Genomic DNA, 57,671 nt, shown 5'->3' on the forward strand with positions numbered 1-57,671 from the left:
CCGGCATCCTGTTCACCGCCGACCCCATCACCTCCCACCGGAAGGTCTCCTCGGTGGAGGCCAGCTTCGGCCTCGGCGAGGCCCTGGTCTCCGGCCTGGTGAACGCGGACTCCTACAAGGTTCGGGACGGCGAGGTCATCACCAAGACGGTCGCCACCAAGCAGCTGGCCATCCACGCATTGCCAACAGGCGGGACTCAGGAACAGGCGATCGCTCCGGACCGGCAGCGGCAGCCCGCGCTGACGGATGAGCAGGTCGTGCGGCTCGCTCAGTTGGGCCGGCGTATCGAAGCGCACTTCGGCCGCCCCCAGGACATCGAATGGTGCCAGGTCGACGACGCGTTCTTCTTCGTCCAGAGCCGGCCCATCACCACGCTGTTCCCCATCCCCGTGGCCGGCGACCCGGAGAACCACGTCTACGTCTCCGTCGGTCATCAGCAGATGATGACCGACGCCATGAAGCCCCTGGGGCTCTCCCTGTTCCAGCTGACGGCCTTGCGGCCGATGTACGAGGCTGGAGGAAGGTTGTTCGTCGACGTCACCCAGCTCCTGGCCTCGCCAGCGGGCCGCGCGGTCCTCGTGGATGGCCTGGGGAAGTCCGATCCACTGATCAGGGATGCGCTGCAGACCCTCCTCGGACGCAGCGACTTCATCCGGCCGCTCCCGGACGCGAGTCCCGTCAGGCCTCCTGCTGGCGGTGCGCCCGCCCCGATTGAAACCGATCCGGCCATCGTCGACGAACTGATTGGCCGAAGTCAGGCCTCCATCGCCGCCTTGAAGCGCGACATCCAGACGAAGTCCGGGGCGGCGCTGATCGACTTCATCCTGACGGACATCCAGGAGCTGAAGCGGCTCTTGTTCGAGCCGAGAAGCCATCAGGTCATCATGGCCGGGATCGATGCCTCCGAGTGGCTCAATGCGCGGCTCCATGAGTGGCTGGGCGAGAAGAACGCCGCCGACACGCTCACTCAGTCCGTCCCCAACAACGTCACGTCGGAGATGGGGTTGGCGCTCCTGGAAGTCGCGGACGTGATCCGCCCGTATCCGGACGTGGTGGCATTCCTGCGCAAGGTCGAGGACGAGGGCTTCCTGGACAGGATGGACACGCTCGCGGGCGGGCGAGAAGCGCGAGACGCCATCCGCGCCTGGCTCGACAAGTACGGCATGCGCTGCGCCGGCGAAATCGACATCACGAAGCCGCGCTGGAGCGAACGGCCCTCCACGCTCGTGCCCATCCTCCTGGGCAACATCCAGAACTTCGAGCCGGGGGCCGGCGCGCGGCGCTTCGAGCAGGGACGTCAGCAGGCCTGGAAGAAGGAACAGGAGGTGCTGGAGCGCCTTCGCGCAATGCCAGACGGGGAGGGGAAGGCCGAAGAGACAAAGCGGATGATCGACCGGGTCCGAACCTTCATGGGGTACCGGGAGTATCCGAAGTACGGCATCGTCAACCGATACCTCGTCTACAAGCAGGCCCTACTGGAAGAAGCCGAGCGCCTCGTGAAGGCCCGCGTGCTTCGCGAGAAGGAAGACATCTTCTACCTCACGCTCCAGGAACTCCACGACGTCGTGCGCACGAGCCAGGCGGATGAGCTGCTCATCCGTCAGCGCAAGGACGCGTTCAGGTCGTATCAATCACTCACACCGCCCCGGGTGCTCACGTCGGAGGGCGAGGTCATCGCCGGGGCATACCGACGCGATGACCTGCCGGCCGGCGCGCTGGTCGGCCTGGCGGTCTCCGCCGGGACCATCGAGGGGCGGGCCCGCGTCATCCTGGACATGGCGGAGGCCAGGCTCGAAGCGGGCGACATCCTGGTCACCTCCTTCACGGACCCGAGCTGGACGCCCTTGTTCGTGTCCATCAAGGGCCTGGTGACGGAGGTCGGCGGCCTGATGACCCACGGCGCGGTCATCGCACGGGAGTACGGCTTGCCAGCCGTCGTGGGCGTGCAGCAGGCCACCCGGCTCATCCGAGACGGGCAGCGGATCCGTGTGCATGGGACGGACGGATACGTCGAGCTCCTGTCATAGCCAGACAGGGACTACTCGGCGACGTACACGAGGGTGTCCCCCTGGTAGAAGGGACGGTAGCGAACGCCGCCACACTGCTGGTAGGCGACGCCGCCCACCGTCGAGGCCGCGCAGCCTGCGGGGAGCGACGTGACGGTTTGCGCGCCCACCGGCGCCGCCACCACGGCCGTGTTGTTGCCGGAGTAGGCGTCCTGACGGGTGGCCGTGCGTCGCGAGGTGCGCCGCGCCACCCGGCGCGACGTGCCGTAGTTCTGGGCCAGGGCTACCTCCGGGAGCACCTCTCCCAGGAAGAAGAGCCCCAGCAACATCGCCGCCGCCCGCTGGCGGGGCTTGCGCGTGTGCGTCGTCATTTCGAGCCTCCTTGCTGCGCTCCGCCCTTCGAGTCCGGTGCGAGGAACGACACGCGCGCGGCATCACGTGGGGGCGTGAACTGGAACTGGTCCGGGGTGAGCTTGGGCGACAGGTTCCACTCGGACAGGGTCACCGAGTACTGCGGTGCTCCCGGCAGCTCTCGCGAGGTGATGACGTACTTGAGCGGCAGGGGCCGCGGGCCGTCCTCGACCCACAGTTCCCAGTCCACGCCGTCGCGGTTGCGGAACGCCAGGTGGTGCACGGGCACGCCGTTCACCTTGGCGCGGCCGAGGTATTTCCCCGAGCGCACGTCCTCGGTGAGCGCGGTGTAGGGATTGCTGACGAGCAGGTCACCCCCGGGCGCATCCAACCCGAGCTTCTGCGAGGCCATGTCCAACGTGGCATCCAGGGTGGAGGGGGCGGGCGTCGTCGCATAGACGTTGGCCTGCTCGCCTTGAACCGTGAGCCGCTGGCCGTCGTAGAAGAGGTGGAGCCTGGCCAGGTCTCCTGCGCGGTCCACGCGCAGCCGGTTGGGCCGCTGCAGGCGCACGTCGCCCGCGCGTTGCAGTTGAATCTTCTGCCCCGAGTCGAGCACTTCATCGAGCGTCCCCTCGGTGCGGACTGAGAACTCGCGCTGCTCGGCCAGGAAGTCGCTCATCTGGCGCAGGATGCGCTGGGCCTGGGGATCGATCCTGGCATCGGACTCGGTGCGCTCGGCGGTTGCCTGCTCCTGCTGTGCGCCCGCGAGCAGGGGTGTCGTCCCCAGGAGCAGGGCGAGCAGGGGCCCGCACCACCTCTTCCTCAACCTCGCGCTGCTACCTGTGTCTGTCATGAACCCCTCCAGTCCCCAGGACGTTGGGGACATGGCTGTGGGGCTCAAAGGCTCACCGGTTCAACCGCTGCGCTGTCTGGTGCCTTGCAAAAGGCCGCCACCGCGGACCGACATCAGTGGGCGACCTTGCCAGGTGGGGGCGCGTCGCCGTTGTTGTGGCGCACGTGGGCGGAGGTGTTCCGGATGGCCAACTCCTCCATGGTGGCGAAGGTGCGGAAGGCCCACCAGCCCAGGCTGAACCACGGAGGGGAGTCGACCTTTCCTTTGACGGCGATATTCACCGCGCCCGCCGCCGCGAAGCCCAGCGCCGCCATCGCGCCCAGGTCCACGTGGCCCTCGGTGGCGCGTAGCACCTCCACGTTGAGTCCCTTGATGAACAAGGTGGCCGCTCGCGCCACGCCGCTGCCCTCCTCGAGGGACCGCAGCAGGGCGTCCCCGTCGGGCAGTTCCTCTCCAGGGCGCACCACCGTGTCCACGCCGGTGCTCCGGCACACCTCCTCTATCAGTCGCTCGACGCCCATTTCCTCGGGGTCGTGCATGCACAGCACGCTGCCGGTGAAGGGCCGCACCTGCACTTCGTTGATGCCCTCCACCCGCAGCAGGTCGTCCGCCAGCGACGCGGCCTCCTTCCCGTCGCGCCGCAACCACGGCAGCCGCAGGCGGGTGCGTCCCGGTGACGTGTGGATGACGTGGATGCTCTTCGTCATGTGCGCTCCCTAGGCCCGGGCCTCGTCCGTGGGCCGCGTGCGGCCGCCTCCGCGAGCCCTCGCTTTCGCCTCCGCCATCAGATCCTCGACGTCCTCGTGCTTCATCGCGACGCGCGCGAGCACCATGTCGACGAAGTGGTAGGCCGAGGTGGCCACCTCCACGAGGAGCGGCCGCAGATGCTTGGTCATCAGCACGGTGCTCGCGCCCGCGCCGTAGCCCATGAGGAAGGAGGGAAGGTCGAACTTCATGAAGGTGTCTCCAGGGAAGAGGTTGTGTTTGTGACCCGCCGCGCTCGTCGCACCACCCGAGCGCCCCACGCGGGCGTCGCGCCCACCAGGGCCGGTAGGAACAGCCCCGCGCCACCCGCCGTACCGCCCGTCTTCTCGTGAGCAGCGGCATCCCCGGTGGCGCCGGAGGCCGGTCGAGGATGGCCCCGCAGGTCGGGGACCTCCAGGCGCAGCCTGCGCGCCGCGGCCGAGTGGCGCACCACCCTCGCGGTCGCGCACTGCCCATCCATGAGGAACACCATCATTCGCGACCCCCACCCGGGTTTCCGAACGTGGGGATGGCGGCCCTCCGGAACAACACGGCCCGGTGGGCCAGCGAAGGCCGTGGGGGTGACACTGGGTCCACCCTCAGGGCGGACTGGCCCGCGTTGAGGGCAGGGTCAACCGGAGGAGCGGCGGCGCTTGACGGCCTTGGGGGTCTCCGGCGTCCGGGCGAAGTGGAGCATCTGGTAGAGGCTCAGCAGCATCATCGTCACCGCGCGGGACGCATCCGGGGCAGGGGCTGTGTCAGCCGGCGCGTCCTTCGGGACAAAGGGAAGCCAGGACTCCTCCAGCCGGATTCGCAGCTGGAGTCGCTCCCCGGTGATGCGCAGCCGCTGAAGCTTCGCACCGGGCGCAAGGCGCACCGCATGCTGGGCCCGCTTCAATGCCAGCGCCGCGAGGTCCGGGTGGCGCTTCGCCTTCACGCGCAGCCGGACGTCCAGGAACAGGGTGTCGTACTCCCTGGCCTTCTTGCGACGCCGGGGCCTGTTGGGTCCACGGTCGCTGATCTTGTTCCTGCGGCGCTCCACCGCGCTCAGCCTCAGGTGCGCGCCATCCGCCAGCCGCGTCTCCAGCGTGAGCCACGGATCCAGCACATCCGACGATGTCTTCGAAAGGAGCTTCAGGTCATAGAAGCTCGAACCGGGGCCCTCCGGACGTGGGTCGGGACGAAGCCGCAGGCGCACCGGCGTGTTGGGGACGAGGTCCTCCTTGAGGCGCAGGAGCACCCGGCGGACCAGCTCCGGCCGGCGGTTCAGCGCATCGCCAGGATGGCCCTCCGCGTGGAAGCGTCTGGGAAGCAGGCTGCGAAACCACAGCACCGCCCCCAGACAGAACGCCAGGACTCCCGCCACGATGGACAGGGGGCCGTCGAAGGTGCCGGCCACCCACAGGAGCAGGAGGAAGACCCCGAGCCTCGCCAGGGAGCCCAGCCGGTGCCCCACGCGGCTCCGGAAGCGGCGGGCCTTCTGGGTCGGCGGGAGCGCCGCCAGGGCATCCAACACGCCTGGCAGGGGAGCCTCGAGCTCCAGGGCCTGCGACTTCGGGTGGATGCCTTCAACGGATGCCACGCGGCCCCTCTTTCCAGCATGGGCGTGTTCGGGGGCGCGCATGTTAGCTGCTGATGCGCGCCACGGGGCCCCACCGCCGCTGCCGGTGAGGCCCGGGCCGGCTCACATCCCCGGGACGGCCGCTCGGAACTCCCTCAGGCTCATCTCCAGGTCCCCTCGCGCCGCATCTCCAGGGGGGAGGGCACTTTCGGGCCGGGCCATGAAGGACTCCACGCCCGCCAGGACGGCACGGCACAGCTCGTTGGACTCCACTTCACCCAACGACACCGTGCCGCACTGGATGGCGATGCGGCCCTTCTTCGCCCGCTTGAGGCGCAGGCTGAAGGATGAGTCCACACCCACGAAGAGGTGGTCCTTCGCGCTGCCCGCCACCAGCGTCTTGAGCCCATCGAGCAGCCCCACGAACGAGATGGCGAGCATCATGGCCTGATCCGGGAACCTGCCCTTGGAGGTACAGGTCCCCGCGTCGCTCGTGAACGTCATGTGCCCCAGGTCGAAGCCCGTACGGTCGGGGTCATGTGCGTCGAGCCATTCACACTCCAGTCGGAACATGTCAGGGCCTCACGGGGTGGCCGGCGGGGTGCCGGTGGGAGTGGGAACATGGTTGGTCGTTCCCCGAACCGGGAACGCCGAGATGACCCGGTTGCCGTCGGCCGAGTCCACGATGACACGGATGAGATCCTTCTGGCCGTTGACCTTCGCCTTCATCTCGAAGGTCTGCAATTGCCTGCCGGGCTGCGACTGGCGGGTCCCGTACTTGACGACATCCTCGGCGGCCTTGGTGAGCTGCTGGCGCGTGGTCCCCGGCGCGTAGAGGTCGCCATGCCCGGCGGGGTGGTTGCCCGTCACATGGCGCGCGTCGATGTGGATCCACCCCTCCTTCAGATTCCCATCCTCGATGCGCGGCATCTCCCGGTGCGGCTGCCTGCCGCCTCCGCCCCCGCCGCCTCCGCTGGGAGCGGGGCTGTCGCCTCCGCCCCCCCTTCTTCTGGAGTGCCATGAAACGGGAGGTGGCGCTGGCGATGTGGACCGTGCCGTTGGCGCCCACGACCACCGCGCTGACCACGGGCGACATCCTGGTCGCGGGCGGCTACCTGAGCCCCAGCGTGCTCAACCCCTCGGTGGAGCTGTACCGCCCGTGACGTAACGGGGACTCACCGCCGCCTTCGACGGGGCGGTGAGTCCTTGATGCGTCTGTTCCTCAGCCTCAAGAGGTCTGGCGCTCGAATCACAGCCTGGCCGCTGGAGGCCGGCGGCCCTTGCATGCGCCGGGGCCCGTCGCGAGCTTGAGCCGTGAGCGTCAGAGGAGCTTCGCGATGGAACTCACACCTCAGGCCATGGCCATCCCCAAGTCGACCGAGCACCTGGAGAAGGGGAAGTACGGCCCCATCTTTCCCAAGACTCCCGCCTGCTACGGCTTCACCATCGTCGCCAACGTCAAACCGGGGCGCGCCGAGACGCTGCGCGGCTACGGTCAGCGATTGGCCGAGTCCCTCGAGGCCGAGCCCTACCTCCTGGCGCCGCTCAAGCTTCATTACCTGCGCTGGGTGCTCTTCGATAACGACACCCGGTTCATGTATCAGGGCATCTTCGACACCGATTTCGACAAATACACCGAAGACGCGGTCGTCATCTTCACGCGCTCCGGAATCAACACGGCCTTCGAGAACCTCGAGGGCTTCCCCATGGACTGGAAGACCAACACGCAGGCGTTCATCCAGTTCCTCCGGGACCATCAGTGCAACAGCTTCCTCGAATACGGCGAATACCCGTACTTCAGCAGTGATGAGATCAAGAAGGCCCTGAAGCTCAAGGCCGCGTTCACCGAGATGCTCGAGCAGATGCAATAGGACCGCAGCGAGAAGGGCCTGCCATGAGCAAGACGCCCGCACGGACGTACAACCAGGACCACGCGCCGAGGCGCTATTCGAAGGGGCACCGGCGCGTCAGTGTCTACACGTCCTGGAGCTACCCCGGAGAAGCCAATCGGGAACCGGCTGGAATGGACAACCGGTTCTCGACGATGACCGAGGTCCGCCGGGTGCTCTGGCCCACGTACGAGTCCCCGCAGTGGGCGGACCCGCGGAGGTTCCAGCAGGGAATCTCTGGCTCCCTGGAGCTCTTCTTCTGGGCCTGGGTGCGGTTCCAGAAGCTCGTCGAGGAGGTCACCGGATACGCGGTCCCCATGTTCCAGCGGGTGGACCAGGCGGGCTTCGCCTTGCCGCTCGACGAGCGGGTCCTCGCTGACGCCGACACGCTGCTGGTCTTCAGCCTGGACCACAACGTCACCGAGCAGGTGGCCACGCCGGAGGAGGTTGAAGCGGTCCGAGCATTCCTCGCGCGCGAAGGCACCTGTCTGGTGATGGGCCCCCACCATGACGTCGGGCACTCGGAGGACATGCAGGAGCGCGCCCTCGAATACGAGCACCATGGCGACGCGCTGGTGCCTCGCCAGCAGCGCTTTGGCAACTATGCTCGCTCGTTGATGAAGGGATTGGGAATCCCTGTCGAGAATCGTTGGGGCCTGCGCCCCGCGGTCGTCAAGGGAACGAACCGCAGCGCCCCCCTGCGGGTGCGCGAGGACCTGGACACCCGCGGCTGGCTCGCCGGGGTCCAGAACTTCAACTTCCACATGCACCTGCCGCACTACGCGGTCACGACGGACGACACCCGTTCGGTTCGCGTCCTGGCGACACAGCCCATTGATACGTCCCGGCCCCATCCCTTCACGAACGCGGGGAACACCGAGTTCAACGCCCTGGTGTGGATGCCGCCGGGCGATGGCAGGGCCGGCGACGTGCTGGTGGCGGACTCCACCATCTTCAGCACCCTGTTCGGGGCGGACGAGAGCCTTGAGCGCTTCTGGAAGAACCTGGCCACCGACCACTGACATGCTCGAACTGGACGACATCCAGAGCGGAGTGCTTCGGCCGCGGCCCACCCCGTATGTCGCGACCTACATCCTCCTGCGCATCGACGACCGGAGGGCAGGGCGGGAGCTGATGCGCAGGCTTGGCCCGGTGGTGTCCTCGGCCGCGCATCCGGAGCGCTCCGCCGCCCAATGCTGGGTCAGCGTCTCGCTCACGTATCCCGGGCTCGAGGCGTTGGGCGTGCCACGGGACTCCCTGGACAGCTTCGCGTGGGAGTTCCGGCAGGGGATGGCGGCCCGGGCGAGGGCGTTGGGGGACGAAGGGGAGAGCAGCCCCGAGCATTGGGAATCACCCTTGGGAACCCCCGACGTCCATGTCGTGCTGACGGCGCTCTCACCGGATCAGGCCCGGCTCGCCGCCGCGCTGGAGCGCACGAGCGGGGCCCTGCGCGAGCTGGGCGGCGTCCGGGCCCTCTGGCGTCAGGACTGCCACGCGCTCAGCACGGAGCGGGAGCCTTTCGGGTTCAGGGATGGCATCAGCCATCCGGCCGTCGAGGGGAGCGGCATTCCCGGGAGCAACCCCCACGAGGCGCCGCTCAAGGCAGGTGAGTTCGTCCTGGGCTATCCGGATGAGACAGGCACCCTGCCACCCATGCCCCAGCCCGACATCCTGGGCCGCAATGGGACCTACATCGTCTTCCGCAAGCTCCATCAGCGGGTGGCCGCGTTCCGGCAGTACCTGAAGCAAAGCGCGAGCAGGCCCGAGGACGAGGAGCTGCTGGCGGCGAAGATGATGGGGAGGTGGCGCAGTGGGGCGCCGCTGGCGCTGTGCCCGCTCCATGACGACCCCTCCCTGGGCGCGGACCCCCGGCGCAACAATGACTTCCACTATGCGGACGACCCGACCGGCTACAAGACACCTCCCGGGTCGCACGCCCGGCGGGCGAACCCCCGTGACGCATCCGTCGCTGGTGTCGTCAGGCTCCACCGGATGATCCGGCGCGGAACCGCCTATGGGTCCGAGCTTCCCGAAGGCGTCCTCGAGGACGACGGCGCCGAGCGGGGGTTGATGTTCGCCTTCATCGGCTCGCACCTCGGACGGCAGTTCGAGTTCGTGCAATCAGAGTGGCTCAACGGCGGTGAGTTCCTGGGGTTGGGCCAGGCGAAGGATCCGCTCGTGGGCGCCAACGACGGAACCGGGGAGTTCGCCTATCCCAGGCGGCCCATCCCCCGGTGTCTCAAAGGCCTGTCGCGGTTCGTGGTCACCCGCGGAGGCGAGTATGGCTTCATGCCCGGCCTGCGCGCCCTGCGGTGGCTGGCGGACCTGCGGAGCTGAATGCCCGGTGCATCACTTCTCCAGGTCGCCGACGATCTTCTGGAAGGGCGACGGCTGGCCGGACAGCTTCTGGAAGAAGTTCCGGGCGTCGGTGCCTTCGTCGTAGTTCTTGAAGGCCTGGTCGTTGCTGTTCTTCCCGTCGGGCTTCAGGCCCGAGTAGTCCTGGCGGGACGGCAGGCCGTGCTCGGCGCGGATGGCGTTCTCGGACGGGGCCCAGTTGTTCTTCGTGTGCGGCGTGGGGCGCAGGCCAACGGTCTCGAACTCCTCCGTGAGGCGGAGGCGGTTGTCGACGGTGTCCTTCATGTTGGCCGAGTGCGACGGGTGCTGATTGAAGACGTCCGCGTTGCTGTGCTTGCTCGCGGCCAGGGGGCTCACCTGGACGCCGTTGGACGCGCGCCAGGCGTGGACCGACTCGTGGCCCAGGCTGTTGAAGCGCTGGGCGCCGCCGTTCTCGTTGTACTTGACGTCGCTGGCCGTGCCGGCGCCGGGCTGGCCGTCGTAGCGGTACGCCGGGCGGGTGGACGACAGGGTGCCGTCGTTGCGCGGCACATGCGAGTTGGGCATCGCCGAGTTGCGGCCCGAGTAGATGTCCATCGCCGTCAGAGGCTTGCTCTGCGTGCCCGTGGCGCCAGGGTTCACGGCCTGGGTGCGGCCGTTGATGTCGTTCAGCATCTGGTTGCCCACGGGCTTGCTCGTGAGGCGGTTGGTGGACTGGCGCACGTCCTGCGTGAAGTCCGCGAACTGCGCGCCGGTCTGCTGGTTGTCACGGCGGGTCCGGATGCCCTGGAGATTGGGGTCCACCACGCCGTAGTCCGTGGGCTTGAGGTTGTTCTTGCCCGCCTGCAGCTGCGCGGGCGTCGCCACCGGCTTCGGCTTCGCGGTCTCAGGCTTCGCGGGCAGGCTGTCGCTGCGGGGGCGGGAGGTGGAGGGGGAAGGGGAGCTGGAGCCGAACGAAGAAGAGGGCTTGGAGAACGAAGAGGAGCGCAGCTTCATGGGAGGGCCTCGAGAGTGGAGTGCAGCGACGGACCACCCCTACTGCACCCCGCGTGCCCACCGTTTCACGGCCCCCGGTTCCGCCGGCCCTTCGTGATTCCAGGGGGTTACGTCAAAGCATCAGGCCTTCCTGGAGGCGGCCCTGGTGACTGGAGTCGGGGGCCTGATGTCTCCAGACATCAGGCCCTCGGTTCACCCCGTAGACATGGTCGCTGCTTCAGCCTACTGGCACCACGCTGGATACGACGGAGTGATGACGGTCCGCCCCGACTCCGTGATGGTCAGGATGGAACCCTCCGTGGCGCCAGTCACTGCCTTCGCCGTGGCGGTAAAGCCAGTCGTTCCGTTCAGCGTGACCTTGTAGATGAACCGGCAGCCTCCCACCCAGGACGCGTCCGGGACGGCGGCGCGGGTGCCATTCGGGCAGCCCTCCGGCACGAAGCCGATCAGCGGCAGGTTGGTGGAGTACTGGTCCCTCTCCGCGAAGTACGACTGCTCCACCACGTGGATGTAGCCCATGTTGAACCGCGCCTCCCGCAGCTGGGCCTCGCAGGTGAAGGATTGCGGCGACTGGCACTCCGCGGAGTCCACGTAGCGGCGCACCCCCAGGCGCTCCAGCCAGAAGAGGCGGCCGGAGACGGGGTGGGTGCCAATCTGGAGGGTGATGCCCGCGGACGCCGTCCCCGCCACGCCCTGCGCCACCGCCGTGAAGCCCGGCGACGGATGCGGCGTGATGCCCGTGACCTTGTAGGAGAAGTTGCACCCGGACACCCAGCCTGCTCCCGGCACGGGGGCGCGGCTGCCGTTCGGACACGCCGCGGGCGCGAAGCCGACGCTGGCGAGGTTCAGCGTGAAGACATCATACTCTCCGAAATACGCGGACTCCGCCGCGTAGATCGACCGCATCTCGCGGATGGCCTCGCATTCCACCGTGCCGCAGTCCACCGGAGTCCCCACATCCGCCCAGGCGGTCGCGGACACTCCAGTCATTCCCAGGCACAGCACGGACAGCCACTGCTTCAGGTTCGGCTTCATGAGGCGTGAGCTCCTTCTCGGGAAAAATTCGCGCCTTGGACACGCGTGCCCTGTCACCGGTTCCGTTCGCATGTCAGGTCCAGGTGGCAATCTTCGTGTTCTGGATACACGAAGGCTTTCTGGGGAGAGGGACATGTCGCTGAAGGGGATTGCGCAGGAGACAGTGGGAATCGTGGAGCGGGGCGAGTACGTGGCGCCGTCAGGGCGGCCCGTGCTGTTCCGGGCGCAGGTGGAGCAGGCCCTGCGCGGGACGTTGCTCTACCGGCCCGGAGACTTCGCGCGGCTGCCCCGGCCCGAGCCTCGCGCGGGAAGCTCCGCGCCGCGCATCGAAGTCACACCCGAGAAGACCGGTGCCGCCGCGCGCCGCTGCGTGGAGGTGGAAGGTGTGGCGGATGTCGTCGCGCTCAACTTCGCGTCCGCGAAGAATCCAGGCGGCGGCTTCCTGGGCGGAGCGAAGGCCCAGGAAGAGGACCTGGCGCGCTGCTCGGCGCTCTATCCATGCCTGCTCACGCAGCGCGAGTACTACGACGCCAACCGCGGGCAGTCCTCTCCGCTGTACACGGACCACGTCATCTATTCGCCCCAGGTGCCCTTCTTCCGCGACGAGGGACTCACGCTGCTGGAGAGGCCCTTCAGCGTGTCCCTCATCACCGCGCCCGCGCCCAACGCCGGTTCGGCGGAGCGGAATGCGCCGCACCTGTTGCCCCGCATGGGCGAGGCGCTGCACGCGCGGGCCCTCAAGGTGCTCCAGGTGGCGGCGCACCACGGTCACCGCACGCTGGTGCTGGGCGCATGGGGCTGCGGCGCCTTCCGGAACAATCCGCACGACGCGGCGGATGCCTTCGCTCACGCCCTGGACGCGTTCCCAGGCGTCTTCGAGCGGGTGGTGTTCGCGGTGTGGGAGCGGGGAGGGGACGGACCCAACCTGCGAGCCTTCCGCGAGCGGTTCGCCTGACGCGACGACTTCGTGCGTGTCGTTGCTCCACTGCGCCGGCTTGTCACGATGTCTGGGAATTGACTAGAAGTCCGCCCCCTATGTTCCGAAAGTCTTTGTCCCTCATGCTGCTCCTCGGCTCGCCCATTCTCTTCGGCGCGTGCTCCGACGAGCCCGCCGCCGCGCTCGTCATCGACCGGAAGTCGTTCGACTTCGGGGATGTGGAGGTTGGGAAGCTCCCCGTCGAGCAGCTCTTCACGGTGCGCAACGCTTCGCCACAAGACGTGGAGTCGGTGGCGGTGTCCGTCGAGGGCTCCGAGTTCTTCGCCATCACCTCCAACACCTGCGAGAAGTACCTGGCCGCGGGCATGGAGTGCGAAGTGCGCGTGAGGTTCGCACCCCTCCTGGGCGGCACGCACTCCGCGCGTCTCAAGGTGACAGGGGCGGCCTCGGTGAATCCGGCGGAGCTCCAGGGCACCAGCTTCGCGTGGGTGAGCGTGACCTCCATGCCGCCGGGCACCCACGTCGTGTCGGGGGATGACTCCTTCACGTGTACCCAACCGTGCAGGTACGCGGTTCGCGCGACGGAGCTGACCCTGTACGCCGGCCCGGAAGGGTTCCCGACGTGGAGCAAGGCCTGCGCCGGTGCGCCTCGCGGCGGCTGCCTGCTCCGCCTGGATGCGTCGAAGTCCGTCGCCCTGGATGCGTGGTTGCCCCTCTATCGGTGGGAGGTGCTGCGCAGCCACCCGCTCGTGACGGTGGCGCCGCTGTCCGACGAGAATATCGTCGTGCAAGACGTCCTGAGCGTGACGTCGCTGGACAGCACCGGACATGAGCGCTGGTCATTGCCCTTGTCCGCTACCTCGAAGCTGGTCGTCACCAGCGACTGGAACATCTCGCTGCTGCGCTACGACGGGATGGTGACCCAGTACGACAGCAACGGGCGGGTTCGGTGGACGTACAATCCGCAGGAGCTATCGAGCGCGGAGCACATGGTGGCGGACGCCTTCGGTAACACCTACGTGCTGCTGACGCAGAGGTCCCATGACACCTTGGTGGTGGTGATGAAGCTCATCGCGCTGTCGCGCGAGGGCGTCGAGCGGTGGAGCACTGTCATCAGCGAAGCGCAGCTCAACTACCCCTTTGGCCTGGGGGTCATGGGGGATGGGAGCTACGTCTACGTGGGGGCCAACGCGTTCAACCGGAGCGCCAACGGGCAGGACACGGTGTTCGTGAAGAGCTACGTCCGGAAGATCTCCCCCGCTGGGGCCGCGGTGTGGACGAAGGAGGCCAACTGGAGTGGCGTGTCCTTCAACCACTCGGGTGAGATGATCTCCGTCAACAGCATCTTCTCGCCGCCAGGCGGCGTTGTGGCCTCGTGGGTTGACGCCGACGGTAACGTGCTGTGGAGCACGCAGACGCGACCGGAACGGGGGCCCGGTGTGGTCGACGCGTTCGCTTTCCCCACCCACGTCAACATCGCCCCCAGGCTGCTCTTCGGCGGGCATGAGCTTCTCCCCGGCACCGACATCAACGCCTACGGCCGGGGCTGGTTCGCCGATATGGGCGACAGGTCGAAGCTGGATGCGGGACGCATCACGTACATCGACTCGCCGAATGGCAATGGGGCCTGGGTCAGCAGCCTTGCCTATACGTACCTCGCCCGTCATGTCGTGGTGGGCGGCGGCTTCGGCAACCCCGTGAACCCGACGGGGGGCTTCATCCGCCTGTACGACCCCCGCACGCTCACGATGGAGCAGTGACGCCTCCGGTTCAGCTGGGACTGGGGGGCGCGGAGAGGGGCCGCGCCTGGAGGAAGTCGATGAGGAAGTCGCGGAAGGCGGACACCTTCCGCGGCACGTGTTGGGCGCGGGGGTGGAGCATGGTCAGGGACGTGGTGGACAGCGTGTAGCGCGGCATCACGCGGACCAGCTGCCCGGAGGTCACGTCCGCCAGGGCGAGGAAGGAGGGGAGCAGCGCGATGCCCGCGCCCGCCTTGGCCGCTTCGCGCAGGAAGAGCATGTCGTCCGCGAGGACGTGCGCATGCTTCTCGGTCAGGCCCAGCGCGCCCAGGTGCTTGAGGCCCCGGAACGCGACGAAGTCATGGGCGGCCAGGTCCTCCGTCGCGCGCGGTACGCCCCTTCGCGCCAGGTACGAGGGCGAGGCGAAGAGCTGCACGTCGATGGCGCCCAGCCGTCGCATCCGCAGCGACGAATCCGGGAGCTTCGTGCCGGACGCTCGCAGGGCGATGTCGAACCCCTCCGCGACCATGTCCACGCTCCGGTTCGTCAGCCGGCAGTCGATGCGCACCTGGGGATAGCGGGCGACGAACCGCGCGATGACCTCTGGGAGGAGGGTGACCCCCAGGTCGTGCGGCGCGGTGAGCCGCAACTCGCCGGAGGGCTCCTCGGTGCGCTCCGGCAGGGTCCCCACCGCGTTGCTCAGCGACGCGAGCAGGGACGCGGTCCGCTCGTAGAGTGCGAGCCCGGCGGTGCTCAGCGACACGCGCCGGGTGGTGCGGTGCAGCAGCTGCGTGCCCAGCGAGTCTTCCAGCCGCACGAGCCCCCGGCTGACGGACGACTTGGGCAGGCCCAGGCGCACGGCGGCCTCCGTGAAGCTGCCCGTCTCCGCGACGGCCACGAAGAGGTGGAGGAGGTTCAGGTCCATTGTTGCTCTCGTGGAACGGTCAATTGCCATGGGTGTCCTGGGCGCAACCATGCAACAACTGCTACAGGCCTTCCAGGAGGTCCGGCCTTGCCCATCATCGACGTCACCCTCATCGACGGCCGGCCTCCAGCGCTCAAGGCGGAGCTCATCCGCGAGCTGACGGACGCCGCCGAGCGCGTGCTTGGAGTGCCCCGCGCCAGCATCCGCGTCCTGCTGCGCGAGCTGCCGCCGGAGAATTGGGGTGTCGGTGGCGAGCCCAAATCCCAGGCGCCCCGCTGATGCGCGCCCACGCTGTCGCGGCGCTGCTGGTCGCCCTCCTGGCGGGCTGTAGCCGCACGCCCGCGTCCCCACCGGAGCCCCCTGCCATGACGGATGCCCCCAAGCCCACCGCGCGCGTGCTCACGCTCCCGCCCGCCTCCGGCCGCACGAAGCTGCTGGTGGTGCTGCTGCACGGCGTGGGGGCGAGCGCGGATTCGTTCATGCCCATCGCGCGGGCGCTGGCCCCGGCCGTGCCGGACGCGGAGTTCGTCGTGTTGGACGGGCTGCACCCCTTCGACGGCGGGACCCAGGGGCGGCAGTGGTTCAGCCTCCAGGGCATCACCGAACAGAACCGTCCCGCGCGCGTGCGGCAGGCCGGCGCGGAGGTGTCCGCGTGGCTGGACGGCGCGCTCAAGGAGCGGGGCCTGGGCGCGGAGCGGGTGGTGCTGCTGGGCTTCTCCCAGGGCGCCATCCTGGCCCAGTGGCTCGCGCTCCACCGTCAGCCGGCGCCGCTGGCCGTGGTGTCGCTGTCCGGACGGCTCGCGGTGGATGCGCCCGCGGTCCCGGGGTCGACCTCCGTGCCCGTCCTCCTGGTGCACGGCGCGAGGGATCCGGTCATCCCCGCGCGGTTCTCCGAGGAGGCCGCCCGGGAGCTCGAGGCGCGAGGCGCACGGGTCCGCCTGCGGTTGTTCCCCACGCTCGCGCACGGCGTGGACGCGGCGGTGCTCGACGAGGTCCAGCGGTTCCTGGCGGACACGCTGCCTGCTGACTGAAGTCAGACAGGGCAGGGGCGGAGCCTGGGATGGCACGGGCGTCCGGCGCTAGGCTGCCCGGCATGGATTCCCCGCCTGAAGCAGAGCTCTCCACCGACGCGCTTTTCGCCCGCACGCTCCAGGGCGGCGAGGAGGACGAGGGCGCGTGGCGGGCCATCTGGCAGCTGCACCACCGCGGAGGGGAAGAGGTCTTCCAGCGGGCCGCGGCATGGCTCCAGTCGTCCTCGCCGAAGGAGCGGGGACGCGGCGCGAACGTCCTGTCGCAGCTGGATTTCCGGCACCGCTCCCCGGAGCTCGTTGCCCGCTTCACGGACGCGCTCCTGCCGGCGCTCGCGAAGGAGCAGGACGCCGCCGTGCTGGAGGCGATGGCCGCCGCCCTGGGCCACCTGGGGGATCCCCGCGCGGTGCCAGCGCTCCTGCCCTTGAAGGAGCACCCGGACCCCCACGTCCGCTTCGGCGTCGTCATGGGGTTGGCGAGTCACCGGGACGCCCAGGCGCTCCAGGCATTGATCCACCTCTCCCGCGACGCTGACGAGGTCGTGCGCGAGTGGGCCACGTTCACGCTCGGCTCCCAGGCGCGGGAGGTGGACACGCCGGAGCTGCGCGAGGCGCTGGTGGACCGGCTCTCCGAGACCCACGTCAAGATTCGCGGGGAGGCGCTCTTGGGATTGGCCTTGCGCAAGGACGCGCGAGTCCTCGAACCGCTGCGGCGCGTGCTGGAGGGGCCCGTGGTCACCACGCTGGACGTGGAGGCGGCCCAGGCACTGGAGGACGTCTCGCTGCTCCCCCTGTTGCTGGGGCATCGTGAGGCCTTCGACGAAGAGGACGAGGACCACGAGTTCCGCGCGGTCCTCTTCGAGGCCATCCACGCCCTGGAGTCGCTGCCCCGGTGACGGCCGTCACACTTCGCGCTGTCGCTGTTTCGTGACAAAGTGGACTAACTCGAAATAATCAGAAATCTGAAAATATCCGAGCCTCCAGTTATAGGGCGCACCGCGGAGCATTCCGGGTCCAATGCCGGGGTGCTCCTGCTTGTGATTGACGCCTGTATCAAAGGACTCCACATCATGATGCGCTTCCGCACCGACTCCGTGCGCGCCCTTCGGGGCGCGTTGCTGTCCTCCCTGTTGCTTGCTCCGAATGCCTTCGCCGCCGACGGGGCACCTGCCTCCCTCACGACGAGCAGCGAGGAGGCGCACTGGGGCTACGACCAGACCCTGAGCCCGGAGCACTGGGGCGAGTTGCCGGGCGACGCAACCTGCGCGCAGGGCGTGGCGCAGTCGCCCATCGCGCTGGTGACCACGGGTGCCGCCCATCCGCACCTGGACGTTCCCAACTTCCACTACGCCACCAGCCGCGTGCGCATGCTCAACACGGGGCACACGGTGCAGTTCACCTACGACAGTGGCAGCACCGTCCGGGTGGGGGCCAACGAATACAAGCTGGCGCAGTTCCACTTCCACACGCCCAGCGAGCACACGAAGGACGGCGTGGAGTATCCGCTCGAGCTGCACCTGGTGCACACGGACGCGAATGGAACGCCCGCGCTGGTCGTCGGAGTCCTCATTGAGGAAGGCGCGGTGAACGCGGCGCTGTTCACGGCCTTCCGGCACCTGCCCCGGCACATGGGGGAGGAGAGCGCGCCGGCGGGAGCGCTCCTCAACGCGAGCGCGCTGCTGCCGCGCGAAAGGGCGTTCTTCCAGTACGCGGGTTCGCTGACCACGCCCCCGTGCACCCAGGGGCTCCAGTGGTACGTGATGAAGCAGCCCATCCAGATGTCCGATGCGCAGATCGCCGCGTTCGAGCGGCTGCCGCACCTCAACCCGAACAACCGCCCCCTGCAGCCGCTGAACGGGCGCACGGTCAGCGCGCACTCCGGGCGCTGAAGGCCAGGCGCTCCCCCCAACAGGGCTCCTGTCATTCCGGCTGCGAGCCGCCGCGCATCACACCGGTGTCCGGGGCGGAGGCCCCGGCAGGCCGGCGGTCCGAGGCGGCGTGATGCGGCGGACGCCAGCTCAACATCATGCGCAGGTAGGGCGCGGGCTTCGTCGAGGCCGAGAAGTCGGAGGCGATGCGCTTCCGGTCCTCGTCGAGCAGGGCGTAGTCGTTCATGAAGTCGACGCCCACGGATGAGCTCAGCCACAGGTCGCCCCTGCCCATCCGGACATTCAGCGTGGGGCCGAAGCGCAGGGAGGTCTCACGCGCGAACACGGAGGCGGGCAGGGGGCTGCCTTCCGGGGCGTGGACGCGGAAGACCTGGATGTCGAGCGCGCCCGTGACGCCCCATTCGAGTCCACTGCCCACCTTCATGAGCAGCGCGGCCCGGGGAAAGCCCAGTTCCAGGACGTACGGATCCTTGTGGTAGGCGAAACCCACCAGGGGGAAGACGGGCGTCAGGGTGAATGGATATTGCGACGCCAGGCCCAGGGTCAGGGTCGTTCGCGGGTCTCCGCCGATGAAGTAGTTCGCCATGACGAAGGCGGACCAGGAGGTGTCGGTCGCAAGGTTGAAGGACTTCGAGAAGTCCGTGCTGGCGGTTCCGGAGGCTCCCACCAACACGAGCCACCGGGGTGTCACCGGGCGGACCAACGTCAGACCCAGCTGGAAGGTCTGGAGCTTTCCGCCCAGCTCTCCCGCCGCCGAGTTGAGCAGCCGGCCCCGACGCTGCATTCCCATCCACTCCGTGCTGAAACCCAGCAGCGGGACGAGGCGCGTCTGGCCCAGGGAGAAGGAGGGGAGCATCGGGCGCACGTCGAGCTGGAGGTGCCCATCCAGTTTCTCCCCCTGCAAGCCGATCCGTGTGCCTCGCTTGAAGGTGAAGCCCACGGAGGCGCGGTCCGCCGATGTCTGCGCACGTGCGGCGCCAGCGGACAGCAGGACGGCGGTGAAGAGAAGCAGCGCGGTTTCGGTACCACGGCCTTTCCGGGCGGGCTTCACAGGAGGCTTTCCCCGACGGGGGGAAGTCCGGGGCGGGCGCTCCTTTCCCTGTGATCGCCTTCCCTTTCGGGGCAGCTCAGGTGGCAACAGCATGAGCAGGTAGAGCGTGAAGAACATGGCGGACCGCCTCCTGTGCCCGGCTTCGCGGGGGAGTTATTGATTTTTTACTCACTAATTTGGCGTGCGGAAGGGATTAGACGTCTTGCGCGGCATGCGGAAGGGTCAGCCGCGGTGGGCGCCGTGCATCAGCAGGTCGAGGAGCGTTCGGACGAAGACGGGCGCGGTGGGGTGCTTGAAGGGATGCGTGGGGGTGCGGAAGAGCTGCCCCACGACATAGTCCTTGATGCCGCCGAGGAAGGCATAGGTGAAGACCTCGGGGTCGACGGCTCGGAGGCGGCCACGCGAGATCTCTCCTCGGAGATAGGCGGCGAGGAACTCGAAGTAGGGCTCGCGTGGGTGCGCGTTGTGCTCGGGGCCGCCGGGTTCGCGGTGCGTGCCGGGATTGCTCATCGCGAGCATGGACAGGGGAATCTGCACCCGGAGGATTCCCACGAGCGCGACCCCTGCATCCTGGAGGTTCTCCACGACCGGACCCGCGCCGATGCGCTCCACGAGCCCCGTGACCTCAGGGGGCGCGGTGAGCTCCAGGTTGAGAGCGGCGCGGAACAGCCCTTCCTTGGTCTTGAACCGGCGGAAGATGATGCCCTCGGACACCCGCGCCCGCTCGGCGACCATCGCGGAGGTGGCTCGCACCCCATGCGCCAGGAAGACCTCTCGCGCGGCGTCGAGGATGTCTTCGTCACGAATGGAGACGGGGCGGGCCATGTTGTTATCGAGCGCGTGCTCAACAATTTGATAGTACGCGGCTCCCTGGAGTGTCAAGCGCACGGGGCCCGGCTGGGCGCCCGGCTGCTTCAGGGCGCCAGTCCGAGCTGCTGCATGTACGACTGGTTGTCCCAGAAGAGGTACTCCTCGGTCATGACACCGTCCTTCCAATGGCCGACGGTGTTCATGATCAGCTTGAAGGACTTGCCGGTGGGGGCGATGGAGGAGCCGTCCGGCAGCGGCATGGGCTGGGTGAAGGTGCCCTCCATGTAGCCAACGACGCTGGTCCACTCGCCGGAGCCCAGCTTGATGGGGTGCACCTGGATGCGGGTGTCCGGCGCGTAGACGAACATCGCCTTCAGGTCCGCGATGTGCACGTCGATGCCCTGCGTCTGATGGCCGTCCGGCCAGTGCACGATGATGTCCTGCGCGTGGCTGTGCTGGATCCGGTCCCAGTCCTGGTGGGTGAACACGTCGAAGTCCAGCGTGTCGAAGGTGGCCAGGTGCGCGTTCTCCTGCGCCTCCTCCTGCTGATAGCGCTCCAGCTCCTTCCCCGCGCTGGTGCAGGCGAGGGGGCCCCCAAGCCCCAGGGCCAGCCAGGCGGTGGCGGTGCGGAGGACGGAGGAGGACTTCCAGGACGGCGTCGGGGTCTTCATGGTCGGTACCTTCCAGCGGGCGGCGCGGATTCGGTTCCGCGCGGTCCCTGCTGTCTGGAACCCAAGATGCCGTTGTTGCCTAAACGCAACCAGACGCTGCATGAACACTTCACTGTTGCCAGGATGGAACGGAGCGCCAGCGGCCCTGGCGCGTCGAACTCAGTTCGGCACGAGCCTCTTCTGAGGGCCGCGAAGCCTACGGCGCCTTGAGGACGTCGGTGATGCGCACGTGGCGGGGCTGGGCCTGCACCCGCTCGAACCAGGCGCGGATGGCGGGGTAGCGTCCCAGGTCGAACCGGCCCTCTTCCGCCACGTGCGTGTACGCATACAGCGCGATGTCCGCGAGGCTGTAGTGCTCGCCCGCGAAGAAGGGCCGCTTGCGCAGCTCGCCCTCCATGATGTCGAGCGCGGCGTAGCCCTTCTGGATGCGCTCCTCCAACTCCTTCTCCTTGCCGGAAGGGACACCGAAGAAGGTGAGCCACGCCCGCGCCACGGCGATGTAGGGCTCGTGGCTGTACTGCTCGAAGAACATCCACTGGAGCATGCGCGCACGCTCCAGCCGGTCGGTGGGAATGAAGGGTGTGCCCTCGCCGAAATACCAGAGGATGGCATTGGACTCGGCGAGGAAGACACCGGGCTCCAGTTCCACGGTGGGAGTCCGGGCAATGGGGTTCATCGCCTTGAACTCCGGCGTGCGCGTCTCTCCCGCGGAGAGGTCCACCTCCCGTGTCTCGAATGGAATCTCGAGCTGATGCAGCAGGAGGCGGACCTTGTAGCAATTCCCAGAGGGGTTGAACTGGTGGAGCTTGATCATGGGCGGTGAGTCTACTCCCATGAGGCGCCGGGGTCAGGCACGGGTCATGGGTAGACGCAGGTCACATCAAAAGCGCCGTTACTGTCTCCCCAGCTTGCGAAGGCGCCGTCGCGCAGGACGACGTGACCGATGCGATAGGGAGTCGAGGTCCAGATCCACTCAAGCGTCCATCCCGCGTTCGCGAGGAAACGACCGCCTTTCGTGACGTGCAGGGCTTCCAGTTCCGATGAAGTCGGAAGCCGCCACCCCGGGTGGCCGGCAGTCGTCCTGCTGGAGCAATACGTCTCCGCGTCCGCATATGTGCGCAGGGTCGCGTCCGGCCTCATCCAGGTCCGTCCTGCATGGGAGACGGTGTCGGGGTACTCCCCCGTCCCACGAACGCACGTCAGGAATTGCTTGTCGGTGTCATTGGAATAGCTGACGCCGCCGGTCGACATGCGCGTCACCTGATGGCCACTGGAATAGGGTGACATCGTCCAGATCCAGTCGAGGGTCCAGCCTTCCGCCGCGAGAAGACTCGTCCCTTTGTCGACCCACAAAGCGGTCAGCTCCTCCACGGTGGGCATGCGCCATCCGGTCTGACCCGCGATGACCATGTTCGTGCAGGACGTCTTTCCGTCCATCCAGGTCACGGTGGCCGTCCCTGGCTTCACCCAGGTCAATCCTCCGCTCGTGAGCGTGCCGGCCGGGTCGACGGCCGTCGGCAGCCCGGAGACAGAGAAGGACTTCGAGGCTGAGAGGCCGTGGGTATTGGTGACGACGACGGTGACGGTGGGGGTGACGCCCGGCGCCGTGACGGCAGGCGCCGTCCACACGACATGGCTGGTATTGGCGGTGTTCTGCGCCGTGGCCAGTGCGCCGGTGTTGGCGGTCCAGGCAAAAGTCAGGGGGCTGGCCTGCGGGTCCACGGCGGTGACGTCAAAGGCCACCGTCTGCCCTGGCGAGGTGGAGGTGGCGGATTGGTAGAAGTTCGTAAACGCCGGAGCAAAGCGCACGGGAGCGGTGTCGGTGACACAGAGGTTGAGCGAGCCCGTGGTCTGCCCACCCCGGCCGTCTTGAACCGTGACGGTGAGGCGGCAGTTGTTGCATGCGCCGGCCGGTCTGGAGGAGGGAACAAACGAGGCGGTGCCGGACGTCGCGTTCGTCCAGGTGCCGGGGCAGGAGGTGGTCCACTGGTAGGAAAGGGCATCCACATCCGCGTCGGACGCAAGCGCGGAGACTGCGGTGGACTGTCCCGCGTCGAGACGGTTGAGGGACGCGGAGACCCTGGTGACGACAGGCCAGCGGTTGAAGGAGATGTCGAGGGCAGCGTCGCCGGTGACGAGGTCCGGGACGACATTGACGGTGAGGGTGACGGAGACGGCGGAGCCCTGGGAGTCCGTCACGGTGAGCGTGAGGGTCTGCACGCCGGTGGAGGCAGGCGCCGTCCACGAAGAGGTCGCGGCGGTGGGGGCGGAGAAGGTGCCTCCGGAGGAGGTCCAGGCCAGGGTGAGCGTGTCTCCGGGGTTGGGATCATGAACCGTCGCGGACAGCGAGAGGGAAGCGCCGGGCTGAAGCGCGTTGCTGGAGGCGGTCAGTGAGTCGATGACGGGCGCTTCGTTGTCGTAGGGAACAGGGGCCGGAATCTCCTGGAGGCGGAGGAACACGGCAGTGGTCTGGTTGGCGGTGATGGAGACACCCGAAGCCTGGCCTTGGAAGAGCAGGGTGCCAGAGGTGTCGAAGGCCTCCGCGAGAACGGAGCGGCCGGGCCCGGCGGGAATGTTGCCGACGAGGCCACCCCAGGAGCCACTGGACTTGACCAGTTCGACGACGCGGGACGACATGTCCGAGGAGGAGACGGTCACCTTGACGCGGGTGACATCACCCGAGGCGAGGGCTTGCTGGACGGAGCTGGCGAGTTGAACGGAGCCGACGGGCTGCGTGCTACAGGCCGTGAGGGCAAGCAGCAGCAATCCGGCGAGGGCGGGGAGCGAGCGGTGGATGGGCATGGTTTGTAGGGAGTGAGCTGTCGCGCGGTAAAATGATGCGGAAGCTCGTCACCCATGTCCTTCCTATGCTCAGTCGTTGTGGATGTCTCGGGTTGGCTCCAGGGGCGCCGCACCATCGCCGTCTGTCCGTGCTGACCCTGGGTGGGTCACACGCAGCCTGCGGCGGGTGGCGGCACCGGCTTCGCCACCCACCTTCCTCAGTCAATGACTAGCAGAGGCCAGCCCAGCGGACGTAGCCGTAGCCGCCGGTGCAGGTATAGGGCGCATAGCAATAGAGTTGGCCGCGGACCCAGTTCTCGCCGTTCGACGAAAACACAGAACTGTCGGTGTTGAAGTGGTTGCCGTACTTCAGTGGGAACACGACCATGGAGGACGTGTTGGGCTGGCTGTAGATGCCGAGCTCGCTCCAGCAGACCGTGTAGACAGACTGCTGGTGAAATCGAGGCTGCTCCGGGGTGGGCTGTGGCTCGGAGCCCGTGGAGAGCTCCTCCTGGGACTCGGCACCACAGCCCGTGCTGAGCAGCGCTACACCGCCAGCCAGGCCCACAAGCATTCGCAGGTTCTTCATCATGTGTTGTTTTCTCCGTGAAGTATGACGCCGCGCATCGTCCCCCATCGGCGGGCAGTTGCCAGAGGAGGACGCGTTGTTTCAACGCGAGCCACGCGGCGCGGGGCTTATAGCGGAGGCGCTCTCCGCGCATCAAATGCGGGGGATGGCTCGCCCGGTAACACGGCAGCCTGCTGGATGTTGGATAATTTACTATTTCTCGTTTTGCGGCTATTGAAATGTGTTTGGCGCATGCATGGATGGGGACGCGCAGTCGCGCGCTGTCCCTTCCTCGAACAAGAGGTCTGCATGCGTAGACTTTCCTTGGCGTTGCTGTTCGGTGTCTCCCTCGCCGGTTGCGGAGGCGACCTGGAGTTGGAGAACCAGGAGATCATCTCCAACCTGACCGAGGCCGGCTTTCCGGTCAGTGACATCCAGGTCTTCGACGGAGCCGTGTACGTGGGCCGCGACGCTCACGTGACCCTCGAGGCGTCCCGCGAGATGCTCCAGCCCCTGGACGGGAGTGCTGAGCAGTACCGCACCACGAACCAGGTCGGCACGGGCGTGACGAAGATCTGCGTCAATCCCACCGCGGCGTTCAACGGCTATCCGAACCTGAGCCAGGGCCTGGACCTGGCCATCGCCAACTACAACGAGCAGGGGCTGCGGCTCACCTTCGCTCGCGGACCCACGACCGGCTGTACGGCGAACATCTCCGCGGAGACCACGACCGGCACCGGAGGCCAGGCGGGATTCCCGTCGAACGGGATTCCCTATGGGGTCTTCTATATCGGCACCGGATTGGACGCCTACAGCGCGGACGTGAATGAGCACGTCATCACCCACGAGCTGGGTCACGCCATCGGCTTCCGTCACTCGGACTTCTACAACCGCAGCATCAGCTGCGGCATTGGTGGCGACGAGGGCGATGCGGGCGTGGGGGCCATTCACATCCCCGGGACGCCCACCACGGCCACCGTGGGCGGCTCCGTCATGAACTCGTGCTTCCGGTCGACCGAGACGGGCGAGTGGACCAGCTCGGACATCACCGCGCTGGCCGCCCTCTATCCGGGCGGGTTGGTCCAGAGCTGCTCGAACTACAACATCGTCTCCTATCGCGGGCAGAACGGGACGCAGATCCGCTGCGGCTGCGGCGCGGTGGGAAGTGGCACGGTGTGGGGGACGGACCGCTACACCGACGACTCGAACGTCTGCGTGGCCGCGTTGCATGCCGGCGCGATCGGTCCGGTGGGTGGGACAGTGGTGGTCACCATCCAGGCGGGACAGGCCAGCTACGCGGGCACCACGCGCAACGGCGTCACCACGTTGGCCTACGGTGCCTGGGCGGGGAGCTTCTCTGTCAGCGGCCTGCCGCCTCTGCCGAACGCCTGCTCCAGCTACGACTTCACGTCCTACCGCGGCCAGAACGGGACGCGCCTCCGGTGCAACTGCGGTCCGTTGAGCGGCGGCACGGTGTGGGGGACGGACCTCTACACGGATGACTCGAATGCCTGCGCGGCCGCGGTGCACGCGGGGGTGATTGCGGCTTCGGGTGGGAACGTGACCGTCACCATCCAGCCGGGTCAGGCCAGCTACACGGGCACCACGCGCAACGGCATCACCACGTTGTCCTACGGCGCCTGGTCGGGGAGCTACTCCCTCACCCCATAGTCGTCACGTTCGCATCCAGAACGAGCGGCCCCTGGGGGTGTTTGCCCCGGGGGCCGTCTACTGACGGTCAGGCCTCGGTGGTATCGGCCCGCTCGGCGTCCGGGTGCTCCTCACTACAAAATCGTGGCTATCCGCTATTCGTTGACGCTCAACGCCAGCGTGCTGACGCCTGAGGAGGTGGCCATCAGCCGCTTCGGCGGGCCGGAGTGGAGCGCCGAGGTGGACAGGGATTGCCTCCGGGAAAATCGGGTTGCGGCAACTTCTGTCACAGTTTGTCTCGCTTTGCGAGAGGATGTTCTTGGGAGGGCACGACACCTTGTTCGTGTTCCGGACTCCATGTGACAGTCTCCGCGCGGTGGCTCGCGCCGCTGAACCCAAACCATGGAGCTTTGGACATGCGTCTTCCCAGTGCAACGCCTGAGGTGAAGTCCAAGCAGAACGGGACCGATCTTCTGCGGCGACTCATCGCCGGGGAGTCGGTGCCGGATGTCTACCGCCTGGGAAGCCTTCGGCACGGCGGCCACAACCTCTTCGCCAAGAAGGAGAAGACGGAGGAGGAGCTCGCCAAGGAGAAGCTGGCGAAGGAGAAGAGGGAGGCGGAGGCCGCGGCGCTCGAGTTGGCGAAGGCGAAGCTCAAGCAGGGCCTCATCGCGCAGGGGACACAGCAGGTCCAGGGGTTCGTCGCGGCGTTCCTGCAGAAGCTGGCGGGGCCGCGGCTGGCGGTGTTTCGCGAGGGCACAAAGGATGGCCACAAGCACGAGCGGGGATACCAGAGCTGGGGCAGCGGCACCTCCAGCCTGGGGAGCGTCTATGAGTTCACCTCCGCCGCGAAACCGCTCGAGGACTCCTTCCGCAAGGTCTTCATGGCGATGAAGAACTCCCTGGAGGGGGCCCAGGGTCTCCCGTACCCGTTCCAGATCCGGCTGAGCAAGTATGACACCCAGCACGCGCACCTCTTCTACAACCCGGTGCTCGACGAGATGGGTCTCATCTTCCACTCCAAGGAGTATCCGAAGGACATCCCGACCCTGAGCGACGCGGGCAAGGCAGGGGACACCTACAACGACTGCGAGGTGCGGGATTCCACCAAACAGCGGTATGCGGAGACCTTCTACGGCCGCAACCTGCTCTGGCTCCACAGTACCCAGTCCCTCTACATGCTGGACGGAGCGCCAGACAGCAGCATCTTCAAGGATCTGATCTGGGTCGGCTGGATCGCCGATATGTTCCTCGAGGATGGCATCCGTGACAGTGACCAGCTCTTCGGCCAGTTCGCCTACAAGATTGACCAGAGCCTGTTTGGCGTGACGTGGCTCCATATCAACTTCTTTGACTACAACATGTTCGTGGGCGTCGCGGCGTAACCCGGTGCCGCCAAACGGCGACCCGCCAACGACTGTTGCTTGCGCGTGGGGTCGTCGCTCGGTCCGAGGTGGGTCACGCAGACCTTACCTTGACGGGGCTCCAGTGACCTGTCCGCCGGCTGGGAGCATTGCTTGGGCGGTCCCGTTGCACCCTCCCTCCTCTTCAACAGGCCCCATGCCTTTTATGCGTTTCACGGGAAGTGGGGCATTGTGACTGACTGAAACAAGTCAGTGGGGGGCGCAGCGACAGCCTCCATTCAATGGAAAGTTCATGCACGCAATGAGAGCCGGCAGGGTTCTGCTGTTGGGATTGGTATGTGTCGCCTTGGGCTGTAGCAGCAAGGCGCCGGAAGACAAGCCGTTGGCCCGCAGTGCCTCGCCATTGACGGAGGAGTGGACGGCCACCGGCACCATGGCCGAGTCGCGCAAGTATCACGCGGGCGTGGTGCTGGCGTCGGGCAAGGTGCTGGTGCTGGGCGGCTACAACGCCAGCGGCTATTTGTCCTCCTCCACCGTTCATGACCCTGCGACAGGCACCTGGACGGCCGCCGCCCCCATGCCGGCGCCTCGGCAGGTGCTCACCGCCACGCTGTTGAATTCAGGCAAGGTGCTCGTGGCGGGCGGCGAGAACGCGACGGGCCGCCTGGCTTCCACGGCGGTCTATGACCCCGCCACCAACACGTGGGCTTCCGCAGGGAATCTTGCCTCGAGTGTGGCTCGCGATTCCCTGACGGCGACGCTGCTGCCTTCGGGCAAGGTGCTGGTCGCGGGCGGAGGCAACACCAGCGGCGCCAAGGTCAATGTGGATGTGTATGACCCGGTGGCGGGAACCTGGAGCGTGGGCCCGAACCTGGGAACGGCGCGGCGCAATCACACGGCGACGCTGCTGACGACGGGGCAGGTATTGGTGGTGGGCGGCGTCGTGAGCGCGAGCCTTGCGACGGCGGAGGTGTATGACCCGACGAGCAATACCTGGACGGCGACGGGAGGGCTGGCGACGGCGCGCTACAACCATACGGCGACGCGGTTGCCCTCGGGCAAGGTGCTGGTGGTGGGCGGGCGCGGCAGCGGTGTGGGCGTGCTGGGGACGGCGGAGATCTACGATCCGAGCACGGGGACATGGAGCGCGACGGGCGCGCTGGGAAGTGCGCGGGAACTGCACACGGCGACGCTGCTGAGCACGGGGAAGGTGCTGGTGGCGGGGGGACAGAGTGGGAGCGCGTTGAACAGCACGGAGCTGTACGACGAGGCCAGCGGGACGTGGAGCGCGACGACGCCGATGGGAGTCGCGAGATACGTGCACGTGGCGGTGCCACTGGAGGGGAAGGTTTTGGTGGTGGGAGGAACCGGGAGCGCGAGCCTGGCGACGGCGGAGGTGTATGGGTATGACGCATGCGCCGGGGTGAGCTGCAACAGCGCGCCGGGGGCGTGCCACGAGGCGGCGGGCACGTGTAGCAATGGGGTGTGCAGCTATGTACCGAAGGCTTCGGGCGCGGCCTGTGATGACGGGAATGCCTGTACCGGATCGGACGCGTGCAACGGCGCGGGTGTTTGCGCGGGAAGCGCCGCCCACTGCGACAGTCCGCCCGGGCAGTGCTACGAGGCGGCGGGCGCATGCAGCAACGGGACGTGCTCCTACACGTACAAGGCGGCAGGCGCGGGGTGTGATGACGGGGATGCATGCACGGTAGGTGAGACGTGTAACGGGAACGGAGGGTGCGCGGGGACGCCGGTGAGCTGCACCAGTCCGCCCGGGCAGTGCTACGAGGCGGCGGGCACATGCAGCGCTGGAGCGTGCACCTATGCGCCGAAGGCCGCGGGCACCGCCTGCAATGACGGCAATGGAGGCACCCTCAACGACGTGTGCAACGCGACGGGGGCATGCGCGGGAGTGCCGGCGTGCACGACGCCTCCGAGCGCATGCCATGACTCCCCGGGCACCTATGCCAACGGGGCCTGTACGTACCCGGTGAAGGCGGCTGGGACGGCATGCGGCGCCGGTCAGGTGTGCAACACGACGGGCCAGTGCCTGAGCGGGTGCTGGATTGGAGGGGCTTACTACGCGGCGGGGACCACCCACCCCAGCGTGGCATGCCAGGAGTGCAACCCGGGCATGACGACGAGCGGTTGGAGCAACAAGGCCGTGGGAAGCACGTGCGCTGCCCCCGCGTACGGAAACTGGGGGAGCTGCGATGGATTCAGTGACACGTGCGATGAGTCGGGGAGCCAGTCGCGCACGGTGACGGCGTCTGCCTGCACCAGCAGTGGGGCATGTGCGGGCACGGGCTCGAGCGAGACGCAGGCGTGCACTCGAAGCACGGGAGGCACGGCGTGCGGTACGAGCTACGGAGGCTGGGGAAGCTGCGAAGGCTTCAGTGACTTCTGCGACACGACGGGGACGCAGTCGAGGACGGTGACGGCTTCGACGTGTGGCTCCGGGACGTGCAATGCGTCGAGCAGCAGCACGGAGACGCAGGCGTGTACACGGGCGGCCCCCAACACGAACTGCGCGGCGCCCAGCTACGGGGCGTGGGGCGCGTGCAGCTTCAGCGATGCCTGTGCGCAGACGGGGACGCAGTCAAGGACGGTGACGAGCCACGGCTACAGCTGCGCCAGTGGGCAGTGCGTGGCGTCCACGAGTACGGAGACGCAGGCGTGCACGCGCAACACGAATGGTGCCAGCTGCGGTGCTCCCAGCTACGGAGGCTGGGGAAGCTGCGGTGGCTATAGCGATACCTGCGACCAGACGGGAACGCAGTCACGCTCCGTCACTTCGTACACCTGCTCCAACGGGACGTGCGGTTCCTCCTCTAACTCGGAGTCGCAGGCATGCTCGCGAAACACGGAGGGTACGTATTGCGGTACCAACGCCGGAGGTTGGGGAAGCTGCGGAGGATTCAGTGACTACTGCGACGCGTCAGGGTCACAGTCGAGGACCGTGACGGACTACGCGTGCGGAGGTGGATCGTGCAACCCTTCGAGTAGCGACACTGAGTCGCGGACGTGTACACGGACGGCACCCGGTCCACAGTCCTGCCAGGCTGGCTCCGAGAGTTGGGGCAGCTGCGGCGGGTTCAGCGACTTCTGCGATTCGACGGGTACCCGTTCGCACACCGTGACCAGCTATAGCTACAGCTGTTCCACCGGACAGTGTGCGTCCTCGACCTCGACGGGTTCGGAGTCGTGCTCACGGACTGCCCCCGGTCCCCAGCCGTGCCCTTCGAGCTATGGGAGCTGGAGCGCCTGTGGTGGATTCAGCAGTGCATGCGACGCGACGGGCACGCAGTCTCGCCAGGTGACTCACTACACCTATAACTGCGCGACGGGACAGTGTACGCCAACCTCCAGCAGCTCGGAGACCCAGGCGTGTACGCGGAATCCCGGTCCGGATGCGTGCGGGGCGCCAGTCGTCGGGCAGTGGAGCGCGTGCAACAGAGCCACCCCCTGTGGGCAGGGGCTCCAGACAAGGACGGTGACGAGTTACAGCTGCGCAAGTGATGCATGCTCATCGTCCACGACCACGCAGACGCAGGACTGTTCAGTCTCCGCGATGCCGGGTTGGACGCTGTGCGGCGATGGCTCGTGCACGACCCTGGAGAACGACAACAACAATTGTGGCGCTTGTGGGAATGCTTGTACGGGCCCCAAGTACAATGTGTGCATGGGGGGAAGCTGCTGCTTCAACCCGAACAACTGTTTGTAGGTCCTCCCGCTTCAGCATGAGGAGTGGTGGCTGTCGGTGCTGCCACTCGGAGAGACTTCACCCGTCTCTCCGAGTGGGAGCCCGCGGCCTGATGCGGCGTGGCTAGTAATTGAGCCAGCGGTAGCCCGTGGTCGCCGAGCCCGAGCACAGCAGGGAGTTCGGCTTCTGGGTCGTGGCGTTGCAGCAGTCCTTCGTGGCGTTCGGGGTCGTGCACCGCTGGTTCACGTACTGACTGCATGACGGCAGCCCGCTGCACGATGACGGACACGCGGTCGACACGCCGTCGCACGTCACGCCCTGGTTGTTCGTCGACGTGCAGGTGGTCCCCGTACAGGAGACCGACGTTCCCCCAGCGCAAGTCGCCGTACAGGTGGCGAACTGAGACACCGTCCGCGCTTCAGCCTCGGGGGCCATCGTGTCTTCGAGGGCTGGGCCGCCGCAGCCCAGGAGGGAAAGGCCAATAAACGTCGCCATCGCTGCAAGAGAGATCTTCATGAGAAGCCCCTGGAGGTCCTTCGAGTGAGCCTCAAACGCTATCATGGAGACTGCGGAGTCCACCTTGAGCCGCGACTGTCAACCATTTCCACGTGAGGCTCTCATGAGCCTTGCAAGACGATTCTCTGGGAGCGCATATCCGCCGACGTAGGCATCTGCTCGTCTCGGATGACGAGTTGTTGCGACGCTTCGGCCTATCGGCGCTTCCAGCTGTAGAGGTAGCGGGACTTGAACCCGCTGACTACTCGAACACGCCGATGCCTGGGTCGCTGCCGCCGGGCTTCGCGGGCTTCGTGGGCCGGGTCGGCGGAGCGGCACGCACCGGCTCCAACCGCACGCTCACGCGCTGCTCCGCCGTGTCCGCGAGCCGGCTGTAGTCCAGGGTCTTCTCCTGGTCCTGATGTCCGGAGAGCTTGAAGCGCAGCTCGGTGACCTTGGAGCGCGGCATGAGCAGCTTGGTGGGCGTGGTGCCGATCTGCGCATCACCGTCGAAGATGGCCGCGCCGGACGGCGAGGAGGTGAACTCCACCGTCACGTCCTGCGGCAAGGCCGCCGGAGGAGGCGTCGCCGGCGGATCCTGCACCCGCGTGGACGGCTGCGCTTCCACAGGCGCCTTCGGAGGCGTCATCACCACGGGGGCCTGCGGCGTCTCGCCACCACCGCGCGCCATCACCACCGCCACGCCCGCGCCAATCAGCAGCAGCGGCACGCCGATGATGGCCGCCTTCACGCCCCCGGACATGCCCTTGGGCGGCGGCGGAAGCTCCGGCTCCACGTGGCGGGGGGCAGGGGGACGCGGCCTGCTCGACGACGCCGGCGCAGGGCTGTTCCCGTTGGACGTCGCCCGCGGAGCCGCTGCCTGCGCTCCCGCCGACGTGCCGCCCCTTGGCGGAGCCAGGCCCACTCGTGACCCGGTCTTGCCCGTGGCCGGCGCTCGGCCCGCGCGGCTGTTGGAACCCAGCCGGCTGCCTGAACCCGCACGACTTCCCGAACCCGCGCGACTGCGGCTGCCCGTCCCGCGCTCGGCGCCGGGCGTGCCGCCCGTGGGGTGCGCGTCCAGCTCCTCCGGGGACAGGCCCTCCACCGCGTCCAGCAGCGAGTCGATGAACTCCTGCGCGTTCTGGTACCGGTCCTCCTTCTCCGGTGCGAGCGCCTTGGTGAAGAAGGCGTCCAGCTCCGGCGGCACCGGCGCGCCCTGGCGCTTGCTGTTCACCGGGGGCACGGGCTGCGTCAGCGACGCCGTCAGCGCCTTGCGCACCGTGTTCGCGCCGTAGGGCGAGCTGCCCGTGAGGCAGAAGTAGAGGACGCCCGCCATCGAGTAGAGGTCGGAGCGCTGGTCCACGGACTCGCCGCCGGCCTGCTCGGGCGGCATGTACTGCGGGGTGCCCAGCACCTGGCCGGTGGAGGTGAGCTGCTCCTCCTCGTCCTGCTCCAGGGCCTTCACCAGACCGAAGTCCAGCACCTTGACGAAGTCCTTCCCGTCGAGCGCCTGGACCATGATGTTGTGCGGCTTCAGGTCGCGGTGGACGCAACCCTCGTCGTGCGCATGCGCCAGTCCCAGCGTGGCCTGCTCCAGCAGGTTCACCGCGCGGCGCAGCGTCATGGGCCCTTCGCGCTTCACCAGCTCCTTGAGGCTCTCCCCCTTGAGGAGCTCCATCACGTAGTAGCAGGTGCCGTCCGCGGCCCGGCCGAAGTCGAAGATGGTGATGACGTTCGGGTGGCGCAGCCGGCTGGCGATCTCCGCCTCGCGGCGGAAGCGCTCGAAGAACTGGGGCGCCGCGGCGAGCGACGGGTTGAGCGTCTTCACGGCTACAGGCCGCTGCACGGACGTCTGCGTGGCCCGGAACACCATGCCCATGCCGCCCTGGCCCAGGACGCTTTCAATCTTGTAGCGGCCGTCCAGCACCTGGCCCAGGAGCTGGAGGCTCTGCGCCGAGCACAGGTGATCTTGACCTTCGGTACTACCGCAATGGGGACAGGGGGCGGCCATGGGTGCCGGGAGTATAGGCAAGCCCCGCCTTCCGCCCAACCGGGGAGATGTGCTCCCTGGGCAGTCAAGCAGGCATCAGAACCGTTCCCGAAGGGCTTTCGGGCTGTTATCTCCCCCCTCCGCCATGAGCCTCGTCATCGCCCAGGACATCAGCCTCGCCTACGGAAAGAAGGTCCTCTTCGACGAGGACAATTTCACCCTCGGTCCCAGGGACCGGGTGGGCCTGGTGGGGGCCAACGGGACGGGAAAGTCGTCCCTCATGAAGATCATCGCCGGGGCGAGCCTGCCGGACGGGGGCACCGTCCAGTACAGCCGCCGGGCCCGGGCGGGCTACCTCCCCCAGGAAATCGCCGGCCTGCCGGAGGGCACGGTGGTGGAGGCGGTCATGAGCACCGTCCCCGGCCGGGACTCCCTGGAGGTCCGGCTGAAGGACACGGAGGCGGCGCTCGCCGGCAGCTCGGATGAGGAGGAGCAGCTGGAGCTGGCCCAGACGCTGGCGGACCTCCACGCGGAGCTGGACGACTTCGAGAACCGCTACGGCCGGCACCACGCCGAGCGCATCCTCAAGGGCCTGGGCTTCAAGGACGCGGACCTGTCCAAGCCCACCCAGGCGCTGTCCGGCGGCTGGCGCATGCGCGCGGCGCTGGCGGGACTGCTCCTCCAGGACCCGGACCTGCTGCTGTTGGACGAGCCCACGAACCACCTGGACGTGCCCACGCTCGCGTGGTTCGACGGGTTCCTGCGCCGCTCCAACAAGGCGATGGTGCTCATCTCCCACGACCGCGACTTCCTCAACCGGCAGATCAACCGGGTGGTGTCGCTGGAGATGGAGGGCGTGCGCGAGTACGCCGGCAACTACGAGGACTACAAGCGCCAGCGCGCCGAGGAGATGGTGCTCCTGCAGGCTCGGGCGGAGAAGGTGGAGCAGCGCCGCTCGGAGCTGCAGGGCTTCATCGACCGGTTCGGCGCGAAGGCCACCAAGGCGAAGCAGGCGCAGAGCCGCGCGAAGATGCTGGCCAAGCTGGAGAAGGTCCAGGTCCTGGAAGAGCGCCAGACGATGAAGTTCCGCTTCCCGGAAGTGGAGCGCAGCGGCCGGGACGTGGTGTTGATGGAGGACATCACCAAGCGCTACGGCGCGCTCACCGTCTACGACGGGCTGAACGCGCGGCTGGAGCGCGGCCAGCGCATCGCCGTGGTGGGCGCGAACGGCGCGGGCAAGACGACCCTGCTCAAGATGGTGGCGGGGGAGCTGGCGCCGGACAGCGGCAAGGTGACGGTGGGGCACAACGTGGTGGTGGGCTATTACGCGCAGCACCACGCGGACAAGCTGGACCGCCGCAACACCATCATCGAGGAGGTGCGGCCCCTGGCCGAAGACAAGCCGGAGAGCTACGTGCGCGGCGTGCTGGGCGCGTTCCTCTTCAGCGGTGACGACGTGGACAAGCCCATTGGCGTGCTGAGCGGTGGCGAGCGCGCCCGCGTGGCGCTGGCGAAGCTGCTGCTGGTGCCGTCCAACTTCCTCCTGATGGACGAGCCGACGAACCACCTGGACCTGGACTCGTCCGAGATGCTGATTGAGGCGCTGAAGCTGTACGGCGGCACGCTGCTGTTCGTCAGCCACAACCGCAGCTTCATCAACAACCTGTGCACGCACGTCTGGGAGGTGGCGGACGGCAAGCTCACGTCGCACGCGGGCAACCTGGACGAGTACCTCTACCACCAGGAGCAGCTGCGCCTGGCGGCGGAGGGCGCGGACACGGGCTCGGCGAGCGGGAAGGGCGGGGCGGCGGGTGCGGGCCCGGTGTCGGAGAAGGACCGCAAGCGCCTGGAGGCGGAGGCCCGTCAGCGGCGCTCCGTGGTGGAGGGCCCCATCAAGAAGGAGATCGCGAAGCTGGAGGAGCGCATCGCGAATGTGGAGGCCGAGCAGAAGGAGCGCGAGGGCCAGCTGGCGGACCCGGTCCTCTACAACGACTTCGCCCGGGCGAAGCCGCTGATGGACGCGCACCGCACGGGCAAGGAGGAGCTGGAAGACCTCTATGCCCGTTGGGAGGCCGCGCAGGAGAAGCTGGCGGCGGCGCAGGCGTAAGGGGCCTACTGGACGTCGAAGGTCTTCCGGACTGGGGCGCCACCGCGCTCGATTTGCAGCTCGATGCGGCGGGCGTCCCGCAGCTTCGTGAAGGCTTCCAGCGCCTTGTCGGGGCTGTCCAGGTCCAGGCCGTTGATGCGCTGGAGCACGTCTCCGTTGCGCAGCCCCATCCGTGCGTAGAACGACTCCTCGCGGATGGAGAACAGCTTGAAGCCCACGGGGCGGCCGTCCTTGAAGGCGGGCACCACCCGGGCCTGCATCGACAGCTCGGGCAGGTGCGTGAGCGCTTCGGTGACGTCCTCGCGGGGCACGGCGTAGGTGTCTGGCCCCGTCTCCCGGATGCCGCGGCCCAGGCCGGAGCCTCCGGACTGCGCGGCCCCCGGATGGGCGTTCACCGCGACGGGCGGCACGCTCCCGAATCCGTCGACGTATTCGAGCCGCCCGTCCACCAGCAGCAGGATGCGCTCCCGCTCGATGGCGAAGACCCGCGCCCCCTGGATGAAGTCGCTGACCATCAGGCTGTGCGCGCTGCCGGCCGGGAGCTCATGGATGGAGGCCATGGACCACCTGGGGTCCTGTGCCACCAGGGTGCCCAGCAGCCGGATGGCCAGCGTGCTCCGGCGCAGATCCTGCTCTGGCGCTGGAGTCACCTCCACGCGGGGGGCGGATGAGAGCCCCGTCAGTTGTGCCAGGCGCGCCCCATCCAGCGCCGTCGCGGGAGGCTCATGGGATGGCACCTGAGCCGCGGCCCAGGTGTCGCGGATGCCTGGCAGCACGAAGGCGCTGGTCACCTGATTCACGATCAGCGCGGCCGTCAGGGCACACGAAAAGACAAGCAGGACGAACAGGCCCTGAGTGGGCCGCTGCATTCCATCATTCATGACAAAGGCCTCCCTGTTTGGAACAGGGAGGCCTTGAGCAAGTCAGGGGCCAGCGGCTCCCCAGAGGGAGCGCGGTGGGCGCTGAAGCCCGGTCAGGGACCTCGTGTCAGGAATCGCGGTGCCAGGAATGACAACCCGTCATGACACGGTGTCCGTCATCCCTCAGTGGCCGTAATAGAAGGACGAGCCCCAGAGGTAGGCGGTCCGGCTGGCGGGAGCCGTGCCCACCAGGCAGTGCGCGCCGTCATAACCGCCGATGACGCAGTGGGGAGTCGGCGTGATGTAGAGGTTGTTCGCCCACTTGAACGGCGTCGAACCCCAGGGCAGCGGCATGACGAAGCAGTTGGCCCCGTCGAACGTCGACGGCGCGGGGCACGCGTTGCCGGGGCCGGGCGTCAGGTAGAGGTTCCCGGACCAGACGAAGTAGCTGGTGCTCCAGGAGGGGTAGGGAAGGATGTAGCAGTTCGCCGTGTCCCAGCCGGAGGGCGCCGGGCAGTAGGTGCCGGGCAGCGCGTTGACGTAGTAGGCGTTGTTGTGGACGAACGCCGTCAGCCCGGAGGGCACGTTCATCACGTGGCAGTTCGCCCCGTCCCAGCTCGCGGTGAGGGGCGCGCCCGTGTGCGACGTGACTTTCGGCGCGCAGGGGTTGTAGGGGTTGTAGGGCGTGGCTGCTGAGAAGAACGCGTACGAGTCGGCGTTGCGGATGGCGCTGCTGGGATCGACGCTCGCGAGCGTCAGGTTGGCGGAGTAGCCGTACTGGATGTCTTCCGTCTGCGCCACGACCCGGAAGTGGCTGACTTCATGAATCAGGGTGTCTGCCTTGGAGCCCGGACCCGTCATGGGCGCGGGCCAGAATCCGGAGCACAGGTGGATTTTGTATTCCTTCCGGGGCTTGACGTAGGCGTAGGCGTTGCTTTGGTTGCAATCGCAGTAGAACTTGAACGTCTCGTTGTCCACGGCGTTCCGAATCTTCCGGAAGTTCTCACGGACGGTGCTGTAACGAGAGCTGTCGTAGGCGCCGAACCATTGGGTGTAGCGAGTCACCGGACTCCCCGCCACCAGGTAGTCATAGGAGTCGTTCGCGTAGTTGAGGGCGTGCTGCCGGGCGTCGATCAGCGCGTTCTTCTGCGAGCTGCTGCACTGCTTCCACTTCTCGTTGCTGCCATTGACGATCTTGGTCTGCGGTTCGTCGTCCAGGTCGTCCGGATCCAGGGGCGGCTCGCGACCCTCGATGTCGAGGAAGACGACGTTGGAGATCGCCGTCCCCCGGCCCATCTTTGCGTCCAGGAGCTCGGTCTTGAACTGGACCGCGTAGGTACCCGAGACGGAGAGGTCGTAGTTGTCCCAGAGCGAGGCGATGCCCGAGATGCTCTCTCCCGGCTTCAGCGTGATGTAATCACTGTCCACGGGCGCGTCGCGCCGGTAGAGCCGGCCGATGTAGTCCACCGGCTTGCGCTCCATGGCGACGGTGAAGATGTCCGCCTGGATGCCATCCACGACAGGCGTCTGGTAGCCGAGGATCCGCACCGGCTCCTTGGATACGTTCGTGAATGTAACGGCGAGGTCCACGGGCACGTCCGCCGGAAACTTCGCCACCTTGGACGTGAGCTTGATGTCGATGGCCTCCACGGCGCTTGCGCGTAATGGGATTGAAACGAGCGCGGCCACGATGAGACAGGTCAATTTCATCCAGACAGGGTGCAACGCCCTGGGTGAAATTTTCAACGTGACAAATGCGTCGTGCGAGACGCGGATTTGTAACCTGAATTGCTACAGCGGCTATTTGAAGATCTTCGACAGGAGCCACACGACGGCGGATTCAGCGGCGCTGTTGTTCAGGTGCCGGGCCCGGCGGCCGTAGGTCTCGCTGGGTTGGGCCTTGGTCAGCTCGTCCGTATACGGCGCGGAACCGTCCGGCGCGCAGCTTCCACAGTACAGCCGCTCCTCCCAGACGAATCCGTAGCGAACGTCCATCCGCCGGCCGCACGTCACGCAGGCCGGTTCGTCACCCACGCGCACCTTGGGCAACAGGCTCAGGCTTCGCTTGGGGTCGTACTCGTGCTCGAAGTCCGCGGCGATGGGCTGTGGCTCATGGCGGGTTTCCGGCTCCGCGGTCTTCTGGAGCCGGGCCAGCTCCTCCGCGTCCAGGGCCACGCCCCGGCACTTCGTGCAGACGTCCACCGCCACGTCCCGCAGCTCCACCATGGACAGGGGCGCGCTGCCGCACGTGGGGCAGGTGGGCGCCTGACGCCCGCAGGACGGACAGCCCGGGACGTACTGGAGCGAGGCCTCACAGCCCTTGCAGCACCCGGGCTTGCCCTTCGCCTGCTCGAAGACGGCCGTCAGCGTGGGCGCGCCGACGACGCGCGCCAGCATCTCCTCCTCGAACCAGGCGGCCCCGCAGGCACCGCACTCGTCGCGCACCAGCCCCCGGGCGTAGGTGTTGCGCATCGTCGTCTGGCAGAAGGGGCACGCCTGCATGGCGCCCTCAGCCTACCGGGTCTTTCCCGGAAACGGGATGCCGCGCGACTCACCCCGTGCGGCGGCGCTTCTCCTTCTTCGGCTTGGGCTCGGGCGTCTTCGGGGCCGGCGCGGGTTCGCGCAGTTCCTCCGGGACGGGGAGGGCGGGCTGGGAGGGACGCGTGGGCGGCGCGGGGGTGCCGTCCGGCAGCGCGCCCTCCACCTGCTCGGAGGGCAGGGCCGGCAGGCGGATGATGAACGTGGTGCCTTCGCCCGCCTTGCTCTGCACGCTGATGCTGCCGCCGTGGTTCTTCACGATGCGCTGGCAGATGGCGAGCCCCAGGCCCGTGCCCTTCTGCTTCGTGGTGAAGAAGGGCACGAAGATGTGCGGCTGTTGATCCGCCGGGATGCCCGGGCCGTTGTCGGAGACGCGCACCTCCACGAACTCGCCGCCCGCGCTGCGCAGGTCGCCGAAGCGCTCCGGCTTCTCCGTGCGCACCGTGATGCGGCCCGGCTGCGGCCCCAGCGCCTGCACCGCGTTCTGCACCAGGTTGATCAGCACCTGCTTGAGCTGCTCCGCGTCGCCTTCCGCGCGCGGCAGGCGCAGGTCCAGCTCCACCGCCAGCTCCGCAGTGGGCGGCATGTCGTTCTGGATGAGCCGCATCGTGCGCGTCACCACCTCGTTGAGGTCGGTGGGCCCGAAGTTCTGCTTCAGCGGGCGCGAGTAATCCAGGAACGCCGTCACCACGCCGTTGAGCCGGTTGACCTCTTCCACGATGACGTCCAGGAACTCGCCGTCCTCGCCCGGCAGCTTCCGTGGATCCAGGCACTGCGCCGCGCCCTTGATGGCGCCCAGCGGGTTGCGGATTTCATGCGCCAGGCCCGCCGCCATCTCACCCAGCGCCGCCAGACGGTCCCGCTCGCGGATCTTCTCGTACAGCTTGGAGTTCTCCAGCACCGTCGCCATCCGCTCGGAGACCTCCAGGATGAGCGCGATTTCATCCGACGCGTACGCCTCCGGCACCCGTTCGTCCCACAGGTTCAGGAAGCCGATGACGCGGTCATTGCCCATCAGCGGCACGCTGATGCCGGCCTTCATCTGGAGCAGCGCGGCGCGCGTGTCGTTGAGCCGCTTCAGCTCGTCGCGGAAGCGCTTGCCCTCCACCGCCTGCACCCGCATCACGGTGATGCGCCGCTCGATGTTCTCCAGCAGCACCGCCTTCTGCCCGCTGGCCACCGCGAAGAGCACGCCGCGCGCGGCCGCCGTGTCCAGCAGCGCCACCGGCAGCGGGCCTCGCGAGTCCAGGAGCCGGTAGCCCGGCCGGTCCTCCGCCATCAGGTACACCGACGCGTGCGTCACGCGCCCCGTCTCATGCAGCGCGTCCAGCACCACGCGCGCCAGTTCGGAGATTTCGATGATGGACGCCATGCGCACGCGCAGGGTGCTCAGCGTGCCGAGCAGCGCGAAGCGCTCGCGGAAGAAGATGCGCACCACCATCTCCTCCACCTTGGTGCGCAGCGGATCCAACAGGATGAGGATGACGAACGCGGCCACCACCGTGTTGAAGACGAAGAGCGACGTGTTCTCGTCCACCCACGCCGTCAGCACCGTGAACACCGACGCCAGGATGACCGCCAGCACCGTCTGCGAGGCGATCTTCCCCAAGAGCTCGTGCAGGTCCATCAGCCGCAGCCGCAGGAGCGTCTGCGCGAGGAAGAACAGGTAGAGCGTCGCGAAGACGGGGCCCAGCGTGGGGAACGGGATGTCGTTGCGCGACAGGAAGTCCAGCCCGTTGAACAGCACCGCCGCGCCCGCGCCAATGGCCAGGTACGCCAGCCGGAACTGCTCGATGCGCGACTCCGTCGTGCGCACCCGGTGCACCAGCAAGGACACGGAAGTGAACAGCGTGCCCAGCACCCAGGCGCCCAGCGCCAGCCGGGCCCATCCATTGTCCGCCAGGGGTGTAACGGCGACGGTCAAGCCCAGCACGCCGGACAGGAGGGCGAGCCGCCGGCCGACCTGGTGGGCTCCCTTGCTGACCCCCAGGAACTCAAGGAAGAAGGCGACCGCCGCCCCGGGCACCAGGGAGACGGCGAGCACCGTCGCCCCGAGGGCGATGCGGGACACCCAGGGGTAGTCCTGCGAGGGAAAGATGCTGTGGAAGAAGAGGCTGAGGTAGTACCCGGCGACCGTCAGGGTGAAGACGGAGTAGAGCGTGAGGACCCGGGGTCGTCCGGGGCGCAACAACATGGACACGCCCAGCGCCAGACCGATGATGGAAGCAAGCAGTGCGCTCTGGGTGCGGATATCCATGTGCAGGCGGACAGTCTAACCTCTGTCAGGGGCTGGAAATTTTCCAACCACCCCCAGTTGTCCTCGGGCGTGCCCGAGCGCATCTCCCAGGGTCCCCGAGGCCCCCGCGAATGAAAGTGTCCCTCCAGCATCTCGCCCTCCTCGCCTCCGCGGCGCTGTTGTCCGCGCAGGCTCCCGCCCCCGCCGTCCCCAGCACTGCCCCAGCGGCTCCGGCCGCCACGGCCACGGCTCCCAGCGACGACACGGATCAGGCCCCCACGACGCGCACGGACAACGCGCCGTCGGAGGCGCAGCTGACGCCGCCGCCGGACGCGGACAAGGCGCCGTTGCCGGTGGGCTACGTGCAGGTGTTCAACCCGGCCTTCCCGGGGATCGTGCCGCCCACGCCGGTGGTGCACCGCGGGCGCCGCTACGGGCTGGAGGACCTGACGCCGTACTTCGCGGACGGCAAGAAGCGGGACGCGAAGGACGCGTTCGACAAGGGCCAGTACACCAAGGCGCGCGCGCTGCTGGAGGGTGAAGGGGACAGCCCGCCGGTGCGCTACCTGCGCGCGCTGTCCGCGGTGCGGGCCGGGGACGACAAGTCGGCGGCGACGGAGATGGCGGCGCTCGCCAACGACTACCCGGCGCTGAAGGACCGCTGCCTCACGCACGCGGGCGTGGCGCTGGAGTCCCAGGGCCGGCTGGATGACGCGGCGGCCAGCTTCACGCAGGTGCCGGAGGGCTCGCGCATGTACGTGGACGCGCGCCTGGGCCTGGCGCGCGTGCTGCGCAAGAAGAAGGATTACGACGGCGCCATGGAGGCGCTGACGCCGCTCACCCAGCGCATGATGACGGGCTGGGGCCGCAACGTGGGCGCGGAGGCGCTCATCGCCACGGCGGACCTGGCGGTGGAGAAGAAGGACAAGGCGGCGGAGAAGGCCGCGCTGTGGAAGCTGTGGGCAGCCCAGCCCCTGTCGCCCATCGTCAAGCAGGTGGAGAAGCGCCTCAAGGGGCAGACGCCGCCCCTGGACGCCAAGGTGGGCCGCGCGGAGGCGCTCATCGAAGCGCACCGCAACAAGCAGGGCATGGCCATCCTGGAGCCGATGCTCAAGACGATGAAGGTGCCGGACACGCTCGCGTGCCGCGCGCACTTCGCGTTCGGCAAGGGTCAGCGCAAGGAGCGCCAGCACACGGCCGCCATCCAGATCCTCACGCCGGTGGTGGAGCAGTGCAAGGACCGCGACCTGCTGGCCCGAGCGCTGTACGTGCTGGGCTCGTCGCGCTCCATCGTGGATCAGCAGCACGGCCCGGACACCTACGAGCGGCTGGCGAAGGAGTTCCCGGACCACTCGTTCGCGGACGACGCGCTCTTCTACGCGGCAGACCTGTACGTGAAGACGAACCGCCCCAAGGAGGCCATGTCGCGCCTGGACGAGGTCGCGCGCCTGTACCCCAAGGGCGACTTCCTGGGCGAGGCGCTCTTCAAGGCCTTCTGGGTGGCGCGCACGTCGAAGGTGGAGGACGGGGGCTTCTCCTTCCTGGACCGCATCGAGGTGCAGTTCGCCAACGCGGACGAGTCCTACGACGTGGAGCGCGCGCAGTACTGGCGGGCTCGCACGCTGGAGGAGCGCGGCAACATCCAGGGCGCCGCGGAGCTGATGGAGAAGCTCGCGGTGGAGCACCCGGCCACGTACTACGGCCTGATGGCGCGCTCGAAGCTGGGCGAGCTGGACCCCAAGCGGCTGGAGGCCGTGTCGTCGTCCATCTTCGACGTACCGGAGGCCGCCAGCCCCTGGCCGATGTTCGCGGGCCCCATGGGGGACGACCCCCACTTCCGCGCGGGCGTGGAGCTCTTGCGGCTGGGCTTCGCGGACTCCGTGTCGTCGGAGTTGATGCTGGTGAACCGCGCCAACCAGCCGCCGGAGTCCATGCGGCTGCTGGTGATGGTGCTGTCTCAGTCCGGCGACGCGCGGTCGGCGCACGCCATCGCGCGGCTCGCGCTGCGCAAGGACCTGAGCGGCCGCATCACCGCGCAGACGCGGCCGGTGTGGGAGGTGGCCTATCCCAACGCGTTCCGCGACCTGATTGAGAAGCACACCGCGCCCGCGGGCGTGGAGCCGGACCTGCTCCAGGCGCTGATGCGCGAGGAGAGCGCGTTGGATCCCAAGGCCCTGTCCTGGGCCGGCGCACTGGGCCTCACGCAGCTGATGCCCTCCACGGCGAAGGGCGTGGCGCGCGAGCTCAAGGTGAAGCACTTCACCGTGGACTCGCTGCTCCAGCCGGAGCTGAACATCCGCTTCGGCGCGCACTACCTGGGCGGCCTCATCAAACAGTTCAAGGGCCACACGCCCTACGCGGTGGGCAGCTACAACGCGGGCTCCGGCGCGGTGAACCGCTGGCGCGCGGCCAAGCCGGACCTGGCGCTGGATGCGTGGGTGGAGGAGATCCCCATCGCGGAGACGCGCGGCTACATCAAGCGCGTGCTGCGCTCCTACAACACCTACCAGCTGCTCTACGGCCGCGTGCCGAAGGTGCCGGTGATGCCTAGTGCATCGCGTTAGTGTGTAATCCTGGCTGAAGCCTGAATTCGCGCTTTCTTTGTGGAGGGGGAGGGGCGGGCCGTGATTTCGTCGGCCGCCATGCTCCCCCTCCCAACGCGAATCGCTCCCCTCGCCGTCGCTGTCTTCACCCTGGTGGCTTTGTGTCTTCCGGCTGAAGCCGAGGCGCAGGCCTGGTCGCTGACGAACGCGCAGCGGCAGGCGTTCCTGCGCTACTACGCGCCGGTCATCTTCAAGCGCGCGAATGGCAACGGCAACGAGCACGGCTACGACTGGCTGACGAACTTCGACTTCGACCAGGACGGGGACTTCTCCAACAACAAGCTGCACTGGAAGCAGATCAACCAGTACGTGGACGCGTCCCGCACGGGGCCCAGCGCCTTCGACAAGTGGCGCATCCGGCCCACGCTCTACACGTCGCTGATTGAGTACATGGACGGGGGGAAGAACCTCGTCCTCGTGTATCACCTGTATCACGCGCTGGATAAGAACGCGGCGGGCAACTGGCAGCTGCATGACTGGGAGCGCGTCGAACTCCAGGTTCGCAACGTGGTGGGCAACCCGGGCAGCGGCGAGACCGTGGCGTTCGCGGTGGTGACGCAGCACAAGCGCAACGTGGTGCGCCGGGCGGGCAGCGGCGACCTCCAGTTCATGCAGACGGGCACGGGCAGCCACCTGCTCATCTGGCAGGCGGAGTGGTCCGACAAGCTGCTGGCACCGCATGGGCAGGAGCTGCGCTTCGTGACGGACTCGTACTCGTTCTTCGCGGGCCGGATGGCGTCCGGCGGGAAGGCGGAGGCGGACGTGAACAACGACGACGGGCGCAAGAAGCTGCACTACGTCTTCGTGCCGGAGGACGACGGGGCGGCGGTGACGGCGTTCAACGCGCAGCCCATCCGGTACGCCACTGCGGACGCGCTGGCCAGCCGCTACGACAACGGGGACTCCGCCAACTGGCCCGCGGTGAAGCGCGTCACGTACGAGTTGCAGGACATCGCGGACATCCTGCCGACGCACTGGGAGCTGGGAGGCTATGCGACGCACTGGCTGCCGGACTCGCCGCGGTTCTTCTACCTGGAGAGCCCGGTGGTGAACGAGGCGGGCCAGGCGGAGGTGAGCGCGGGCATGCAGCGCTTCTTCTCCAAGACGCGCGACGTGGAGAACCAGGACGACCGCGAGGGCTACCCGTCAAAGGCGTGGTTCTTCGGCACGTTCGAGCTGAACGACAAGGCGTCTGACACGGGCGGCGGCGGTGGCTCGTTCGGCGACAAGGTCTGGGCGGGCACGGCGGTGGACTCGCGGGGCCAGACGCGCATGAGCGCGAGCGGTTACCCGGCGTCGGCCAATTCCTACTGGTGGCAGCACGACTTCTTTGCGCACTCGGGCGTGACGGACGACACGGACGGGCGGGAGCAGGGTTTCTTCCTCCAGGGCGGGTGGTACCTGCCGCAGAACGGCGGCTTCGACGGGCGCTGGGTGCAGCTCTTCGCCGACCGGCCAGGCAAGGAGCCTGGCGAGTACTGAATTGGTCCTGATTGCCGGGGGGCGGCAGAGCGAGAAGCGGCGCTCATGTCCCCCCGTGCAGGAGCACTGGAAGAATCTCGGGACCGGAGTGGGACTGGTAGGCTTGAGGGGCAGTCCCACCCCCTCGTTTGCGTGAAGGAAACACGCCATGAGCCAGCCCAGCGCCCCCAGCCCTCAACAGATAGACCTCAACCGCACCGCCGTGGAAATCGCCCCCGAGACCTTCTGGGTCGGGAAGCGCGAGCCCGGCGGCATCTTCTTCGCCAACCCGTACCTGCGCCGCTTTCGGGGCACGGACACGCGGACGAAGAAACCCGCCGAGTTCAACCTCCTCATCGACCCCGGGTCGAGCAGCGACTTCTCCACCATCCACACGAAGGTGGTGTCGCTGATTGGCGGGATGGACCGGCTGTCGGCGCTCTTCATCAACCACCAGGATCCGGACGTGGGCTCGTCCGCGAACATCATCTCGGCGCGCTACTCGCCGCGCGCGAGCATCCTGTGCTCCGAGGACACCTGGCGGCTCATCGTCCACTTCAACCTGCCGCGCAATCGCTTCATCCCGACGGAGAAGTTCTCGCAGGGGCTGAGCGTGCCCACGGGGCACAAGCTGTTGCCGGTGCCGTCGCCGTTCTGCCACTTCCGGGGCGCGGTGATGCTCTACGACCCGCAGACGCGGGTGCTCTTCACGGGCGACCTCTTCGGCGGCCTCACGGACAGCAAGGCGCAGGGCCTGTGGGCGGAGGAGTCCGACTGGACGGGCATCCGGGCGTTCCATCAAATCTACATGCCGGTGAACTCGGCGCTGGTGCGCGCGGTGGCGGCCATCCGGAAGCTCACGCCCGCGGTGGAGATGATCGCCCCGCAGCACGGCCGCGTCATCCGGGGCAAGCTGGTGCAGCAGTTCCTGGAGCGCATGGAGCGGCTCCAGGTGGGCCTGGACATCATCGACGAGGCGCAGGACCGCACGCACCTGCAGGCCTGGAGCGCGGTGATTGACCGGGTGCTGAACCTGGCGCGCGGCTACCTGGGTGATTCGGTGGAGGCGAAGCTCACCGCGAGCGATCAGCTGTCGGACACGGCGAAGTTCAATGGCAAGCGGCTGGAGGTGAGCCGCATGGGCAAGTGGACGCTGGAGCACGTGGTGGAAGTGCTCTGCCAGGGCGAACCCACGGAGATTTCGGGCCCCATCATGGTGGAGGCCACCATCGCCGCCGCTGAATACAACCTGCCCACGCCCCACCTGGACATCGAAGGCGCAGGCGCGCCGGCCCCCGTCTCGCTGCTGGAGTCGTGAGAGGGGAGGGCGGGTGCATTCCAAGGACCGTGACAGCGGAGGGTTGACCTACCTGGGCCCGGATGCGCTGAACGCGCGGCCGGGCAACGCCGTGGCAGAGGACGGCTCGGAGCCGACGCTGCCGCAGGTGCGGACGCCCGTGTCTCCGGGCGGCACGTTGATCCAGGGCGCGGTGACGCCGCAGCCCCTGGTGCCCACGAGCCAGGGCCTTGTCCCCGGGCAGGTGGTGGCGGGACGCTACCGGGTGGAGAAGTGGCTGGGGGTGGGTGGGACGTCGGCGGTGTATCAGGCGCTGGATTCGAAGAAGCACCAGCGCGTGGCGCTCAAGGTGTTGGCGGTGCCGTATGCCGACGAGGCGATGGTGACGCGCTTCCGCCAGGAGGTGGACCACGCCCGGGCGCTGGAGCACGTGAACATCCTGCATGTGTTTGACGTGGGCTCGGATGGGGACCGGCACTACCTGACGGTGGAGCTGCTGGAGGGCAGGGACCTGCGTCAGGTGATGATGGAGGGGCGGCCTACGTTGGCCAATGCCTTGCGGTGGCTGACGCACGCCACGGTGGCGCTGGAGCACGCGCACGCGCAAGGGGTGCTGCACCGGGACGTGAAGCCCGGGAACCTGTTCATCACGCGCACGGGCGTGCTGAAGCTGATGGATTTCGGGCTCGCCAAGAGCGCGCATGTGATGGGCAACACGGCGCAGGGGGCGACGCTGGGGACGCCGGAGTACATGGCGCCGGAGCAGGTGACAGGTGTGCCCGTGTCGCCGGCCACGGACCTGTATGCCCTGGGTGTGGTGGCGTACGAGCTGCTCACCGGGCAGCTGCCGTTCCGTCACGCGCAGCCTGTTCCGCTGATGCTGATGCACGTGCAGGAGACGCCTGTGCCTCCGAGGAAGCGGCGTCCAGAGCTGCCGGAAGCTTTCGAGCAGGTCGTCCTCACGCTGATGCGGAAGCGACCCGAGGAGCGTTACGCGAGTGCAACGGTGCTGCGCGCTGAACTGGCGAAGCTGTGGCCGCTGGCACTCCAGCACGGGCGCGCGTTATAGGAGGGCTCATCCGCAGGGGGGGGCCTCCATGTCTGTCAAATTCAATCACACGATCATCGCCGCGAAGGACAAGGTCGCGTCCGCGCAATTCCTGGCGGAGTTGCTCGGGCTTCCGGAGCCCAAGCCCTTCGGTCACTTCCAGGTGGTGAAACTGACGGACGGCGCGTCGCTCGACTACGTCACCACTCAGGACGCGATCCACGGGCAGCACTACGCGTTCCTGGTGACGGAGGAAGTCTTCGATTCGTTGATAGCGAAGATCCGCGACCGGAAGATCCAGCATTGGGCCGACCCGCGCGGCCAGCATGAGAATCAAATCAACACCCATGACGGAGGCCGCGGGGTCTACTTCCAGGACCCCAGCGGCCATTACATGGAGGCCATCACCGTGCCCTACGGCGGTTGGTGATACTTTCTCGGGGCGCGGCCCAGGCTGACGCACACCTCGAGCAGGAGCACTCCGTCATGGCTGGCAGCTTCGATGTTCTCATCATTGGCAACGGGGTCCTGGGCCTGTCCACCGCCAATGCCCTGGTTGCCCGGGACCCGGAGATCCGGGTCGCCGTCATCGGCCCCCAGGCACGGACCTACGGTGCCTCGCCGGCGGCCGGCGCGATGATGGGATGTTTCGGTGAAATCACCCGGGCGTCCGTGGCTGGGAAATACGGCCCCATCAAGCTGGGGCTGGGCCTCCAGGCCCGCAAGCTGTGGCCCACGTGGCTCGAAGGTCTCAACGCGCGGCTCCCGGAGGCGGACCGGCTGGCCATTACGCCCGGCACCTTCGTCGTGGCCAACAACCGCTCCGGGCTCATCGAGGATGAGAACTTCACCGTGATGCGCCGCACGCTCCAGCAGTACCAGGAGCGCTTCGAGGACGTGGACCCCCTCCACATCACTGGCATGCACCCGGCCGGGGACAGCCGCCCCACCGCCGCGCTCTTCATTCCGGATGAGGGCTCCCTGGACTCCAGCCGCCTGCTGGCGGGCCTGGCCGGCGCCGCGGTGCGCTCGTCGCGCGTCTCCTTCCTGGAGGACACCGTCAGCGGGTTGCTCGTGGAGGGTGGCCGCGCCGTGGGCGTGCAGTTGGCGGATGGCCAGACGCTGAACGCGAAGCACGTGCTGCTCGCCTCGGGCGTGCAGAGCCAGAAGGTGTTGGATTCGCTGCCGGACCTGGCCCGGCGCGTGCCTCGACTGCTGCCCGGCATGGGCACGTCGCTGGTGTTGGAGACCACGGACTTCCCCCTCAACCCCAGCGTCATCCGCACGCCCAACCGCGCCTTCGCCTGCGGCCTGCACGTCGTGCCCCGGGGCGCCAACCGCGTCTACGTGGGTGCCACCAACAACACGATGCTCGCGCCGGCGGACCGGCCCACCGTGTCGGACGTGTTCTTCCTGATGGACTGCATGATGGAGCAGATCCACCAGGGCTATCAGAACGCGAAGCTCATCTCCACGGCGGTGGGCAACCGCCCCATCGCCATCGACACGCTGCCGCTCATCGGCGGGACGTCGGTGGAGGGCCTGTGGATCGCCTCCGGTACCTACCGCGACGGGCTGTTCCTCTCTCCGCTCGTGTCGCAGCACATGGCCGGCCTCATCCTGGGACAGGGCGGCCTGATGGAGAATGTCTTCCCTCCCGAGCGCAAGCCCATCAACCGCTTCACGCGCGAGGAGGCCATGGAGGAGACGGCGCGGCACTACGCCGCGGCCGGTTGGGAGCATGGCATCCGCATCCCCAAGGTCGGCTGGCACGAGACGTTCGCCCGCATGTTCAAGCGCACCATCACCACCGTCTACGAGGAGATTGGCACCGACTACGTGCTGCCGCCGGAGTTCGTCTACGTCGTGGACAACGACCGCGAGCGCATGGTGCCGTACTTCCGCGATTACTACCGGAGCGTGGACGCCGCCTGGTAGCGGCGCCCCCGGAGCTACTCCGCCTCGCGGGCGAGCTGGATGAGCGCGTCGGCCAGCGCGGCCATGTGTTCGGGCCGCGAGGCCGGATTGATGAAGACGGCCCGCAGGTACAGGTGGCCACTGGCGTGCCGGTAGCAGCTCACCGCGAACTTCCGGCTCTGCATCAGCCGTGACAGCAGCGCGTCGTTGCGTGCGTTCTCCCTTGCGAGCTCCTCGGGTGTCTCGCTGGCGGCCTTCGGGCGGAGGCGGAAGGCGAGCATGTTCATGGTCGGCGTGTCGGGGAAGAGCTCGAAGCAACCGCTCTTCTTCAGGCGCCGCGTGAAGTCCCGGGCGAGCGCGAAGAGGTGGTCCACGAGCCGGCCGTAGCCATCACGGCCGAAGTGGCGCAACAGCAGCCAGGCGCCCAGCGAGTTGAGTGCGCGCGAGCCGTCCAGCGTCACCTCGCCCAGGTCGGACACCTCGCTCGTGACGAAGTAGTCCAGGCTCACCTTGCCCAGCAGCGTGAGCAGCCGCGCGTCGCGCACCAGCAGGCCGCCCAGTTGCGCGTTGAGGCCCAGCACCTTGTGGGGATCCAGCGTGACGGTGTCCGCGCCCTGGAGACCGTCGAGCAGGCCCCGGTGGCGCTGGGAGAAGAGCAGCAGGCTGCCGTGGGCGGCGTCCACGTGGACGAGCGCGCCGTGCTGATGAGCCAGCCGCATGCCCTCGCGCAATGGGTCGACGGCGCCCACTCCCGAGCTCCCCGCGGTCAGCACCACCACGGCGGGGAGCTGGCCCTGGCGCCGCGCCTCCACCAGCGCGGCCTCCAGGGCGATGGGACACAACCGGTCCTGGCCGTCGGTGGGAACGCGGTGCAGTCCCGCGTCTCCCAGCCCCAGCTGGCGGACGGCGGCGAAGATGCTGGGGTGCGAGGCCTCGGACGCGAAGACGCGCATCCCTCGGTGGCCCGTGCGGGACAGCGCCTCCACGAGTCCCAGCGCGTTGACGTCTGCCCCGGCGCGGCGCAGCGCTTCGTTGCGCAGGATGAGCAGCGCCTGGAAGTTGGATTGCGTCCCGCCGGACGTGAAGCAGCCTCCGGCCTGGGGGACGTCCGGAAACGCGAGGGACGTGAGCCAGCCGAGGACCTGTCGCTCGACGAACGTGCCCGAGCGCGCGGACGAGAAGGTGATGGGGTCCTGCGCCAGGGCGCGGATGAGCAGACCGCTGAAGACGGAGTAGTCCGTGGGCGGGACGTCCAGCTGCGCGAACCACGTGGGCGAGCGCTTGTCACGTCCGTGGGGCATCACGTGTTCGGCGACGTCCGCGAGGATGGCCTCGATGGGTTGCCCCTGCTCCGGCAGCGGCGCTTCGAAGGCCCTGGCGATGAGGCGGGCGGGGATAGGCGGGGGGACGGGGCTTCCGGCTGGGGCCCGCAGTCGCTGAAGCGCGAGGGCGACAAAGCCCTCCATGCGTGCGCGGACTTCGTCCTCGGGCAGGGCCTCGAAGGCGGCACGCAGGGCCGGGGGCAGCTCCGGGTAGGAGGGCTCGGTGACGTCGTCGTGGATCATCGCGGCGGGGGTCACTCGTGTCGCACTCAAGGCGTCTCTCCTCCCACGCGGGAAGGCGGGGATGGGGGCTCATCGGGTTGAACGGGGGCGGCGGGCAGGTGGGCTCGTGCAGGCGCGGCGTGCTCCAACAGCGGCGCGAGGACGCGCGCGAGCCCTTCCACCTGCGGGGGATGCAGCAGCGTGTAGTGGTCGCCAGGGACAGGGATGACGTCCAGGCGGGGAGTGAGTGCGTCCCAGCCGCGCGCGTCCGGATTGCCCGAGTCCGCGCCGACGATGAGCGTGAGGGGCACCGGAAGCGGAGTGAGCGTGTGCCTTGCGCGCGCGCGGACGTTGGCGGTGAAGACGCGGAGCAGGATGCGCAGCTCCTCCAGTCCGGACTCCGCGGAGAAGAGGCCGGTCCGCTGACCTTCGGCATACAGGTGGTGCAGCAGCGCCTCCGGTCCGCCCTCGATGACCTCCGCGGGAAGGCGGGGAGGCAGCCCGGCGAGGCGGGCCAGATCCAGCGCGAAGTGGAGGGCCAGCTCCGAGTCGTCATCCTCCATGGCGGCGTGGGCCGGGCTGGGCTCGATGAGGGCGAGCAGCTCCACGGCTTCACCGGCCTGATGGAGGTGGCGCGCCATCTCCGCCGCGATGACGGTGCCGAGCGACCAGCCTCCCAGTCGATAGGGGCCGTGAGGCTGGGCGGATCGGAGCGCCGCGACGTAGTGCCGGGCCATGGCGTCGATGGAGTCCAGTGGCGGAAGCCGGCCGTCGAGGCCCTGTGCCTGGAGTCCGTAGACGGGCTGCTCCGGGCCCAGCCGCCGCGCGAGGTCCGCGAAGGCGAGGACGTTGCCGCCCGCTGGGTGGACGCAGAAGAAGGGCGGGCGTGTCCCTCCGCGCTGGATGACGACGAGCGAGGACGTTGGGGCGGGCCCGCCATCGAGAACGGCCGCGAGCTGTTCGACAGTCGGGGCCTGGAAGAGCGCGGCGAGCGGGAGGCTCTTGCCGGTCCGCGCGCGGATGCTCGCGGCCATACGGACGGCGAGCAGTGAGTGGCCACCCGACGCGAAGAAGTCGTCGTGGATGCCGACCTGTTCCTTGTGGAGCAGCTCCGCCCAGAGCGTGGCCAGTAGCGCCTCCGTGGGAGTGCGCGGGGCGACGTAGTCGGAGGTGGCGCGGGCGTCTGGAGGCGGCAGTGCTCTGCGGTCGAGCTTTGCCTGGGCGGTGAGAGGCAAGGCGTCCAGGTGCACGAAGGCGGAGGGCACCATGTACTCGGGGAGGTGCCGCAGGAGGAAGGCGCGCAGGCTGGCGGCGGAGAGTGTGTCCGGAGCGGTCACGTAGGCGACGAGGCGCTTGTCGCCGGGGACATCCTCGCGAAGTAGGACTGCGGCCTGGTGCACGTCGGGGTGGATCAGCAGGGCGGCTTCGACTTCGGGCAACTCGATGCGGAAGCCGCGCAGCTTCACCTGGGAGTCGAGGCGGCCGAGGAACTCGAGCGAGCCGTCTGGGCGCCAGCGGGCCTTGTCACCGGTGCGGTAGAGGCGCGCGCCGGGCGTGGAGGAGAAGGCGTCAGGGAGGAAGCGCTCGGCGGTGAGGGCAGGCTGCTCGAGGTAGCCGCGCGCGAGGCCGTCACCGCCGATGAAGAGTTCACCGGGCAGGCCGACGGGAAGCGGAATGCCGTGGGCGTCGAGGATGTAGACGCGAGTATTGGCCAGGGGCTTTCCGATGGGCAGCGAGGCACCGGGGAACGTGGTGTCACGGAGGTGGAAGGCCGTGGCGAAGACGGTGGACTCGGTGGGGCCGTAGCCGTTGGTGACGGGGAGTTGGAGGGAGTCGAGCACACGGCGCGCATGAGGAAGCGAGACGACGTCGCCTCCGGTGAGCAGGTGCTTGAGGGGGCGCAGGCCTTCGATGTGGCCGTCGACCATCTGGGAAAAGAGGCCGGAGGTGAGCCAGAGGGTGGTGATGGAGGCGCGTTGAATCAGTGCGCCCAGCTCTTCGAGGGATGGAGGAGAGGGTGGGGCGATGACGAGACGTGAGCCGTGAAGCAGGGCGCCCCAGATCTCGAAGGTTGAAGCATCGAAGGAGATGGGGGCGAGGAGCAGGAAGGACGCGTCGGGCCCGAAGTGAGTGAGGCCTGTGCTGAAGAGGGTGCGAAGGACGGCGCGATGAGGAGTGCCGACACCCTTGGGCCTGCCGGAGGATCCGGAGGTGAAGTCGATATACGCGAGGCTCAGTGGCAGGGCGGAAGGCGCAGGGGCATGGGTGGGCAGGCCCTCCAGCGCGACGTCCTCCAGCACCACGGTGCTCAAGGACTCGGGCAGCTTCGCCAGGAGTGCACGAGACGTGAGGAGGACACGCGGACGGGCGTCCTCCACCATGGCCGCGAGACGCTCGCGCGGATAGCTGGGATCCAACGGCACATAGGCGCCACCGGCCTTGAGGATGGCGAGGAGGCCGACGACGAGCTCCAGCGAGCGGTCCAACGCGATGGCCACGCGCGAGTCGGTGGTGACGCCGAGACCGCGCAGGTGGTGGGCAAGGCGGTTGGCCTGCGCATCCAGCTGCCGGTAGGTGAGGCGCGCCACTCCGCACTCAAGTGCGAGTTTCTCGGGGAAGCGGGCGACGACCTGGGCGAAGACTTCAGGAAGGGTGGAGTCCTGCGGGTAGCTGGCCTCGGTGTTGTTCCACTCGACGAGCACCTGACGACGCTCGTCCTCTCCGAGCATGGAGACGGAGGCCAGAGGCGCGTCGAGCCGTGCCAGCAGTGCGTCCACGAGGAGGCCGAAGTGCGCGGCCATGCGCGAGGCGGTGCTCACTTCGAAGAGGTCGGTGTTGAAGCCGAGTGCTCCCTGAAAGCCCTCGGGAGTGTCGGAGAGGATGAGCTGCAATTCGAACTTGGAGGTGGAGCCGTCCACGTCCATGGGATGCAGTGAGAGGGCCTGCTCACGAATAGGCGCGGCGGGAGCGTTCTGCAGGGCGAAGAGGACCTGGAAGAGCGGGGCGCGGCTCATGTCGCGCGTGGGGTGAAGCTCTTCCACCAGCCGTTCGAAGGGGACGTCTTGATGGGCGTAGGCCCCCAGCGCCGTCTCCTTCACCTGTCGCAGCAAGTGAACGAACGACTTCTGCCCATCCACCTGGATGCGCAGTGCCAGCGTGTTGACGAAGAATCCGATGAGGCCTTCGAGCTCCCCGCGCTGACGTCCTGCGATGGGCGAGCCGACGGTGACGTCCTCCTGGCCGGAGTAGCGGGAGAGGAGCACCTGGAAGGAACCCAGCAGCAGCATGAAGGGCGTGACGCCCTCCTGGAGGCTCAGGGCCTTGAGCTGGCGGGACGTCTCGGCCGGCAGGACGACGGGCACCTGAGCGCCGTTGGAGGACTGCACGAGAGGCCGGGGCTTGTCCGTGGGCAGCTCCAGCGGAGCGGCGCCGGAGAGCTGCTGCTTCCAGTACTCCAGTTGCGCCTGGAGGACGTCACCTTGCAGCCACTGCCGCTGCCATACGGCGTAGTCGGCGTACTGCACGGGCAGTGGCGGCAGCGGCGATGGCCTACCCTGGGAGAAGGCTTCGTAGAGGGCGGCCACTTCGCGCACCAGCACGCCCATGGACCAACCGTCGGAGACGATGTGGTGCAGCGTGAGCGCGAGCACGTGCTCGGTGGAGCCCAGGCGCCAGAGCTTCGCGCGGGCCAGGGGACCGGAGTCGAGCTGGAAGGGCCGTGAGGCTTCCTCGTGCAGCTGCGGCTCCAGGGGCAGGGCACCCGGCTCCACGACAACGAGCGGCAAATGCGCCGTGGCAGAGATGCGCTGCAGCGGCTGGCCTTCGTGCTGGACGAAGGTGGTGCGCAGGGCTTCGTGACGGCGCACCAACTCATCAAGCGCGCTGCGCAGGGAGGCTTCATCCAGGGGGCCCACCAGCCGCACGAAGGTGGGCATGTGGTAGGCGGCGCTCAGCGGTTGCAACTGGTCGATGAACCAGAGGCGCTGCTGGGCGAAGGAGAGGGGCAAGTCGCCGTCGCGCGGGACGGGACGCAGGGCGGGGGCCTGCGTGCGCGCGGCGGAGTCGATGCGCGCCGCGAGCGCGGCCACGGTGGGTGCTTCGAAGAGCGCTCGCACCGGCAGCTCCACTTCCAGCGCGGAACGGATCCGGGAGACGAGCTGGGTCGCAAGCAGCGAGTGGCCTCCCAGTTCGAAGAAGTGATCGTGAATTCCGATGCCTTCCCGGCCCAGGACCTTCTCCCAGAGAGAGACCAGCTGGGTCTCCAGCGCGTTGCGCGGGGGCTCGCGGGTCGCGGAGCCGCGTGGGGCTTCCGGTGCGGGCAGCGCCTTGCGGTCCACCTTGCCGTGGGCAGACAGCGGCAAGGCCTTCATCGCCACGAAGGCGGACGGCACCAGGTACTCCGGCAGCCGCTGGCGCAGGTGGTCTCGCAGCCGCGCGGTGTCCAGTTCCGGGGGCACGACGTAGGCCACCAGTCGCTTGTCTCCGGGGACGTCCTCGCGCACCAGCACGGTTGCCTCGGTGACGTCGGCGTGCTCGCGCAGCACCGCCTCCACTTCGCCCGGTTCGATGCGGAAGCCGCGCAGCTTCACCTGGAAGTCCATGCGCCCCAGGAACCTCAGCGTGCCGTCCTCGCTCCAGCACACGCGGTCCCCGGAGCGGTACAGCCGCTCGCCTGGGGACGCCGCGAAGGGATGCGGCACGAAGCGTTCCGCGGTGAGGGCTGGCCGCCCCAGGTAGCCCCGCGCCAGACCGTCACCGCCAATGTACAGCTCGCCTGGCACCCCCACCGGGACCGGCTGCATCGCCGCATCCAGCACATAGACCTGGGTGTTGGCGATGGGCCGGCCGATGGGCACGGAGCTGCCCACCGCGTCTCCGGGAGCCATCACGTGGCAGGTGGTGAAGGTCGTGCTCTCCGTGGGGCCGTAGCCGTTCACGAGGCCGCGCGACTGGGCCAGCCGCTCGCGAACCCGTGGCACGGGGAGCACATCGCCTCCGGCGAGGAGCTGCGCCACGGCCGCGAGGGCTTGGGGCTGCTCCTGCTGCATCTGGTCGAAGAGCGCCGCCGTCAGCCAGAGCACCGACACCCGATGCCGGAGCAGGGCCTGGCCCAGCTCCTCCAGCGACGGAACCGCCTGGGGAAAGAGCACCAACCGGCCGCCGTGCAACAGCGCACCCCAGATCTCCAGGGTCGACGCGTCGAACGCAAGCGGCGCGAGCTGCAACACGATCTCAGCGGGCCCCAGCTTCACGAAGCGCGAGCCGATCAACAGCCGCACCACGCCTCGGTGGGGAATGGCCACGCCCTTGGGCGTCCCCGTCGAACCCGACGTGTAGGTGACATACGCCAGCTGATCCGCACGGACGGGCGCGTGCGGCGCCTCCACCGGCTGACGTGCAATCCGTTCCCCGTCGGAGTCAAGGCACACCACCGGGCGCGAGGACTTCGGAAGCACCGGCGTCAGGGACTGCTGCGTGAGCACCGCCGCCACATCCGAATCCGCGAGCAGAAACGCCAACCGCTGGGGCGGGTAGGAAGGATCCAGCGGCACGTAGCAGCCACCGGCCTTGAGGATGCCCAGCAGTCCCACCACCAAATCCACGTTCCGGTGGAGACAGACCCCGATGCGCGGCTCCGGACCCAGGCCCAGCGTCAGCAGGAAGCGCGCGAGCTGATTCGCACGCGCATCCAGCTGCCGATAGGTGAGCGTCGCCCCGGCTGCCTCGACGGCGACGGCGTCCGGAGTTCGCAGCGACTGTTCGTGGAAGAGCGAGTGGATGCTGGCGTCGCGTGGGTAGTCGGAAGCGGTGGTGTTCCACTCCACGAGCACCTGGCGCCGCTCGTCCTCTCTGAGCATGGAGACCGAGGCCAGGGGCGCGTCGGGCCGTGTCAGCAGCGCGTCCACGAGGCGGCCGAAGTGCGTGGCCATGCGCGAGGCGGTGCTCGCGTCGAATAGGTCGGTGTTGAAGGCGAGCGTGCCCCGGAAGCCCTCGGGGGTGTCGGAGAGGATGAGCTGCAATTCGAACTTGGAGGTCGCGGTGTCCGCCTCCAAGGGGTGCAGCGACAGGGCCTGGCTTTGAAGAGGCTCCGTGCCGGGTACGCCTTGCAGGGAGAAGAGGACCTGGAAGAGCGGAGCGCGGCTCATGTCGCGCGTGGGGTGAAGCTCCTCCACCAGCCGCTCGAAGGGGACGTCCTGATGGGCGTAGGCTCCCAGCGCCGTCTCCTTCACCTGCGCGAGCAAGGCCCGGAAGGAGAGGTCGGGGGCAACGCGTGCACGAAGCACCAGCGTGTTGACGAAGAATCCGATGAGGTCTTCGAGCTCCCCGCGCTGACGTCCAGCGATGGGAGAGCCGACGGTGACGTCCTGCTGGCCGGAGTAGCGGGAGAGCAGCACCTGGAAGGCGCTCAGCAGCAGCATGAAGGGCGTGACGCCCTCCTGGAGACCCAGGGCCTTGATTCGACTGGACGCCTCGGCTGGCAGGACGACGGGCACCTGCGCGCCGTTGGAGGACTGCACGGGAGGCCGGGGCTTGTCCGTGGGCAGCTCCAGCGGAGCGGCGCCGGAGAGCTGCTGCTTCCAGTAGTCCAGTTGCGCCTGGAGGACGTCGCCCTGCAGCCACTGTCGCTGCCATACGGCGTAGTCGGCGTACTGCACGGGCAGGGGTGGCAACGGCGAAGGCCGGCCCTGG

The 57,671-nt window shown here is 68.0% G+C and carries 46 protein-coding genes (2 of these 46 only partly in view); 21 read left to right on the forward strand and 25 right to left on the reverse strand.

Translation table 11 applies throughout. From position 1 onward, the window contains the following. Window positions 1–2,027, forward strand: partial view of a rifamycin-inactivating phosphotransferase gene (rph, locus tag D7Y04_RS11990; protein ID WP_121759418.1) — the 3' portion only. The gene continues 568 nt to the left of window position 1, outside the view; the window shows 2,027 of its 2,595 coding nt (coding positions 569–2,595); its start codon lies off the left edge, out of view; the stop codon is at window positions 2,025–2,027. An 11-nt stretch (window positions 2,028–2,038) separates the two neighbouring features. Here the strand turns inward: rph and D7Y04_RS11995 are convergent, their stop codons facing one another. The 8 genes from D7Y04_RS11995 to D7Y04_RS12030 form a co-directional block, all read right to left on the reverse strand. Further along, window positions 2,039–2,377 carry a hypothetical protein gene (locus tag D7Y04_RS11995; protein ID WP_120575327.1) on the reverse strand — a complete coding sequence of 113 codons (339 nt, stop codon included), beginning with the start codon at window positions 2,375–2,377 and terminating at the stop codon, window positions 2,039–2,041. Beyond that, window positions 2,374–3,210: a DUF2092 domain-containing protein gene (locus D7Y04_RS12000; protein WP_158627498.1), complete on the reverse strand. Its 837-nt coding sequence runs from the start codon at window positions 3,208–3,210 to the stop codon at window positions 2,374–2,376. The genes D7Y04_RS11995 and D7Y04_RS12000 overlap by 4 nt, the downstream gene beginning before the upstream one ends. A gap of 113 nt (window positions 3,211–3,323) precedes the next feature. Then, entirely contained in the window at window positions 3,324–3,917 is a 594-nt protein-coding gene (locus D7Y04_RS12005) for an HMA2 domain-containing protein (protein WP_121759420.1), read from the reverse strand. A 9-nt stretch (window positions 3,918–3,926) separates the two neighbouring features. Continuing rightward, window positions 3,927–4,166 (reverse strand): hypothetical protein, encoded by a 240-nt coding sequence (locus D7Y04_RS12010; RefSeq protein WP_120600028.1) that lies wholly within the window; start codon window positions 4,164–4,166, stop codon window positions 3,927–3,929. Then, the gene (locus D7Y04_RS12015; protein ID WP_121759421.1) at window positions 4,163–4,450 is read right to left on the reverse strand and encodes a hypothetical protein; all 288 of its coding nucleotides are present in this window, start codon (window positions 4,448–4,450) and stop codon (window positions 4,163–4,165) included. Before D7Y04_RS12015 ends, D7Y04_RS12010 begins: the two co-directional genes overlap by 4 nt. Window positions 4,451–4,585: 135 nt before the next feature. After that, a complete protein-coding gene (locus D7Y04_RS12020) occupies window positions 4,586–5,536 on the reverse strand; it encodes a hypothetical protein (protein WP_121759422.1) in 951 nt (316 codons plus the stop codon). A 102-nt stretch (window positions 5,537–5,638) separates the two neighbouring features. After that, window positions 5,639–6,088, reverse strand: coding sequence for a hypothetical protein (locus D7Y04_RS12025; protein WP_121759423.1), 450 nt, complete (start codon window positions 6,086–6,088; stop codon window positions 5,639–5,641). A gap of 9 nt (window positions 6,089–6,097) precedes the next feature. Further along, window positions 6,098–6,445 carry a hypothetical protein gene (locus D7Y04_RS12030; protein WP_121759424.1) on the reverse strand — a complete coding sequence of 116 codons (348 nt, stop codon included), beginning with the start codon at window positions 6,443–6,445 and terminating at the stop codon, window positions 6,098–6,100. Between the two features lie 89 nt (window positions 6,446–6,534). On the opposite strand from D7Y04_RS12030, the gene D7Y04_RS44415 reads away from it, so the two are divergent. The 4 genes from D7Y04_RS44415 to D7Y04_RS12045 all read left to right on the forward strand — a co-directional run bounded on the left by D7Y04_RS44415 (window position 6,535) and on the right by D7Y04_RS12045 (window position 9,741). Continuing rightward, entirely contained in the window at window positions 6,535–6,678 is a 144-nt protein-coding gene (locus D7Y04_RS44415) for a hypothetical protein (RefSeq protein WP_158627499.1), read from the forward strand. Between the two features lie 174 nt (window positions 6,679–6,852). Next, entirely contained in the window at window positions 6,853–7,386 is a 534-nt protein-coding gene (locus D7Y04_RS12035; protein ID WP_120597982.1) for a hypothetical protein, read from the forward strand. Window positions 7,387–7,409: 23 nt separating this feature from the next. Further along, complete coding sequence (locus D7Y04_RS12040) at window positions 7,410–8,426, forward strand: hypothetical protein (protein ID WP_199749654.1); 1,017 nt, start codon at window positions 7,410–7,412, stop codon at window positions 8,424–8,426. Between the two features lies 1 nt (window position 8,427). Further along, window positions 8,428–9,741, forward strand: a complete 1,314-nt coding sequence (locus D7Y04_RS12045; RefSeq protein ID WP_121759426.1) for a Dyp-type peroxidase — start codon at window positions 8,428–8,430, stop codon at window positions 9,739–9,741. A gap of 12 nt (window positions 9,742–9,753) precedes the next feature. Here the strand turns inward: D7Y04_RS12045 and D7Y04_RS12050 are convergent, their stop codons facing one another. Next, the gene (locus tag D7Y04_RS12050; protein ID WP_121759427.1) at window positions 9,754–10,734 is read right to left on the reverse strand and encodes a M91 family zinc metallopeptidase; all 981 of its coding nucleotides are present in this window, start codon (window positions 10,732–10,734) and stop codon (window positions 9,754–9,756) included. A 222-nt stretch (window positions 10,735–10,956) separates the two neighbouring features. After that, window positions 10,957–11,769 carry a hypothetical protein gene (locus D7Y04_RS12055; protein ID WP_120600122.1) on the reverse strand — a complete coding sequence of 271 codons (813 nt, stop codon included), beginning with the start codon at window positions 11,767–11,769 and terminating at the stop codon, window positions 10,957–10,959. A 133-nt stretch (window positions 11,770–11,902) separates the two neighbouring features. On the opposite strand from D7Y04_RS12055, the gene D7Y04_RS12060 reads away from it, so the two are divergent. Both D7Y04_RS12060 and D7Y04_RS12065 read left to right on the forward strand, forming a co-directional pair. Next, window positions 11,903–12,724 carry a TIGR02452 family protein gene (locus D7Y04_RS12060; RefSeq protein ID WP_121759428.1) on the forward strand — a complete coding sequence of 274 codons (822 nt, stop codon included), beginning with the start codon at window positions 11,903–11,905 and terminating at the stop codon, window positions 12,722–12,724. A gap of 80 nt (window positions 12,725–12,804) precedes the next feature. Further along, window positions 12,805–14,466, forward strand: coding sequence for a choice-of-anchor D domain-containing protein (locus D7Y04_RS12065; protein WP_121759429.1), 1,662 nt, complete (start codon window positions 12,805–12,807; stop codon window positions 14,464–14,466). 10 nt (window positions 14,467–14,476) lie between these two features. On the opposite strand, the gene D7Y04_RS12070 is transcribed toward D7Y04_RS12065, so the two are convergent. Then, complete coding sequence (locus D7Y04_RS12070; RefSeq protein ID WP_120600125.1) at window positions 14,477–15,370, reverse strand: LysR family transcriptional regulator; 894 nt, start codon at window positions 15,368–15,370, stop codon at window positions 14,477–14,479. On the opposite strand from D7Y04_RS12070, the gene D7Y04_RS46740 reads away from it, so the two are divergent. The 4 genes from D7Y04_RS46740 (at window position 15,350) to D7Y04_RS12090 (ending at window position 18,287) form a co-directional block, all read left to right on the forward strand. Next, window positions 15,350–15,649 (forward strand): tautomerase family protein, encoded by a 300-nt coding sequence (locus D7Y04_RS46740; RefSeq protein ID WP_366934416.1) that lies wholly within the window; start codon window positions 15,350–15,352, stop codon window positions 15,647–15,649. The two genes, D7Y04_RS12070 and D7Y04_RS46740, sit on opposite strands and share 21 nt — an antisense overlap. Next, window positions 15,649–16,401: an alpha/beta hydrolase gene (locus D7Y04_RS12080; protein WP_121759430.1), complete on the forward strand. Its 753-nt coding sequence runs from the start codon at window positions 15,649–15,651 to the stop codon at window positions 16,399–16,401. The genes D7Y04_RS46740 and D7Y04_RS12080 overlap by 1 nt, the downstream gene beginning before the upstream one ends. Before the next feature lie 62 nt (window positions 16,402–16,463). Beyond that, window positions 16,464–17,294, forward strand: coding sequence for a HEAT repeat domain-containing protein (locus D7Y04_RS12085; protein WP_121759431.1), 831 nt, complete (start codon window positions 16,464–16,466; stop codon window positions 17,292–17,294). A gap of 174 nt (window positions 17,295–17,468) precedes the next feature. After that, on the forward strand, window positions 17,469–18,287 hold the full coding sequence (locus D7Y04_RS12090) for a carbonic anhydrase (RefSeq protein ID WP_121759432.1): 819 nt from the start codon (window positions 17,469–17,471) through the stop codon (window positions 18,285–18,287). 31 nt (window positions 18,288–18,318) lie between these two features. On the opposite strand, the gene D7Y04_RS12095 is transcribed toward D7Y04_RS12090, so the two are convergent. The 6 genes from D7Y04_RS12095 to D7Y04_RS12120 all read right to left on the reverse strand — a co-directional run bounded on the left by D7Y04_RS12095 (window position 18,319) and on the right by D7Y04_RS12120 (window position 24,189). Beyond that, a complete protein-coding gene (locus D7Y04_RS12095) occupies window positions 18,319–19,338 on the reverse strand; it encodes a hypothetical protein (RefSeq protein WP_121759433.1) in 1,020 nt (339 codons plus the stop codon). Window positions 19,339–19,560: 222 nt separating this feature from the next. Beyond that, the gene (locus tag D7Y04_RS12100; RefSeq protein ID WP_120599737.1) at window positions 19,561–20,163 is read right to left on the reverse strand and encodes a TetR/AcrR family transcriptional regulator; all 603 of its coding nucleotides are present in this window, start codon (window positions 20,161–20,163) and stop codon (window positions 19,561–19,563) included. Between the two features lie 89 nt (window positions 20,164–20,252). Continuing rightward, window positions 20,253–20,819, reverse strand: a complete 567-nt coding sequence (locus D7Y04_RS12105; RefSeq protein ID WP_121759434.1) for an ester cyclase — start codon at window positions 20,817–20,819, stop codon at window positions 20,253–20,255. A gap of 196 nt (window positions 20,820–21,015) precedes the next feature. Continuing rightward, complete coding sequence (locus tag D7Y04_RS12110) at window positions 21,016–21,633, reverse strand: glutathione S-transferase family protein (protein WP_121759435.1); 618 nt, start codon at window positions 21,631–21,633, stop codon at window positions 21,016–21,018. 44 nt (window positions 21,634–21,677) lie between these two features. Beyond that, window positions 21,678–23,621, reverse strand: coding sequence for a DUF1566 domain-containing protein (locus D7Y04_RS12115; RefSeq protein ID WP_121759436.1), 1,944 nt, complete (start codon window positions 23,619–23,621; stop codon window positions 21,678–21,680). A gap of 208 nt (window positions 23,622–23,829) precedes the next feature. Beyond that, window positions 23,830–24,189: a hypothetical protein gene (locus D7Y04_RS12120; protein WP_147477095.1), complete on the reverse strand. Its 360-nt coding sequence runs from the start codon at window positions 24,187–24,189 to the stop codon at window positions 23,830–23,832. Between the two features lie 288 nt (window positions 24,190–24,477). Between D7Y04_RS12120 and D7Y04_RS46510 the strand changes: the two genes are divergently transcribed. The 3 genes from D7Y04_RS46510 to D7Y04_RS12135 all read left to right on the forward strand — a co-directional run bounded on the left by D7Y04_RS46510 (window position 24,478) and on the right by D7Y04_RS12135 (window position 30,906). Further along, a complete protein-coding gene (locus D7Y04_RS46510; RefSeq protein ID WP_121759885.1) occupies window positions 24,478–25,839 on the forward strand; it encodes a M57 family metalloprotease in 1,362 nt (453 codons plus the stop codon). Between the two features lie 395 nt (window positions 25,840–26,234). Beyond that, entirely contained in the window at window positions 26,235–27,203 is a 969-nt protein-coding gene (locus D7Y04_RS12130; protein ID WP_147454743.1) for a hypothetical protein, read from the forward strand. Between the two features lie 361 nt (window positions 27,204–27,564). Next, window positions 27,565–30,906, forward strand: a complete 3,342-nt coding sequence (locus D7Y04_RS12135; protein ID WP_158627500.1) for a kelch repeat-containing protein — start codon at window positions 27,565–27,567, stop codon at window positions 30,904–30,906. A gap of 102 nt (window positions 30,907–31,008) precedes the next feature. On the opposite strand, the gene D7Y04_RS46375 is transcribed toward D7Y04_RS12135, so the two are convergent. Continuing rightward, window positions 31,009–31,131 carry a hypothetical protein gene (locus D7Y04_RS46375; RefSeq protein WP_255428411.1) on the reverse strand — a complete coding sequence of 41 codons (123 nt, stop codon included), beginning with the start codon at window positions 31,129–31,131 and terminating at the stop codon, window positions 31,009–31,011. Between the two features lie 511 nt (window positions 31,132–31,642). Then, complete coding sequence (locus D7Y04_RS12145) at window positions 31,643–33,391, reverse strand: serine/threonine-protein kinase (protein WP_121759438.1); 1,749 nt, start codon at window positions 33,389–33,391, stop codon at window positions 31,643–31,645. Between the two features lie 124 nt (window positions 33,392–33,515). Between D7Y04_RS12145 and D7Y04_RS12150 the strand changes: the two genes are divergently transcribed. Continuing rightward, entirely contained in the window at window positions 33,516–35,477 is a 1,962-nt protein-coding gene (locus tag D7Y04_RS12150; protein ID WP_121759439.1) for an ABC-F family ATP-binding cassette domain-containing protein, read from the forward strand. A gap of 5 nt (window positions 35,478–35,482) precedes the next feature. Here D7Y04_RS12150 and gspC read toward each other — a convergent pair whose 3' ends face one another. The 4 genes from gspC to D7Y04_RS12170 all read right to left on the reverse strand — a co-directional run bounded on the left by gspC (window position 35,483) and on the right by D7Y04_RS12170 (window position 41,132). Then, on the reverse strand, window positions 35,483–36,358 hold the full coding sequence (gspC, locus tag D7Y04_RS12155) for a type II secretion system protein GspC (RefSeq protein ID WP_147477096.1): 876 nt from the start codon (window positions 36,356–36,358) through the stop codon (window positions 35,483–35,485). Window positions 36,359–36,520: 162 nt separating this feature from the next. Beyond that, a complete protein-coding gene (locus D7Y04_RS12160) occupies window positions 36,521–38,047 on the reverse strand; it encodes a M35 family metallo-endopeptidase (RefSeq protein WP_121759441.1) in 1,527 nt (508 codons plus the stop codon). 90 nt (window positions 38,048–38,137) lie between these two features. Beyond that, window positions 38,138–38,839, reverse strand: coding sequence for a zf-TFIIB domain-containing protein (locus tag D7Y04_RS12165; protein ID WP_120598596.1), 702 nt, complete (start codon window positions 38,837–38,839; stop codon window positions 38,138–38,140). 49 nt (window positions 38,840–38,888) lie between these two features. Beyond that, a complete protein-coding gene (locus D7Y04_RS12170) occupies window positions 38,889–41,132 on the reverse strand; it encodes an ATP-binding protein (protein ID WP_121759442.1) in 2,244 nt (747 codons plus the stop codon). Window positions 41,133–41,242: 110 nt separating this feature from the next. On the opposite strand from D7Y04_RS12170, the gene D7Y04_RS12175 reads away from it, so the two are divergent. The 6 genes from D7Y04_RS12175 (at window position 41,243) to D7Y04_RS12200 (ending at window position 49,458) form a co-directional block, all read left to right on the forward strand. Continuing rightward, window positions 41,243–43,675 (forward strand): transglycosylase SLT domain-containing protein, encoded by a 2,433-nt coding sequence (locus D7Y04_RS12175; RefSeq protein WP_121759443.1) that lies wholly within the window; start codon window positions 41,243–41,245, stop codon window positions 43,673–43,675. Window positions 43,676–43,753: 78 nt separating this feature from the next. Beyond that, window positions 43,754–45,196 (forward strand): hypothetical protein, encoded by a 1,443-nt coding sequence (locus tag D7Y04_RS12180; protein ID WP_121759444.1) that lies wholly within the window; start codon window positions 43,754–43,756, stop codon window positions 45,194–45,196. A 148-nt stretch (window positions 45,197–45,344) separates the two neighbouring features. Beyond that, window positions 45,345–46,493 carry a hypothetical protein gene (locus tag D7Y04_RS12185; protein WP_120599780.1) on the forward strand — a complete coding sequence of 383 codons (1,149 nt, stop codon included), beginning with the start codon at window positions 45,345–45,347 and terminating at the stop codon, window positions 46,491–46,493. 13 nt (window positions 46,494–46,506) lie between these two features. Next, window positions 46,507–47,541, forward strand: coding sequence for a serine/threonine-protein kinase (locus D7Y04_RS12190; RefSeq protein WP_121759445.1), 1,035 nt, complete (start codon window positions 46,507–46,509; stop codon window positions 47,539–47,541). Window positions 47,542–47,569: 28 nt separating this feature from the next. After that, entirely contained in the window at window positions 47,570–47,950 is a 381-nt protein-coding gene (locus D7Y04_RS12195; RefSeq protein WP_120600201.1) for a VOC family protein, read from the forward strand. A 56-nt stretch (window positions 47,951–48,006) separates the two neighbouring features. Further along, on the forward strand, window positions 48,007–49,458 hold the full coding sequence (locus D7Y04_RS12200) for an FAD-binding oxidoreductase (protein ID WP_120600200.1): 1,452 nt from the start codon (window positions 48,007–48,009) through the stop codon (window positions 49,456–49,458). Window positions 49,459–49,472: 14 nt separating this feature from the next. Here D7Y04_RS12200 and D7Y04_RS12205 read toward each other — a convergent pair whose 3' ends face one another. Beyond that, window positions 49,473–51,032 (reverse strand): aminotransferase class V-fold PLP-dependent enzyme, encoded by a 1,560-nt coding sequence (locus D7Y04_RS12205; RefSeq protein WP_147477097.1) that lies wholly within the window; start codon window positions 51,030–51,032, stop codon window positions 49,473–49,475. Continuing rightward, window positions 51,029–57,671 carry the 3' end of a non-ribosomal peptide synthetase/type I polyketide synthase gene (locus tag D7Y04_RS12210; protein ID WP_121759447.1) on the reverse strand. Its footprint extends 11,174 nt past the window's final position, so only the last 6,643 of its 17,817 coding nucleotides appear in the window; its start codon lies off the right edge, out of view; the stop codon is at window positions 51,029–51,031. The genes D7Y04_RS12205 and D7Y04_RS12210 overlap by 4 nt, the downstream gene beginning before the upstream one ends.

The sequence above is a fragment of the Corallococcus sp. AB038B genome, from assembly GCF_003668955.1.
Lineage (GTDB): Bacteria > Myxococcota > Myxococcia > Myxococcales > Myxococcaceae > Corallococcus > Corallococcus exiguus.

Bases quoted from the DNA above. Each gene is read 5' to 3' on its own strand.
- D7Y04_RS11995 (WP_120575327.1), bottom strand. From the start codon at position 2,377: ATGACGACGCACACGCGCAAGCCCCGCCAGCGGGCGGCGGCGATGTTG.
- D7Y04_RS12000 (WP_158627498.1), bottom strand. From the start codon at position 3,210: ATGACAGACACAGGTAGCAGCGCGAGGTTGAGGAAGAGGTGGTGCGGG.
- D7Y04_RS12005 (WP_121759420.1), bottom strand. From the start codon at position 3,917: ATGACGAAGAGCATCCACGTCATCCACACGTCACCGGGACGCACCCGC.
- D7Y04_RS12010 (WP_120600028.1), bottom strand. From the start codon at position 4,166: ATGAAGTTCGACCTTCCCTCCTTCCTCATGGGCTACGGCGCGGGCGCG.
- D7Y04_RS12015 (WP_121759421.1), bottom strand. From the start codon at position 4,450: ATGATGGTGTTCCTCATGGATGGGCAGTGCGCGACCGCGAGGGTGGTG.
- D7Y04_RS12025 (WP_121759423.1), bottom strand. From the start codon at position 6,088: ATGTTCCGACTGGAGTGTGAATGGCTCGACGCACATGACCCCGACCGT.
- D7Y04_RS12030 (WP_121759424.1), bottom strand. From the start codon at position 6,445: ATGCCGCGCATCGAGGATGGGAATCTGAAGGAGGGGTGGATCCACATC.
- D7Y04_RS44415 (WP_158627499.1), top strand. From the start codon at position 6,535: ATGAAACGGGAGGTGGCGCTGGCGATGTGGACCGTGCCGTTGGCGCCC.
- D7Y04_RS12035 (WP_120597982.1), top strand. From the start codon at position 6,853: ATGGAACTCACACCTCAGGCCATGGCCATCCCCAAGTCGACCGAGCAC.
- D7Y04_RS12040 (WP_199749654.1), top strand. From the start codon at position 7,410: ATGAGCAAGACGCCCGCACGGACGTACAACCAGGACCACGCGCCGAGG.
- D7Y04_RS12045 (WP_121759426.1), top strand. From the start codon at position 8,428: ATGCTCGAACTGGACGACATCCAGAGCGGAGTGCTTCGGCCGCGGCCC.
- D7Y04_RS12050 (WP_121759427.1), bottom strand. From the start codon at position 10,734: ATGAAGCTGCGCTCCTCTTCGTTCTCCAAGCCCTCTTCTTCGTTCGGC.
- D7Y04_RS12055 (WP_120600122.1), bottom strand. From the start codon at position 11,769: ATGAAGCCGAACCTGAAGCAGTGGCTGTCCGTGCTGTGCCTGGGAATG.
- D7Y04_RS12060 (WP_121759428.1), top strand. From the start codon at position 11,903: ATGTCGCTGAAGGGGATTGCGCAGGAGACAGTGGGAATCGTGGAGCGG.
- D7Y04_RS12065 (WP_121759429.1), top strand. From the start codon at position 12,805: ATGTTCCGAAAGTCTTTGTCCCTCATGCTGCTCCTCGGCTCGCCCATT.
- D7Y04_RS12070 (WP_120600125.1), bottom strand. From the start codon at position 15,370: ATGGACCTGAACCTCCTCCACCTCTTCGTGGCCGTCGCGGAGACGGGC.
- D7Y04_RS12080 (WP_121759430.1), top strand. From the start codon at position 15,649: ATGCGCGCCCACGCTGTCGCGGCGCTGCTGGTCGCCCTCCTGGCGGGC.
- D7Y04_RS12085 (WP_121759431.1), top strand. From the start codon at position 16,464: ATGGATTCCCCGCCTGAAGCAGAGCTCTCCACCGACGCGCTTTTCGCC.
- D7Y04_RS12090 (WP_121759432.1), top strand. From the start codon at position 17,469: ATGATGCGCTTCCGCACCGACTCCGTGCGCGCCCTTCGGGGCGCGTTG.
- D7Y04_RS12100 (WP_120599737.1), bottom strand. From the start codon at position 20,163: ATGGCCCGCCCCGTCTCCATTCGTGACGAAGACATCCTCGACGCCGCG.
- D7Y04_RS12105 (WP_121759434.1), bottom strand. From the start codon at position 20,819: ATGAAGACCCCGACGCCGTCCTGGAAGTCCTCCTCCGTCCTCCGCACC.
- D7Y04_RS12110 (WP_121759435.1), bottom strand. From the start codon at position 21,633: ATGATCAAGCTCCACCAGTTCAACCCCTCTGGGAATTGCTACAAGGTC.
- D7Y04_RS12115 (WP_121759436.1), bottom strand. From the start codon at position 23,621: ATGCCCATCCACCGCTCGCTCCCCGCCCTCGCCGGATTGCTGCTGCTT.
- D7Y04_RS12120 (WP_147477095.1), bottom strand. From the start codon at position 24,189: ATGAAGAACCTGCGAATGCTTGTGGGCCTGGCTGGCGGTGTAGCGCTG.
- D7Y04_RS46510 (WP_121759885.1), top strand. From the start codon at position 24,478: ATGCGTAGACTTTCCTTGGCGTTGCTGTTCGGTGTCTCCCTCGCCGGT.
- D7Y04_RS12130 (WP_147454743.1), top strand. From the start codon at position 26,235: ATGCGTCTTCCCAGTGCAACGCCTGAGGTGAAGTCCAAGCAGAACGGG.
- D7Y04_RS12145 (WP_121759438.1), bottom strand. From the start codon at position 33,391: ATGGCCGCCCCCTGTCCCCATTGCGGTAGTACCGAAGGTCAAGATCAC.
- D7Y04_RS12150 (WP_121759439.1), top strand. From the start codon at position 33,516: ATGAGCCTCGTCATCGCCCAGGACATCAGCCTCGCCTACGGAAAGAAG.
- gspC (WP_147477096.1), bottom strand. From the start codon at position 36,358: ATGAATGATGGAATGCAGCGGCCCACTCAGGGCCTGTTCGTCCTGCTT.
- D7Y04_RS12160 (WP_121759441.1), bottom strand. From the start codon at position 38,047: ATGAAATTGACCTGTCTCATCGTGGCCGCGCTCGTTTCAATCCCATTA.
- D7Y04_RS12165 (WP_120598596.1), bottom strand. From the start codon at position 38,839: ATGCAGGCGTGCCCCTTCTGCCAGACGACGATGCGCAACACCTACGCC.
- D7Y04_RS12170 (WP_121759442.1), bottom strand. From the start codon at position 41,132: ATGGATATCCGCACCCAGAGCGCACTGCTTGCTTCCATCATCGGTCTG.
- D7Y04_RS12175 (WP_121759443.1), top strand. From the start codon at position 41,243: ATGAAAGTGTCCCTCCAGCATCTCGCCCTCCTCGCCTCCGCGGCGCTG.
- D7Y04_RS12180 (WP_121759444.1), top strand. From the start codon at position 43,754: ATGCTCCCCCTCCCAACGCGAATCGCTCCCCTCGCCGTCGCTGTCTTC.
- D7Y04_RS12185 (WP_120599780.1), top strand. From the start codon at position 45,345: ATGAGCCAGCCCAGCGCCCCCAGCCCTCAACAGATAGACCTCAACCGC.
- D7Y04_RS12195 (WP_120600201.1), top strand. From the start codon at position 47,570: ATGTCTGTCAAATTCAATCACACGATCATCGCCGCGAAGGACAAGGTC.
- D7Y04_RS12200 (WP_120600200.1), top strand. From the start codon at position 48,007: ATGGCTGGCAGCTTCGATGTTCTCATCATTGGCAACGGGGTCCTGGGC.